Raw genomic sequence first — 55639 nt, 5'->3', positions numbered from 1 at the left:
ATGCTGCCGAGGTCATGGATCGGCTGGGCATGCTCGAGAAGGGCGCGGTGCACTACGAAGACATCGTCCCGCCCTTCGCGCGCGTCTGATAAGAGATAGCAGAGGAATTCCCACATGATCAGTCAGATAGCAGGTAAGAGTGACGCATTCGACTTGTCGAACAAGGTCGCGGTCGTCACCGGGGCAGGACGAGGGATCGGCCGTGCTTGCGCGCTCCACCTCGCCGGCGCGGGTGTCAACATCGTCCTGGCTTCTCGAACGTCAACGGAGCTGGACGCTGTCGCAAGTGAGGTGGAGGCGCTCGGCTCGAAGGCGCTGGTCGTACCGTGCGATGTCTCCGACTTCGACGCGTGCGATGCCGCGGTCCGTCAAGCAGTCGATGTGTTCGGTGACGTCGATGTTCTCGTCAACAGTGCCGGTGCGGGGGCTCCCTGCGCGGTGATCGACGCCGATCCCGCCGACTGGGCCCGTGTGGTCACACTGAACTTGATAGGCACGTTCAACATTGCGCGAGCGGTTCTTCCCTTCATGATCGAGGCCGGCGGTGGTCGGATCATCCTGATCGGGTCGGGTCACGGGCATTCGACGACGGCTGGATTCTCGGCCTACGGTGCGTCCAAGGCGGGGGTCAGTCATCTCACGAAGACCTTGGCCGAAGAAGTCTGGGAGCACGGTATCGACGTGAACGAAGTGATCCCCGGGCCCGTAGCCACACAGCTCACTCGAGGTCTGGTCGCAGTGGGTGAAGCGCCTGACGGCTTGCCGAGTGAGCGTGTGAAACTGCCGCATGAAGTCGCGGAACTCGTCGGGTGGCTGGCCCGGCAGCGCGTCGGCGGTCCCACCGGGCAGGTCTTCAGCCTGGCGCGTCGAGCGTTGTAGATCGTCGTGACCCTGCCGAATAGGCAGAGCCCTTGCCCCCGTGGGGGCAAGGGCTCTGTCGGTCAGAGGTCGATGGCGAGACGCGTACTCGTGGCACGCGAGACGCAGATCATCATCGTCTTGCCGGCCTCGCGTTCACGCTCGTCCAGAACGGAATCCCGGTGGTCCGGGACGCCGTCCAGAACAGCGACTTCACATGATGCACACGTACCCTCCATGCACGACGAGAGGACCGGAACACCCGACTGTTCGACGGCATCGAGAATGCTCTGACCGGGATTCACGGTGATTGTCTTCCCAGACTGCACCAGTTCTACTTGGAACGCAGTTTCGGCTGCGTGCTCGTCGATGGCTCGCGGGGAGAAGCGTTCCAAACACAGCGAATCCGGAGGCCAGGTCGACCGGCACCGGTCCTCGACCGCGGAGAGAAGCGGTTCGGGTCCACAACAGTAGACCAAGGTCTCGGGATCGGGATCCGCCAGTGCTGAACCGAGATCGATGAACCCGACCTCGTCCTGTGGGTAGAGATGAACGCCGGAGTGGTCGAATTCCAACAGTTGATCGACGAAAGCCATCGACTGGCGTGAGCGGCCACCGTAGTGAATCGCCCATCGGGCGCCCGATTTCGCCACAGCGGAAATCATCGGCAGCATCGGGGTGATACCGATCCCGCCCGCGATGAAGAGGTAGTGACGTGACGGCCGGAGTGGGAACAGGTTGCGTGGCCCCCGTGCCGTCACGAATGACTTCTCCTGCAGTTCATTGTGAATTCGCTGCGATCCGCCCCGGCCCGAGACGTCCCGGAGCACCGCGATTTTCCAACAGCTACGGTCTGCGGGATCTCCGCACAGCGAATACTGGCGAACCGTGGATTCCGACAGGATCAACTCGATGTGCGATCCGGGTTCCCACGCCGGAAGATTCGATCCGTCTTCGTTTCGTAACTCGAGTTGGATGACCTCCTCGGTGATGGCCGTCCGTTGTTCGACCACGACTCGCACTTCGGTTTCGTTGAACGAATTGCGCACTGTGAAGCCTACTTTCCGCGAGTCTATCGGGCACCGTGATCAATCCGTGTGCACCGCAATGGCTCCAGAGGGACAGATGCGTTCCGATTCGATCACCCCCTCTTGCTCGCCGGGGAGGACATTCTCTCGATGAACGAACACCAGACCGTCGTCGTCGTTCTGATCGAAGATGCCCGGCTCACGCCCGACGCAGAGTCCCGCCGCAATGCACTTCGTGTTATCTACCGACACCCGAATCACAACCGCTCCTTGCCATCGAACTACCTCACGGGCTCACCCGGCAGGTGAAGCCCGCACCATGAGTTGTCTGCTTGATTCGCTCGTTACCAGGTCACCGGGAATTCGTGGACCCCGTAGAACGCTGAATCGTCCTTGAATCTGAGCTGTTCGATCGGCTGTGCCGACCGGAGACCGGGAACGACGTCGAACACGGCCTCGAGCACAACTTCCAGTTCCATACGCGCGAGAGCCTGTCCGAGGCACTGATGAACTCCGTACCCGAAGGCCATGTGCTGGCGGGCTTCCGGCCGGCCGACGTCGAGTACTTCCGGATTCGGGAAGACGGACTCGTCCCAGTTCGCCGCGGATACTGCCGCAATGAAGCCGTCGCCCGCCGGAATTGTTCGACCACCAACCTCGATGTCTTCGAGTGCCAGGCGCATCGCATTGCTATGTGTGACCGACGTGATGCGGAGAAGTTCCTCGATGGCGTTGGTGACGGTGACCTCTCCGGACGTGATTCGCGCCAACTGGTCCGGATTCTCGAGGAGTGCCATCGTTCCCAGGGTGATCACGTTGGCGGTGGTTTCATGGCCGCCGAGAAGGAGGAGATTTGCGTCCATCAACGCATCTTCGCGGGTCAGATCACCATTGGTCACATGGTCCGCCAAGAAGGTCATCACGTCGTCGCGGGGGTCGGCCGTGCGCGCGTCGAGCAGTCCGCCCAGGTAGTCGAGCAGTTGGTCGGTAGCCTCCGTGATTTCGGTGGGGGTCGCTGTGCGTGAGATCCGTACCGCACTCTTCTCCTGGAAGAATTCGTGATCCTGATACGGGACGCCGAGTAGTTCGCATGCGACTGTCGACGGCACGACCAGAGAGAACTCGGCGAAGAAGTCGACAGGCGGAGTCTTGGTGACCAGGTTCTCCAGGAGTTCCCGTACCAACTTCGTCACCGTCGGCCGCAGTGCCTCGATCCGATGAACGGTGAAGAAGGGGATCAGGAGTCGGCGCCGTCGGCTGTGCTCTGGTCCGTCCATCCGTTGCAGGGATTCGTCCTGCAATTTGGCTGCCTGATCGGACTCGGACAGGAAGGGAAAGTTGGGTCTTCTCGTCTGCGAACTGATCGAGGACGACCGCAGGATCGAACGGATGTCGTCGTAGCGCGTCAATAACCAGGCGGAACGGCCATCCCAAAGGCTCACCGGCGCAACCGGCTGGGTATCTCGCAGTTCGCGGTACTCGGCCGGCGCGGAGAACGGGCAAGTCCTGCGCATGGGGAAGTCGGGAGTAGGAACAGGTGACGCCATGGGTTACCTCCACAGATCAGGGGTTTGTGACGACGGTCTCACTGATCCTGGTGTCGGCGCCGGGCAGCGTCAAGGAACTTCTCCGGCTCAGCGGCTATCGCCGCGATAGCCGTTTCTTGCTTGTGTTGCGGTGGTGGGAACCGTTGCTGCCCAAGTGATCCTGTTCGATCAGATACGGTGCAACGCTTCCGGTACGCGCGGGCGTCCGGGTCAGTTGCGGATCATGGCCAGCGCCGTGCGCAACCCGCGCCGCTTACCGGTCGCAGGGTCGACTCCGAACACTTCCTTCATCCCACCCCGGATGCGGAAGCGCAGTTCGGACGCCGTCTCCGGTGCGTCGTCCGCGGACGCCGACAGGAAGCGGTTGGGCAGGGCGAGCTTGAAGATGGTGCGAAGGGTGAGTCCGTACTGGTGGGGGAGGGAACCCGTCGTATACGGGAGGTCGTACTTGTCGCACAGTGCCCGCATCTTCACACCGATCTCGGCGTAGCGGTTGCTGGGGAGATCCGGGAACGCGTGATGCTCGATCTGGTAACAGAGGTTGCCGCTCATGAACGCGAGTACCGGGCCCGCGTGGAAGTTCGCCGAGCCCAGCATCTGACGCAGATACCACTCGGCCTTGGTCTCCCGGTCGAACTCCTCCTCGGTGAATTTCTCTGCGCCGTCCGGGAAGTGGCCGCAGAAGATGACACCGTAGGCCCACAGATTCCGGATCACGTTGGCCGTGATGTTCGCCGTCAGCGTGCTCTTCCATGCCGGGCCGGTGAGCGCCGGGAACACCACGTAGTCCTTGCCGACCTGCCGCGCGATCTTCCGTCCCACCTCCTTCGCGTTGCGGAGGGTTTCGGCGCGGTCGTAATCGCCGCGCCGTATACTCTCCACGTCCAGGTGGTGCAGCGCGACCCCCCACTCGAACAGCAACGCGAGCAGCACGTTGTAGAACGGCTGCGCCAGGTACACCGGCGACCACTTCTGGTCGCGGGTCATCCGCAGAATCCCGTAGCCGACGTCGCTGTCGAGTCCCACGATGTTGGTGAACTTGTGGTGCACGTAGTTGTGCGAGTGCTTCCACCCCGAAGACGGGCACGTGTTGTCCCACTCCCAGTTCGACGAGTGGATCTCGGGATCGTTCATCCAATCCCACTGGCCGTGAATGACATTGTGGCCGAGTTCCATGTTCTCGATGATCTTCGCCGCACCCATCAGGGCGGTCCCCAGGAGCCACGCCGGTCTCTTCCGGCTGCCGAACAGGACGACCCGGCCCGCAATCGCCAGCGACCGCTGCAGCTTGATCGCCCGGTCGATGTACCGCGCGTCGCGGGCGCCGCGGGACTCCTCGATGCCGGCGCGGATCGCATCGAGTTCCGCGCCCAGCGCCTCCACATCCGCCTCGGTGAGGTGGCTGTACTCCTTGATATCGGTGATGGCCATCTCGTCTCGATACCCGGTTCGTGCCATTCCCAATCCGCGTATCCGCCCAACCGATGCACAACCGTGTTGTGGTCATGCGTCCGTGTCGAGGTGTCCGCTATTCTCTCCACGGTCGCCGAGCATCTCGGTGGCCCGGGTCCAGGGGTGGGCCTCGATGCAGAAAACAGGGGGAAAGTCGATGTCAGAGGGCGATATGACGTGGCCGGACAGTGTCATCGGTTCACTGGACGGGACCGGTGTGCCGCGACCTCCGCTGGCGAGCGTCCCAGGATTGCCGCCGGTGCTCGGCGGACCGGACGTCACGGTCGTCAAGGTCGACCCCGACATGCTCCGTGCGATGTCCGGTTCGCTCGGCGCCATCGCCCGTGAGGTCGAGGCGCTCGGCGGTCGGCGGAGCTTCGACAACGCGGGCCTGGCCGTCGAGGGGTCCGACACGGCCGCCGCGTGCCGGGACGCCGGCGACATCCTCGCGTCCGCGCTCGGCGTCGCAGCCAGTCGCATCGACGAGATGGCGTTCATCGCGGGCGACGGGGCCGAGAACTACGACGTCGTCGACACGACGTTCGCTTCGCAGCTGTCGGCGATGGGACAGATGTGATTCCGCGTAGGTCGCAACTGCACGTCTGGAATCCACGGGACCTGACGTTGGCAGGTGAGGAAATCGGTCGGACCGCCGAAGACACGCGAAGCCGGGCCGAGGACGTCTATCGGGTCGTTGCGGATCTGGGCCTCCACGACGACTGGCGCGGTCCGTCGCAGGCCGCCGCCGAGCAGCGGGCGAACACCGAGCGAACGGAATTCCGTCGGCTCGCAGACGATCTGGACGATCTGTCGACTGCGCTGGTGGGAGGGGCCGATCGTCTCGGTCATGCGCGGGACTACGTCGCCACCGTCATCGACAAAGCGGCGACCGACGGATTCACCGTCTCCGACGACTGGCAGATCGTCAGTCAGCCGAAGACGATGAGTGACGCTGAAGCCGCCGAGCACGCCGACTTGATGGAGTACTGGCGCAGTCAACTCGATGGTGCGCTGACGGAACTCGACAACGCCGATCGGGACATGGCGACGGCGATCCGGGACGCCCTCGGGGCCGTCGCAGCGAGCGCCCCCGCGTCGGCGGGCCTGTCGGGGCACGAGGGCACCGCACTGGGCGAGCAGGTCGCGCGGGGCGGCTCCGACATTCCGCAGGACGTCCGCGACCGCGTTGCCAGGGAGATCGCGGCCGCGGGGCTGAACCCCGAACAGGTGAAGACGCTGGCAGACGGCGGCAAGGTCACCGACGTTCCGCAGGGAACGATGGATTTCCTCCAGCAGTTCTACACGGCGGCCGGCAAGGACGGCTTCCTCGCACTGTCCGAGCAGTACAGCGAGAACGGTCGGACGGAGGCCGCGAGCGCGTTGTCCAACGGCCTCGCCGTCGTGTCGAACTACAACGTCGGCAGTGCAGCCGGTGACGTCGGCGGACGGAGTCATATCCCGGAAAGCCTTCGTGGGCTGTTCGAGGGGCCGGTGACGTCGACCGGCAACCTCACGAAGGGTGCGAACGACTCCCCGCAGCAGTCGATGGTCGTCAACAACGGCCACGACCTGGCGCGATTCACCAAGGCGTTCGGACTCGCAGACCCTGCCGTTCAGCAGGGCAGCGAGCTGAGCGAGAATCTCCTCTCCCGTGCCGGCGAGATCGCGTCGGCCACGAACGACAAGAGTCTGCTGATCGGAGACTCCTTCGACCACAACGTTCTGCGCCGCGACGGCGTCGACACACTCCTGCAGGACATGGTCGGGGTCGGTGGCCGCGACCATGCCGCCGTCCACAACATCCTGTCCGGTGAAGGCATGCCGACCGATTACAACCGCGACGACGTCGTCATGCCTCTACTCCAGCGCGATTGGGCCGAGGGCGGCGAACGGAACGTCGCCGGGATGTTCGACTGGATCGCCGACGACGCCAGGCCCTCGGACCCGTCGGACCTCGGAGAGATGTTCCGGTCGCAACAAGCAGGCGAATCGGCCTTCGGGCTGGCACAGATCCTCGCTGCCAAAGACGCCGAACTGCTCGACATCCCCGGGATGAAAGGCCAGGCCATCGGCGAGGTGAACCCCGAAATCACACAGGCATTGGGCAAGGTCGTAGCTCCCTATGTCGCTGAAATGGTGGGTGCTCCACAGGACTTCACCGGAAACAATGGGTTCTCTGGGCCACCCGGTAGCGAAGGATTCGGCATCGACAATGCCTCCCGATTGTTCTCGGTGATCGACTCGAATGCTGATGCCGCGGCGAATCTTAATGCGCAGGCATTCGGAATGTCCGCACAACTCCAGCAGGCTTGGGCGGTCGGTGGGCATGATCCGCAGAACTGGATTCAGGAATACGGCGCATGGGCGGGGCGCCTTCAGGGGGTCGTCGACAAGGGTCTTGATCTCGAGTTCAACGACCGAATGGGAGATGCCACGTCCGAAAACTCGGCAGGATTCGAGAGTAAAGGCGTTGCGTACGACACCATTCGTACCGCGATTGGAAAGGGCGTCGAGTTCATCCCTGCGGTCGGTCCTATTCTTTCCACCGGCATGGACCTGGCCGACCCAACCTTCAAGAGTGCTGTGCTGGGTTCGGTCCCAGAAGCTATTGTCAAGGCAAACGGTGACGTCACCTACGAAACGAGCCTTGCTCAGCATTATTACCAAATCGCACTCGGGCTTCAGCAACAGAACGGGGGCGTTCTCGATCCGTTCCCGCGACTCGATTCCTTCACTGAGGGCCCCGGCGGTCCCTTGAAGAGTTTCGATGAGATCGCGTCAGGTGAGCCGGAACGCGCTCTGCCGGTTCTGCAAGCCGTCCTCAACGGGTACATAGTGAATGCTGGCTTGGTGGATATCGACTCGTTCACCCTTGCTGTGAATGGCGGACGCGATGAAGTTCTGGCTCCGGAGCCCGGTCGATGAGGGCACGCGTTGTAACGATGGTGTTGGTCGTAGCCGCGTTGACCGGGTGTGGGTCTGGTGGCGAAGTCAGCGATCAGCCAAAACCTCCAGCGCTGTCGGCCGAGTACGCAGTGCCGGACAACATCGGCTTCAACTTCCGATGGACTGCGGAGTCGGGGATCGATCTCACAAGCCGCGAATCGACGGTCGTAAGGGCGTATTTGGAGTCCTACTACGTCGCACTCAGCGCTCACAGCGTGGAGAAGGGCTACCCAGGATTCCCCGACGCGACGGCCGCGCAGGTAGGACGCTGGAACTACGGCGGCAGAAGCAACCAGCCTCTCGCCCAGTACACAGGAACCCAGTTCGAACACCTCTTGTGGCTGTCTCCAACTCCGGGTGGATGGTTTGCGACCGTGTGTACGGGTGACTATGCGGTCATGAGACTTGGCGACGACGGGAAGTATTACAACATCGGATCCACGTCCATCGGAACCGAAGAGATCGAGATAGTTGCACCAACCGCGCCTGTCGCGGACAGTGTCGCCCTTGATTCATCCGGACCTGAGCGGGCGCCTGCGCAAGACGTGTTCGCTGGATGGACGATCCGTCACCATCAACCTGCGACCGCCAGCATCGAAGCTGATCGTGAGTGCGACTCGCGCATGCCCGACGCCCCGGACGCTCGACCACAGCAAGTGAACTTGCCCCATGATGGTCCCTACCCGACGCTTGCTCCGTATCCAGGCTGGCCGAGGTACGACGAGAACTGAGGAGTCCCTTCCTGCTGCTGGCGGAAGGGCGCTGTCGCCGCAGCGGGCGTGCGGTCATATCCTCGACGGAGTCTCCGTGTTCGTGGAGGCGCGAGCGAATGATCGGACGGTTTGTGGTGGACAGCAAGTGTGACGTCGTTTATGCGGACGACCTCGGGGTCGGCGAGAAGTTCGAGCTGGGCTCGTACACGGTGACCGAGGATGAGGTGCTCGAGTTCGCGGGGCAGTGGGATCCGCAGTCGTTCCACATCGACCGTGAATCCGCAGATGAGGGCTATTTCGGTGGGCTCATTGCGAGTGGTGTGCACACGATCGCGGTGTGTCAGCGACTGTCCGCGACCACTCTCTACGCCCGCTGGAGCGTCATCGCGGGGAGCCGGATGCGTGACGTCAACTTCCTCCGGCCGGTGCGGCCGGGGGACGTGCTGACCGGGAACCTGCTGATCGAGGACGTGAAGCGCGACGATCGTGGGCGGGCGTTGGTGACCGTCGCGACGGAGATTGTCAACGGGTCGGGCAAGCAGGTGTTGACGTCGGTGACCGAGATGTACGTGCGCTGCCGCCCCGAAACCGACTGATCGTCGAATTTTCTGGACGAAACACCCTCGTCGAGGATTGTTTTCCGGGTTTCTGGGTACCGCACCCGGGGAGGCCATGAAACCAACGGAGGCAATCATGAGAATGGGTAGGAGGGTGGCCGCGGTGGCAGTGTTCGCGGCTTCGATCGGATTGGGAGCATCCGGTGTCGCCTGGGGAAGCAGTCTCGACTCGGCGGTGCCGGTGCGTCGGCCGGATGTCATTCAGCCGATGCCGCCCGGGTTCCCGCAGAACGGTCCGATCGGATGCGACGACTGGGCGGAACCGTACGAGAACAATGTCCCGGCGTGGGGCACCGATCCGTACAACCAGTTCGACAATTGGTGCGACGGTCCCGATGACGGGCTTTCCGCGCAGCAGCCGCCGGTCAATGACGACCAGGGCCGGACGGTCAATCCCTGATTCGACGGAATCGTTCACACGAGGCACTGTGCCGTCGTGTCGCTCGGTCGTGAACTGAAACCGACCGTCCGTCAAATTTCATCCGCGAAATTCGCGCTTCGAGGATTGTTTACGTTGTCTTTGGGTACAGCCCTTAGGCAGCGTCTCACCTATGGGAGGCAACGATGAAGGTCGGCATGAGATTGGCTGCGGTCGCTGTGTTCGCGGCCTCGATCGGTTTGGGAGCATCCGGTGTCGCCTGGGGTGACACGCTCGACTCGGCAGCCGTACCCGTGCGGGCGCGCAATAATGTTGCGCCTCTGCCTCCCGGCGTTCCGCCGTACGGTCCGGCAGGTTGTGACGACTGGGCGGAACCGTACGAGAACAACGTCCCGGCGTGGGGTGCCGAACCGTACAACCAGTACGACAATTGGTGCGACGGCCCGGACGACGGGCTTCCGCAACCGGCCATGTACAGCGGTGACGAGGGCGGTGGCGACTCGCCGAACGAGCCGTAAGCGATCGATCCGAATCAGCGCGCCCGGGAATCCCCGTTCCGGGCGCGCTGATTCAGCTGCCGGAGGGTGGTTCGTGCAGACCGAAGGCGGACCCCTGGTCGTCGTGGCACAGCTTGAATCGTCCGAATTTCGCCGCCGATTCCGGATCCTCGCCGAGATCCACCGCGTCGATTGTGCCGCCGAGTGCCAGCACGTGCTCGACCGCGGCGTCGAGGTCCGGCACCCGGAAGAAGACGTAGGGGCCGGCGCCCGCGTCGCCGCCGTGGATCCCGCCCGGCACGTTCGGGGTGGTGATCGAGTAGCCCGATCCGCCGGGTCCGGATTCGAATTCCCAGCCGAACAACGCCGAGTAGAACTTTCGGCCCTGCTCCGTGTTGGCCACACCCAGTTCGAAGAACGACAGTTCGCCCGACATGAGTACTCCTCCGTCGACAATGTTTACGTGACGCTACGCCGACCCGCCGACACGTAGAAGTCTTGCGCATTAGATCGATAGTGATCTAACCTTAGAGCGAATTCGATTTAAGGGGGATCTGTGGAGTTGACCGAACGTCAGACCGACCGAGCCGCAGGCGTATTGATCGCCACCGCTGCGGGTGACGCGCTCGGGGCGGGATACGAGTTCACCGTCCCGGCGGCCGATGCGGTGATCGACATGGTCGGGGGCGGCATGTTCGACTGGGCGCCGGGGGAGTGGACCGACGACACGTCGATGGCCGCCGCCATCGCGGAGGTGGCAGCGTCCGGAATGGACATCGGACGCGGTGACGGACTGGATGCCGTTGCTGCACAGTTTGTTCGGTGGATCGATTCCAACCCGCCCGACGTCGGTAATCAGACGCGCGCCGTGCTGTCGGCCCGTGACCGCTCGGCCGCGGCCATGCAGGAGCGGGCACGCAGCATCACCGGGAGGAAGGGCGGAAACGGTTCGCTGATGCGGACCGCCCCGGTTGCGCTGGCGTATCTCGACGACGCCGACGCGTGCGCCGAGGCCGCGTACCAGATCGGCGCCCTCACCCACGACGATCAGCGCGCCGGAGAGGCGTGCCGGCTGTGGTCGCACGCGATCCGGCACGCGGTGCTGTTCGGGACGTTCGACGGGGTGCGGGGATACCTGCAGGTGGCGCCGGCCGAGGTCGGCGAGTACTGGGGACCGCTGCTCGACCAGGCCGAACGCGGCACACCCGCGGACTTCCCGAAGAACGGCTGGGTGGTTCACGCCCTGCAGACGGCGTGGTGGGCGATCAGCGGCGCCGACGATTCGGGGCCGCATCACCTGCGGTTGGCCCTCGAGCGGGCCGTCCGGGCGGGAAACGACACCGACACTACCGCGGCGATCGCGGGTGGGTTGCTCGGTGCCCGATGGGGTGCGTCGGCGGTCCCTGACGGGTGGCGCCGGATACTGCACGGCTGGCCGGGATATTCCGCGGACGACCTCGCGCGGCTGGCGATGGCTGCCGTGCGGAGGGGTGCACCGGCCGACCGACGCTGAGCATGAACGCGATTCGTACGTGAGCGGCGCGGTGTGCCGGGGAGCGCGGCGCCACTCACGTACGGGGGAACTGCGTCAGGCCGCCAACTCGTCGGCGATCTCGATGTCGATTTCCTGTTCGGTCATTCCGCCGAAGAGATGGTTGGTGAACATGTCAGCTCGGTTCTCGTCGTGTGTGGTCGTTCCCGGCACGATCGGAGCGACTCGTCCGATCTATGGTGTGTATCGCCGCCGGCGGCGCTGCCGTTTCACTTCCCACAGGTGAGTGGCAAAGTGTCCTCGGACGCGCATTCCCGCTCACGTAGCGCTTAGGCTCGACTCGACCGATCGTGTCCCGGAACAGGAGATGAGTCGAGATGCCCGCAACCTTCGTTCTGCTGCCCGGCGCTGGCTCCGACTCGTGGTACTGGCACCGCGTCGCCCCGATCCTGGAGGGGAGCGGGCACTCGGTGATCGCCGTCGACCTTCCGTACGGGGACGACGACGCGGGCCAGTACGAGTTCGCCGACGTCGTCGTCGATGCGGTCGAGGATGTCGAGGGGACGATCGTGCTGGTCGCGCAGTCCATGTCCGCGTTCACCGCGGCGATCGTCTGTCAGCGCGGCGAGGTCGACGTCGACCTGCTGGTTCTGGTGGCACCGATGCTGCCCGCGCCGGGAGAGGCGCCGGGGCGGTGGTGGGAGACCACCGGTCAGCCGGAGGCGAAGCGGGCGTTCGACCTACTGGAGGGCCGCGACCCGGACGCACCCGACGACCTGCGGGCGCTGTTCTTCCACGACGTGCCCGACGACGTCACCGAGGAGGCGTTCAGCCACGAGGAGCCCGTCATGTCGGACACCCCGTTCGGGACGGTGTGGCAGGCGGAGGCGTGGCCGTTCGTGAAGACGCGGGTCGTCGCCGGCAGCCGTGATCGGCTGTTTCCGCTCGACTTCATGCAGCGGATCGTTCGGGAGCGGCTGGGTATCGCACCGGAGGTCATCGACTCGGGCCATCTCGCGGCACTCGCGCGCCCCGGCGAACTTGCTGCCATGCTGGAGCGCTACGCGTCCGAACTGTAGGCCAGGTGAGTGGCAAAGCGTGCTGGAGGACGCAATACCACTCACATGGGTGCACGGAAACGAGAAGGAGAAGCACTAGATGGCGTTGTCGGTATCAGGCGAGTTCGAGATCGAGGCGAGCCCCGAACAGGTCATGGCCGCGCTGGTGGACGTCGAACGCATTCCCGAGTGGTCGGCGGTGCACAAGAAGGTGGTCGTCGAGTCCCGGTTCGACGACGGACGCCCCCGCACCGTGCGGATGACGCTCGCCGTTCTCGGCGTCTCGGACACTCAGCTGGCCGAGCACAAGTGGATCGACGACGAGCACATGTCGTGGACGCTCCTCGAGAGCGAGAAGCAGAAATGCCAGGAAGGGGAGTACCGACTGGTCCCCACCTCGCGCGGGACGTCGGTTCAGCTCACGATGGCGGTCGAGCCGAAGGTGTGGGTGCCGAAGTCCGTGCTGCGTCAGGGACAGAAGCAGGCCGTGCGCCTGATCCGCAAGGGATTCACCCAGTTCGTTCTCGAGAACTACGTCTGAGTCGGTGTCCGCGCATCACGCGCGGACACCGACTCAGACGCTCTCTACGCGAACAACGTCTCGAAGGCTTTGTTCACCCGGTCTCGATCGAACGATGTCGGATCGAGTTGCTGACCTGGGCGAAGGCCGAGCCACTCCCGGACCTCGGAGTGTTCCTCGTGATGCGGGTCGGCGCTGGCTTCGATCTTGTTCGCCCAGCCCCACGGCCCGCCGGAATCTTCGTAGGGCGCCATATTGTGTCCATCGAGGCAGAGCGCGGCAGGGGAGTCGGGTGCAGGGTTGTCGACCGACTCGACCTCGATGTGGTGGATCCAGTCGTCACCGAAGTCGTACAGGTAGGTGAGACGGTCGCCGACCGAGCTGAGCAACAAACCGACCGCGACCTCCTCCTCCGGGACGGCAGTACCCACGACATCACGGTGCGCGATGTCGGCCGCGGGAATGAACACTGTGCCGCCCGAGTACGCCGGTCCGGCGGAGAATTCGTGGAGATGAGAGTCTTCCCACCCGAACGCCGACTGGACGATGTCATGGAGAGCGGCGAGCGGAAGTGTGGCGTCGAGTCGAATGCGACGCCAGACGGGAATGTGTGTGCCTTCCAATGAGATCCGCAAAGTAACTTGTGAATCCACCACTTCGGAAGGTGCAAACTCGGTTTCTGAACTCACGAGTTGGACGGCCCGAAGGACGGCAGGCCGCAGTGCGGCTGGAACTCGGTACGCGTCATCCCTGGTCAGCCATTTCTGTTCCACCAGCGTGTCCAAACGGTCGTAGACGAAGTCATCCATCAGCGATTGCTCGTCGTCGAACGGCGCGTCTTCCGAGCTGGCCGTGGGCTCCTCTGTCATCCCCGCCAAGATCACCTGGATCACCACGATATCGCTCAGATACGCGGGGTCGAGTGGATCACATGGCCCCGATACGAGTTGCCTGCGGAGGTATTCGGTGACAGCTGCACGGATCAGCGGCAGCGCGCGGGTCGTGCGGTCGGTGATCAGCTCCGCGTTCGGTCCGGGGACCGCCCGCGTGGAGTTGACGGTGATGAGACCGATCTCTTCCGCGGTTTCCCAATACTCCAACATTTCGGGTACGTCGCGCATCGAGCGGATCTTCCGCGCACGCGGAAACCCCTCGGAGTCGACGGCGAGATCGATACCCAGTGCCTGAGCGAGATCGGGAAGCGAGACGGGTTTGGGCACCTTGGTGGAGGTGACGGGCACACCCGCGCCGACCCACTCGACGAGTGCGACGAGGGTCGTGATCACCGGGAGCGAGACGAGTGCACGAACTTCGTCTTCTTCATTCACGGCGGGAAGCGCGATGTCTTCCGGAAGGAGGATGGGTGATTGCGGCTCGAGGAACTGTACGAGGTCCTCGATGCAATGGATGAGGTCCTCCTCGGTCCCGGTCCACAGACGGTTTTCGTCGAGATAGTTGAGGAAAGTCAGTGCCGAGGCGACGATCGCCATTGCGACGTCCTCCATGTCCTCGGAAGGCTCTGCGGCCACTTCATCGGCGACATCGAGCAGGGCATGAGCGTCCGCGGGGAGCCAGCCGGTGGCGCGGAATCCGCGGCGGCCGCGTGCGAGGTTGGTGAGTGTCGACTCCACGAGGTGCGCGAAGAGATCCGTGTCTACGGGGAGGTCGCCCGTGTGCAGCCATTGGACGAAGTTGTCGATAAGCGTCGGGTCGACGGCGGGAGTGGGAAACATCGGCACAATCGTCGAGCGGTTCCTCCGCTGGCGTGCCTGCTGTTTTGCCGCGCGCTTCTGGCCTGGATTCCTACCCCGCTTCGATCCCATGGCGGGATGATATCGCGGCCGGATCCGAGTTTGATCGGACGGCCGGGCGGCGCGAGCCGAGCGGCGTTAGGCTGACCAGCGGTCGAGACGGTGAGGGAGGACCAGATGACGATCGAGCAGAGCAGCCCCACCACACTTCGACGATTGTCGGCGCGGTTGGCCCTGATCCGCGACGACACCGACGACGACAAGTTGTCGGCCGGTTTCCTCCTCGTCGCCACGATTCTCGCGTTGGTGTGGGCCAACATCGGTGATTCGTACGAGTCGTTCTGGCACACCCCGGTGACCATCCAGATCGGCGACTACAGCATCGGTCTCGACTTGAAGCACTGGGTCAACGACGGGTTGATGACGCTGTTCTTCTTCGTTGTCGGGCTGGAGGTGAAACGCGAGCTGACGATCGGCGAGCTCACCGACCGTGCCCGCGCCGCCGTGCCGCTGCTCGCCGCGATCGCGGGTCTGGCGCTACCCGCCGTCCTGTTCCTGCTCCTCAACCCCACCGGGGACGAGGCCGGTGCGTGGGGCGTCGTCGTCTCCACCGACACGGCGTTCGTGCTCGGCGCACTTGCGCTGGTCGGACCGAGGTGCCCGGCCCGACTGCGCGTGTTCATCATGACCCTGGCCGTCGCCGACGACATCGGCGCCCTGGCCATCATCGCCTTCTTCTACACCGACAACCTGCGGCTGGGGCCGCTGCTCCTCGGGTGCGTCGGGCTGCTGCTGATCGTCCAGTTGCGCAAGCTCGAGGTGTGGCGCGGCGTCGCCTACTTCGTCGTCGCGGCCGGCACATGGGTCGCGTTCTACGAGTCCGGCGTCCACCCGACCCTCGTCGGCGTGCTCATCGCGCTGATCCTGCCGGTGTATCCGCCGCGGCGCAGCGAGGTCGAGCGGGCAGGTGAGCTCACGCGGGCGTTCCGGCAGTCACCGAACTCCGACTACGCCCGCGCCGCCCAGCTCGGGGTGCTGCGCGCGGTGTCCGTCAACGAGCGGCTGCTGCGCTTCTACCAGCCGTACACCGCGTTCCTCGTGGTCCCGATCTTCGCGCTTGCCAACGCCGGCGTGGTCATCACCGGGCAGACATTGACGGACGCGGCCCGGTCTCCGCTGGCGTGGGGCATCGTGCTCGGCCTGGTGGTCGGCAAACTCGTCGGCATCACCGCGGCCACCGCATTGTTCTCGAAGCTGCGGCCGGGAAGCCTGCCACCCGGGCTGAGTCTGTCGCAGATCGCCGGCGGCAGCGCGCTGGCCGGCATCGGCTTCACGATCTCGCTGTTCATCGTCGACCTGGCCATCGACTCGCCCGAACTCGCCAACGACGCCCGCGTCGGCGTCCTGACGGCGGCCGTCATCGCCACCGTCCTCGGGTGGGCGCTGTTCCGGATCTCGGACTGGGTGCACCCCCCGACGGAGGTCGTCGGACTCACCCTGCTCCGGCCCGTCGATCCCCGCCGCGATCACGTGCGCGGGCCGGTGGATGCGCCGCTCACCCTCGTCGAGTACGGCGATTTCGAGTGCCCGTTCTGCAGCAAGGCCACCGGCAGCATCCGGGACGTGCGAGCGCAGTTCGGGGACGAACTCCGCTACGTCTTCCGGCATCTCCCGCTCGACGCCGTCCATCCGCACGCCCGGTTCGCCGCCCAGGCGAGTGAGGCGGCGGCCGCCCAGGGCCGGTTCTGGGAGATGCACGACCACCTGTTCGCCAACAGCGACGCCCTCGCCGAGGACGAGATCTTCGGGTACGCCGCCGAGTTGGGGCTCGACATGGACCGGTTCGAGGAAGACATCCGCAAAGGCACGTACGGTCACCGCATCGACGACGACGAACTCGACGCCGAGTCGAGCGATTTCCGGGGGACTCCCACGTTCTACCTTGGTGCGACGGGCACCGACCTCACCCGGCACACCGGACCGTACGACGCCGCGACCCTCATCCGGCAGCTCGAAGAGGCTCGCGGCGCCGACGGCGCACCCTGATCAGCGCTGCCGGTGCCGCACCGCCTCGACCGCGTCCGGGGTGACGGCGTCGACGTCGTCGGCGAAGTCGTCGTGCTTCTCGAGGTAGCGGGCGACGAACGGGCAGATCGGCACGATCCGCTTGCCGCCCCCGACGGTCTCCGTCAGCGCGCTGCGGATCAGCGTGCTGGCCAGACCGCGACCCGCGAACTGCTCGCCGATCTCGGTGTGGAAGAAGATCCGCTGATTCTCGCGGTCCAGGTACTCGGTGAACCCGGCCAGCTCGTCGTCGACACGGATTTCGAAGCGGTGATGTTCGGGCGCGTCCCGGACGTCGGGTGCGGGAGCGTCTTTCGTGTCGTCTGTCATGAACCCACTATGCCGCGCGACGAACCGGGTGTTCCCGGCGGCCACAGTGTTGGATGATCGAGGGGGGAGTTCAGCGATCCGAGAAGGGACGCGCCCATGACCGATTACGGCAGGGCCTTGCAGTTCGGGGTGTTCGTCACCCCGACGGTGGAGTTGCTGGCCAACACGTTCGAACTCGCCGCGCTCGCCGACGAGACCGGCCTCGACCTGATCGGCGTCCAGGATCACCCGTACCAGGCGAAGTTCCTCGACTGCTGGTCGCTGATGGGCACGCTGCTGGCGCGGACCGAACGGGTGCGTGTGTTGCCGGACGTCGCGTGCCTGCCGCTTCGCCCGCCGGCGACGATGGCGAAGGCGGCGGCCAGCCTCGACGTGATGTCGGGAGGCCGGTTCGAGTTGGCGTTGGGTGCAGGCGCGTTCTGGGAGGCGATCGGCGCGATGGGCGGTGACGTGCGCACGCCCGGGCAGGCCGCGACGGCAGTGGAGGAAGCGGTCGAGGTGATCCGCCTGATGTGGTCCGGTGAGCGTGCCGTGTATTCCGGCGGTGAGCACTACCGCCTCGAGGGCGTGCACCCCGGACCGGTCCCGGCGCACAGTATCGGGATCTGGCTGGGCGTCGGTGGCCCCCGAATGCTGCGGGCGCTGGGACGCTCGGCCGACGGGTGGGTGCCGTCGAGTTCCTATTTCCCGCCGGAGATTCTTCCTGGCATGCACGCGAAGATCGACGCGGGTGCAGCGGACACCGGCCGCGATCCGGCTTCGATCGTCCGCGTCTACAACGTGTTCGGCCGGGTGAGCGACACTCGGTCGGACACGTTGTTCCACGGCACCGCCGAGCAGTGGGTGAGCCAACTGACGGAACTCGCGGTGGAGACGGGCATGGACACGTTCGTCTTCGGCACCGACGGCGACGACCTCGACCAGGTCAGGAAGTTCGCGACCGACGTCGCGCCCGCGGTCCGGGCCGCGGTGGACGCGCGTCGCGGCTCCTGATGGGCGCATGCCCCGACCGCGGCAATCCCGATCAGGTCAGTTGCCGTCCTTGTCTTTGTCCTTGTCCTTGGTCTTGCCGTTCCCGTTGTTGCCGTTGCTGTTTCCCGGACCGGTCTTCGGGGCGTCGACCGGCGGCGCCGGTGCGACGGGTTCGACGTCGACGGTGCCGCTCGGCGGAGACACGGGCGCCGGGGGCGGGGCGACGGCGGTGGTGCTCGGGCCGGGACCGACGGTGCCGTTCTGATTCTGCGACGCGATGGCCAGTGCCGCCACGGCCGCGGCCACCAGCAGAGCGGCGACGGCGGCGATGATCACACCGGTCCGCCCGGGTCGCCGATGCTGGGGTGCCGGCCGGTGAACGGATGTGGTGGGCGTGAATGCCCTCGTCGGCGGCGGGTGTGCGACGGGAGTTCCGAGAACGGCGGCCCGCATCGACTGGGCGTCGGCGTGCCGCTGCCGCGGATCGCGGGACATCGCCCGTTCGATTGTGTGCACGAGGTTCGGGTCGGCGTCCGGACGCACCACGTGGAGGGGTCGGGCCGCCCCGTCGGTGATGGCCCGGGCGAGCGACAGGATGTTGTCGCCGGCGAACGGCCGGTGCCCGGCGAGGGCTTCGTAGCCGACGACGCCGACCGCGTACAGATCGTCGGCGGTCGAGGCGGGTGTGCCGAGGATCCGGTCCGGGCTGAGGTAGGCCACGGTGCCCAGCACCTGGCCTGTCGCAGTGTGGTCGGACGCCGCGCTCTTCGCGATGCCAAAGTCGGCGACCTTCACCGTGCCCGACGCGGTGAACAGCACGTTTCCCGGTTTGATGTCGCGGTGCAGGATCCCGGCACCGTGCGCGGCGCCGACGGCGGCGAGCACGTCGGCAAGGATCGACCGCACCCGCGAGTCGGGTAGGGGTCCGGTGGCGATCTCGTCGGCGAGGGTTCGCCCGGGCAGGCGTTCCATCACGATGTAGGCCACTCCCGCGTCCTCGCCGCAGTCGTGCACCGCGACCACGTTCGGGTGGTTCAACGTCGCGGCCAGCCGGGCCTCGGCCTCGAACCGCCGGCGGGTGTCGGGGACGGACGCGAGTTCGGGGCGCAGCACCTTGATCGCGACCGGGCGCTCGAGGCGCAGGTCCCACCCGTCGTGGACGTCGGCCATCCCGCCTCGGCCCAGCACTCCCCGCAGTTGGTACCGACCTGCGAGAAGTGCGGACACAGACATGCCTTCACGCTATCGTCACCACTTGTGCCGGACACTTCTGCCTCCCGCCTACCATGACGCCATGACCGCTTCGGGTAAACGCCGACACCTGTCCGTCGTTCCTGACGTGCCGGTGATCGTCCGGCCGTCCGAACGGCGGGGCCGCCGCCGCGTCGCGGGCTACCACCTGCGTATCGAACTCGACTACGTGTCGCCGCCGATCTGGCGCCAATTCGTGGTGCCGTCGAACCTGCGGCTGCACGAACTGCATCCGATCGTGCAGACGATCATGGGCTGGCAGGACAGCCATCTGCATTCGTGGGTCGGTGGTGAGCCGCCCGCGTCGGAGCGCTACGACATGCGCGAGAGCATCGACGAGGGTTTCGCCGACGAGGACGACGAGTTGTGCGAAGACGCGGTGCGGCTCGATCAGGTTCTGGCCGAACCGGAGGAGCAGCTGTCCTATCTGTACGACTTCGGTGACGGCTGGGAGCACACGATCGTGCTCGAACGGATCGACGCCGACGACTCGGAGCCGACCGTCACCTGCCTCGCCGGCGCCCGCGCGTGCCCGCCGGAGGATTGCGGCGGACCGGGCGGCTACGACGACCTGCTGAAGGTCCTGGCGACGCCGTCGCACCCCGGTCATCACGACGCCGGGGCGTGGGTGGGGCCGGGCTTCGCACCCGAATCGTTCGGCGTCGACACCGTGAACCGTGGCCTGCGACTCGAAGCCGTCATTCGTGACCACCCACCGGTGTCGGATTCGAAGTTCGCCGCACTGCTGCGCCGGATCCCACATCAGGCTGCCCCGCACGTCTTTTCACTTCTCGAGCATGCCCACCTCACCGACCGGCTGGGCGACATCCGCGAGGCGCAGGAAGCGGCGACGTTCCACCTGCGGTGGTTCCTGAACCGCATCGGACCCGACGGCATCACACTGACCCAGGCGGGCTACCTCCCGCCGGCCGTGGTGGCGGAGATGCGGCAGGAACTGCCGGGCTTCGACGACTGGCCCGCCACCAGCAACCGCGAGTCGGATCAGCGGCCGGTCCACCTGCTCCGTGAATACGCCAAAGCCCTCGGACTGGCGCGCAAATACAAGGGAAAATTGATTCGCACCAAACTCGGCTCCGCGACGGCGAGCGATGCGGGCCGGCTGTGGGCACACCTTCTCGACCGGCTGCCCCTGGCGGACGAGCCCATCGAGCGGGAGGCCGGATACCTCGTGCTCCTCACCCTCGCCGCCGGCACCACGTCGGTCGAACGCCGAGACGTGATCGCCGAAGGACTCGCCGCCCTCGGCTGGCAGACGAGCGACGGCACAATCGTCGGCCGGGAAGAAGTCTTCTGGCTCGCCCGCCCCACGATCTCGTTCCTCGAACTCACCGGCGCCATGGTCAAGGGCTGGGTCCAGCGCGACCAGCCGATGGACCCCGTCTGGGGTCGCCTCTTCGCAAAGATGGTGCTGTCGATGTAGGTGGCGATGGGACCCGCGAGTCGAACCTGTAGCAGGACATCCACATTCGACTCGCTCGATGGTCGGGGCTGCTCTCGCGGTGAGTCGGTTGCGTGAACGACACCGGTCGAAGCGGGGCGAGTTCGGGCCACACGTGTCGCAACCTTCTGCTTTGATACGACACAGGGGGAGGCTCCCGAAGATCCCCTCTTGATCGCGAGCAAGGGAAGGTGATGACGATGGTCGATTCCACCGAGTTGCCCGAGGTTTCGTGGGCGGGAATGGTCGAGTGGTTGACGGGTTCGCTGGTCGATCAACCGGTCGCGCTCATCGTCGAGATCGGCCCGAACAGTTACGTCAGTGAGGACGACGACCAAGAAGTCGTCTGCGCGCAGATTCAGGTGCTGGCCGACGGTGTGTTGATGCTCCGTAGATCACGCGTCGAACTCGGGCACCTGCTGCTTGCCGACTATTCCACCGAGAACCTGCCACTCGATATCTGGCAGTTCGACGACCACTTCGAAGACTGTACGGACGGCTATCTCTTCAGCCGCGACGTCAACCTGATCGCGAACACCTGCGTGGCCTGGTTCCGGGACAATTGGGGCACCCGCTCCACCAGTGAACTCGGATGCTCGTATCGGTTCCCGGACGAATTGCTACCGCCGACCGACGGCACCGATGTATTCTGAAACCTTCGCTTCGCGCGGAGTCACCATCGGAGGCGGCATGCCTACCCACCACCCCTCACGTACTTACCGCGGTTGCGCGCTGTGCTCTCCGCGCAAGCGGCGCGGCATCGGTGTCGCAGCCCGCGAGACCATCCCGACGCTTCGCAAGCTCGGCAAGTCACGCAGGCTCAACCGCCGCGACCTCGGTGATTACGCCGACGACCTGCGGGAACGCGACGAGCAGTGACCGTGGCACCGTCCGGGAACTCCACAGATTCCGGGGTTCTCGGACGGATGGTTCGGGCACACTGGTCCCATGAGCACTCTGCCGCGTCGCCGGTGGGTGCTGCATGTCGATCTCGACCAGTTCATCGCCGCAGTCGAGGTGCTGCGCCACCCTGAGCTGCGGGGACGTCCGGTCGTCGTAGGCGGTCGTGGGGATCCCACGGAGCGTGCGGTGGTGTCGACGGCGTCGTACGAGGCGCGGGAATTCGGTGTCGGTTCCGGGATGCCGATGCGGATCGCGGCACGGAAGATTCCCGACGCCGTGTTCCTGCCCGTCGACGCCGACGCGTACATGGAGGTATCCGGCGTCGTGATGGACACCCTGCGGAAGCTGGATGTCGTCGTCGAGGTCATGGGCTGGGACGAGGCGTTTCTCGGTGTCGAGACCGATGATCCGGAGGCGTTCGCCCGAACCATCCACGACGCCGTCCTCGAAGCAACAGGGCTGCACTGTTCAGTCGGTATCGGCGACAACAAGTTACGGGCCAAGATCGCGACGGACTTCGGCAAACCGCAGGGCATCTACCGGCTCACCGAGGAGAACTGGTTCGACGTCATGGGGGAGCGCCCCACCGACGCGCTATGGGGGATCGGTAAGAAGACCTCGAAAAAGCTTGCCGCGCTCGGTATCAACACCGTGCAGGAACTGGCCGACGCCTCGGATCAGGAGTTGGCGGCGACCCTCGGTCCGAACATGGGTCCGTGGTACGCCAGGATCGGTCGGGGAATCGATCTCTCCCCGGTGTCCGCGGAACCGTGGGTGGCGCGATCGCACAGCCGGGAGACGACGTTTCAGCAGAACCTCGCCGGCCGGGAGGCTGTCACCGAGGAAATCCGACGCCTGGCCGCTCGGGTCCGGGAGGACATCCTCGCGGAGAACCGCAAGGCGGTGCGAGTGGCGTTGAAGGTGCGCTACGCCCCGTTCGACACCCACACGACGAGCAAGCCGCTACCCGAGCCGACATTCGATCCGGACGTGATCGCCGACGCTGCAGCAGCATTGGTCGACCGGCTCGACCCCGAGCGGGAAGTCCGGCTCCTCGGGGTGCGATTGGAGATGACCCCACCCACGTGAGCGGCAAAGCGTGCCCGAGGACGCTTCGGCACTCACCTAGTAGTGGAAGCCGACGCCGACATTGTGGTGTGAGATATCGCTGGCTTCACCGAGGATCGGGTGATCGCCTTCCGCCGAGACTGCGTGGCGTCGGCGGGTGAGCTCCGCGGGCCGGCCGGTTCTCCGATGACCATGTACGAGCGTTACATCAAAGGGACAACCGAACGTCGGAGTCCGAATCGGGCGTTGCGTTCGGAATCTACTGCAATGAAATTATTGCCAATTGCAGTGGGTGTTATCAAGTTCGCGATTGTGGTCGGTTGCGGCGCAGCGCGGAAGCGATGAAAGGGGAGACCGGCATGAATCTGGCGGACCTGGCCCGCTACTGCGCCACCACCCGACACCAAGAGGCAATCGCAGGCGGGGACACCGCCCATGCCCGGTCGACGCATCGCCGCTGGTGAACGCGACCCCTCGGTATCTGTGCCAGGCGCCGACGTCAACGCCCTGAAAACGACATTCCGGTCGAGCCGTTGACGGGCACTCCGATCTTCGGTGCCTTCCCTACGCCGTCGGCCCATTGAGAATAAGCAGTCATGATCGAGGATTCCGGGTCCCCGGCGGGCACAACGATCGGCATCGTCGGCGCGGGGATGATGGGCAGGGCCATCGCCTACAACTGCGCGCGGGCCGGAGTCGATGTCGTGCTGGTCGCGCGGATCCTCGATGGTGCTCGACGAGGCAAGTCCTACGGCGAGCGGCGTGAAGCAACGGTGACCGCTTCCTTCCACAGGAGCGGCGTTCCGAACCCCGCGATCAACCGAAGTGCTCATGACATACGTAGTGCGCAAAGCCTGGTGCAACGACGCGCCGTCTGTCGCGGCGGTGGCGCTCGAAAAGGGAATCCGAACGGACACTTGCCCGTTTAAACAACAGCCTTTAGATTAAAATGGCGGATGTGACGCGCGGCACCATGGAGCGGATCCGGGGTCCGTGCACGGTTGGTGGTGCCCGCCGCACCACCCGGTAATTCGACGGCACAATTTGGAGGCGCACATGAGCGGCACTGTCACCGACGCATTGAACTACTGGTCGCGTTCCGTGCCGAATCTGCCGGCCATCGATTTCGACGGCGACGTCGTCACCTACTCGGAACTGGCCGGCTGGGCGGACGGGGTCGCTCACGACCTTGCGTCTCGAGGTGTTTCTCCCGGCGATCGGGTGAGTTTCCTCGGTGCCAACAGCCTGGAGTGGGCCGTGGCCTCGCTCGGCGCGATGAAGGTCGGCGCCATAGCGGTCGGTTTCAACCACCGCATGCTCGCCGGGGAGCTCACAACCCTCGTCGAAGACTGCGAACCGAAGGTGGTCTACTGCGACGAGGCGCTGCTGCCGCGGCTCGAAGAGGTTCAGCAGGCTCGAAATACCTTTCGATCGCAGTGTTCGAAAAGGCGTGCGTACACTGCGCGGCGGTGACCACGCGAAGTACCGCACACCGATCGTCGATCTCGACACTCCCGCCGCCATCGTGTTCACCAGCGGCACCACCGGTAAGCCGAGGGGCGTGATTTTCACACACGCCACGATCGCCGGCGAGATGCACGAGTGGCTCCTTATGGAACCGATTCAGCAGAATGGCCTCCGTCCTGTGTTGGTGCTGTTGCTCTTCACGACCGCCGGCATTATCTGGGGCATTTCGCGGGTCGTCCTGCATGGCGGAACCCTCTTCCTGCAGCCGAAGTTCGAGCCATCCGAGGCGCTCCGCATCCTGTCCGAGGAGAAGGCCAACACTCTTACCGGGCCGCCGATCCTGTTCGAGCAGATCGCAAAGGCGCCAGGGTTCGTGGACGCCGACCTGAGCCATATGGTCACCGCGCACGTCGGTGGCGCCCGTGTGCCCGTAGGCCTGCTGCACAAGTGGCAGGCTCGAGGCGTGGCGTTGCGACAAATATACGGGCAGACCGAAATCGGCGGATCGGCGACCGCAATGCCCCGCGACGAAGCATCCGAACATCCCGACAAGTGCGGGTGGGGCGGAATCTTCACCAAAATCCGAGTGGTCGACGCTGAAGGAAACGACCTACCGCCACACGAAACCGGTCAGATCCTGCTGCGCGGACCGGGCATGATGCCGGGATACTGGTGCAACGAGGAAGCCACCCGCGCGACTCTGGTCGATGGTTGGATCCAGACCGGCGACCTCGGCACGCTCGACGAGAATGGCTACCTCACGTTTGTCGATCGCCTCGAGGACATGATCATCTCCGGTGGCCTGAACATCTCGCCCGCCGAGATCGAAGCCGTCATCAATCAGATCCCCGGGGTCGAGGAAGTCGCTGTGATCAGCGTCGGCGACGCCAAGTTCGGGGAGACACCGGCCGCGTTGGTCAGGATCTCATCCGAGATGAAGGAATCCGAAGTCGTCGGCTACTGCAACGAGCGGCTCGCCGACTACAAGGTGCCGCGCTACGTCGTCTTCATGGACGAACCCCTGCCCCGCATGCCCAGCGGCAAGATCGCGAAGCGCCAGCTCCGCGACACGTTCGCGGACGTGCCCGCCGACTACGACAAGGTTCGGTGATCCAGTAGCGAACTCGACGAAGGCTGCTGCCCCGTCACCGGCGTAGCGCGCAGGATCGGTGCTGCGATCCCGCGCCGGCCGGGCTGCTTCGAGCTGCCCGTAATGTCCAAGTATTGGGGCTGAATGGTGTTCGGCAACGGTCCTTCAGGCAGGCCCGCACGTCGCCCGGCGCGAGCGCTCTTTCCGCGGTAAAAGCCGAACTCGTCGCCATGGCCAAATCGATGGCACTGAAGATTGGCGCGATTAATCAGTGGGTTCCTGCCCGGATCAGCAGGAAGATGCCGAACCGACGACGATTCGGCGCTGTCGTCGGCTTCCTCGGCGCAGTGACACAGGACGGAAGGTCCCCGGAGTCACCACCGGGGACCTTCTGCTGTTCGGGCAGTCTCGCCACGACCGGGCCGCGCCGTCGCCGGAGCGCAGCCGGCTGTTCAAAGCGGCGGATCCTTTCGCGGAGCGCAGGTTATCGCGTAGACGGCGTGAAGGTGATCGGCAGCTTCGCGCATCCACGGACCTGGGAGGAATGGAATACCGGAGGGTTATCCCCGACCAGGGCGTAGTCGGGAATCCTCTTGTGAATTTCCTCCAGGGCGAGTCTCAGCTCGAGCCGCGCGAGATGCGAGCCGAGGCAGCGATGCGGTCCAGCCCCGAACCCGATGTGGCGGTTGGGATGCCGTTCGATCTGAAGTTTGTCCGCGTCGTCGAACTCGTCCTCGTCGCGATTGGCAGAGGTCATCACTACCAGCAGTTGGTCGCCTGCCTTGATCGTGACATCACCGATCTCAATGTCGCGGGTCGCGCGACGGCCGCTGCTCGTCGCGGTCTCGATGCGCAGAATCTCTTCCACCGCCGACGGAATCAGTGTTGGATCTTCGATGATCGCCTCGCGTTGCTCGAGATTGCGCGACAAGTGGAGCAGTCCCCATGCAAGCGCGCCTTGGACAGTGTGCAGTCCAGCGACGAGAAGCAGGAAGAACATCCGGCACAGTTCCTCATCGGTGAGTTGCCGAGGCTTGCCTTCGACCGCGAGTGGGGTGTTGATGATCTGAGCTGTAAGGCCTTCGGCATTGCCTTCGCCGGATCGGACCTGCGCGACCACCCGGCCGAAGTATTCGTAGATCTCGGCGGCGGCTTTCGCGCGGGCCTCGGCGGATACCTCCTCGCTCGCTCCGGGGATGCCCTGAAGGGTGATGTCGGTCCACTCAGTGAACTTCGGTGCGTCGCTCAGGGGCCATCCCATGAGCGCAAGGAAGATTCGGGTTGGCACCTCGTGCGCGAACTCGGAGATGAACTCGCATTCGCCCGCGTCTGCGAATTGGTCGATCAGCTCGGTGATGATTCCCCGGATCTCGGGTTCGAGTGCCTTCATCTGTTTGGGGCTGAACAGCGGTTGCAATGCCTGCCGGTAGTAGCTGTGCTCGGGTGGGTCGAGCTCGAGCGGAAGAAACCTGCCCTGCGCTGCATTCAACAGATTGTTCGGGAAGCTCGAGAACGTCTCCGGATCCTGGAGTACCTGGAGGGCTTCTTTGTACCGCGTGACGACCCAGTGTCCGCCGTGGTGCGGGGAGTAGAGGATCGGTCCTTGTTTGCGCAATGCGTCGACACGCTCCTGGAACACGTCGGTCGGCACAGCCAAGGACGGGTCGTAAACATCGAAGTCGGTGATCAGGTGTGCGGGAATATCGATCTTTGTCGTGAGCATCGGGATCCTTCGCGAGGGGACTGGTCCGGAAGGTGCCTCGGTGACGAGGGAGCTCTTCCGGAAGGTCAGGTGGGCTCGCACTGTCATGCAAGTGCGACGGCTGACGTAAGAAAGGCAAAATGCCCTGCGACGAAGGTAGATCAGCGGATCCCGCGCGGTCAAGACTTCGTCGTATACCCCTGTTGCGCAGGGAAGTCAGGTGGTGTTGGGCCCCACCTCTTGACCAATTAACCGATGGCATTTAGATTAATCGATGTGATCCACGGCACTTGGGTGGATGGGAGGGTTGTGCGCCGCAACTGCGGTGCACGGGGTTCTCTCGTTTTGCGCCATCGCATTGAAATCTCTGTGGGACAGATCATTGCGATTACCTGCTCGGCCAGGGTCGGGCGAAGCTCGCACTGCACAGAAGGACCACTGCCTTGAGTTCACCGGTCACGATTGCGGAGATCATCGACAGAGTTCAGATCTCGAGCTTTCAGTGGCGAGCAATCGGCATCTGCTTGGCAACTTCAATTCCCTATCCCTCCCGCCGCTATCTCCCGAAGGGGCATGAATGAGCTTTCGCCGCGTGATCGCCGCCGAACGGAACGGTTCGGCTGTGCTCGTCGCCGACGAGAAGGTCGAGAGGCTGGACGCCGCCGGGATCGACCCGATCTGGCGCTCCGCCTCCGTTCCCGAGGTGCCCAATCTCGGCTACGTTTCGGACACCGTCGGGTTTCCCGATCCAGGTGGGGTATGGGTGATCGGCTGGGTTCTCGAGCCCGGCGGGATCGGCGACAAGGACAACGGAATCGTCGTCATGGACGGGGATTCGCCAGGGTTCCACCGCACCGATTCCGTGGACGTGCATGTGCTTCTCGAGGGCTCGCTCGTACTCGAGCTCGACGACGGGGTGGAGATCGAACTGAATGCAGGCGACACCGTGGTGGTAAACGGCAACAAGCATCGATGGCACAACCGAGGAACGCAGGCGGCACGGGCCATCGTCACCATTTGCGGTGCATCGCGAACCGACCGACAGGAGATTTGAATGGAACTGACAGATGTGAACACTGCGCCGGCCGTGCGGACTGCGCCGCTCGAGTGCGGAGTGTTCCTTCCTCCATACCACAACCCTCGACGTAACCCGACGATGGCGATTGAACAGGACCTTCGCCACGTCGAGGATCTCGATCGGCTCGGATTCCACCAGGTGTGGTTCGGGGAACATCACAGCGGTGGGTACGAGGTCGGGCCGTCGCCGGAACTGATGGTCGCAGCGGCCGCTCAGCGTACTTCACGCATCGAGCTGTGTAGCGGCGTCATCTCGCTTCCTTACCACCATCCATTGATGGTTGCCGATCGAATCACGTTCTTGGACCACATGACTCGAGGCCGGATCCGCGTCGGGGTGGGACCGGGTGCGCTTGTGGCCGATTCGCAGATGATGGGCATGGACTACAACCTTCTGCGGCCTCGGATGGAGGAATCCCTCGACGCAATTCTGGAACTGCTCAATACTTCGGGGCCCGTCGACCGGAAGACGGAATGGTTTGCACTCGAGGATGCTCGAGTGCAGCTGGGCCCCTACTCGTACCCCGGGGTGCCCATAACCGTCGCGGCCGCAATGTCGCCGTCGGGCCCGAAGCTCGCCGGAAAATATGGGCTCGGGCTGCTGTCCATCGGCGGTACCAGCGCGAAGTCGGTCGAATTGCTCGCGCAGACTTGGGATATCACCACCCGCGAGGCGAACGAGTACGGGCACACCGTTGATCGGAAAGACTGGGCGATCGTCGGCAACATCCACATCGCCGACACCTTCGAGCAGGCCGTTGAGGAGACCAGATACGGGCTACGCGACTTCATGGACTATCGCCACATCGTCACCCCGATGAAGATGATCGAGCCCGGTGAGGAAGTCGCTCACGAAGAACTGGTCCGGCGGGTCAACGAGTCGGGATACGGCTGCATCGGTGATGCGAACGATGCCATCAACTACATCCAGAAGATCATCGACGACACCGGTGGTTTCGGGACTTTTCTCGCGACGGCCCACGACTGGGCTGACACCGAGGCCACGTCGCGCATGTACCGCATTCTCATGCGTGACGTCATGCCTCGATTCACCGGTACGTGCGAACCGCTGCTGAAGTCCTATCACTGGACGCAGGTCCGCAAGGAAGGGTTCAGCGAGCGGTTCGCGACCGGTATCAGTCAGGCGACGCAGGACTACGAGCGCGCGAAGAGCGCGCGGTAGGTGGTCCGGCAATTCCCACCTCGACATCCATATCTCGAAAACAGGAGCATCGATGACGTCACTCGACGGAAAAGTAGCAGTGATCACCGGCGGAGCACGAGGACAGGGCCGCGCGCACGCGCTCACTCTCGCCGCCGCCGGTGCCAAGATCGTCGTCTGCGACGTCGCCGCACCGATCAAGGAGGTGCAGTACGCACTCGCGACACGGGAGGATCTCGAGGAGACGATCCAGCTGGTCAAGGAAGCCGGTGGCGAGATTGCCGGTCTGCAGGCGGATGTCCGCAGTAGTGCAGACATGAAGGCTGTCGCGGACCTGGCGGTCTCGCAGTTCGGACGGATCGACATCCTGCTGGCGAACGCCGGCGTCCACGATCATGCCGAGTCGACGATCGAAATCGAGGACGACGCGTGGCAGACGATGCTCGACGTCAATCTCTCGGGAGCGTGGAAGGCATGCAAGGCCATCGTGCCCGTAATGATCCACGGCGGCCGAGGCGGGTCGATCGTGATCACCTCGTCTGTCGACGGACTGGGCGCTGCTCCTTCGTGGGGTCACTACGGGGCAGCGAAGAGCGGACTCCAGGGACTGAAGGACACACTCGCATTCGAGCTCGGCCAACACAACATTCGGGTCAATACGGTGAACCCGACCGGGGTCAATTCGCCCATGGCGGCCGGCCTGTCGCAGGTGCTGCCGCACGTGGTACGGAAGTGGAAGGACAACGACCGGACGAATCTGCTGGACGTGACGATGCTCGAACCGCAGGACATCTCCGACGCCGTGTTGTGGCTCGTCTCCGACGCTGCGAAGTATGTGACCGGGATCGACCTGCCGATCGACGCCGGCTACCTGACCAAGCACTAACCGATCAGGCCCGCCGCAACACCCGTCCCGTCGGCTAGGAGCGATATGTCAGTTCACGAGAAGAGAGGGATCCGATGACACCGAGTGCAGGAGTGGCCCGTGAATTCCCGGCTCCGGCCCTGGTCGGTCCGTACACGGACGGTCTGGACCTGCCGTTTTGGGAGGGGCTGCGCGCGGGTGAGCTGCGGCTGCAGAAGTGCGGCGAGTGTGGTTTGTGGATCTGGGGGCCACGCTGGATGTGCGGTCAATGCCAGACGTTCGACCCGGAATGGGTCGCCGTGGAGCAGGTCGGACGGGTCTTCTCGTGGTCGCGGACCTGGCACCCCTTCATCCCGGATCTGGCCGAAGAACTGCCGTTCATCACGGTTCTTGTTGAACTGCAGCATGCCGGGGGTCGCCGGGTGCTCGGCCTGCTGGCGGAGAACGGCGACGCCGACATCGCCATCGGTGATGCAGTCACAGGAATTATCCAACAGCCTGCCGATTCACCTTGGCCGCTGCTCCGCTGGCAACGCGCGAGCACGTTGACCGAGACCGAGTGGGGAGGACACCGATGACCGATACATTTCTCCGCGGGGCGGCGGCCGTGGTGGGAGTCAGCGAGTTCCATTACAAGCGAGGAGAATCGCCCGACGGCGAGCTCCGGATGACGTTGCGTGCGATCGTCGAGGCAGCTGCCGATGCGGGTGTGTCGCCACGCGATATCGACGGCTTCGTCTCGTACGGCGGTGGTGAGAACGACGGAACGGTCGTCGGTGCGTCGCTCATGTCGCATCGGATTCGATGGTCCAACATGATCTGGGGTGGAGGCGGCGGTGGCGCTGCGGCGGCGATCACCAATGCGGCGGTAGCCATCGCGGCGGGGCAGGCGCAGTGTGTGGTCGTGTATCGTGCTATGGCGCAGCAGTATTCCGGACGACTCGGATATGCGAAGCATCACTTCGACGGTCACATGCTTCCGCACGGTGTCGGATCGCCGGCGCAGGCGTGTGCGCTGCGCACTCGGCGGATGCTCGAGCACGACGGTGTCCCCGAATCTGCAATGAGGTCCCTGGTTCTCGCGGACTATTTCCATGCCCAGCAGAATCCGGATGCCGCGGCATTCGGCCGTCCACTCGACGAGGCGACATACGAATTGTCCCGGGTGATCGTCGAGCCGTACCGGCTCTACGACTGCTCCCGTGAGAACGACGGAGCGGCTGCGTTGATCCTGGTAGCCGCCGATCGCGCCGAGAAACTCCGTTCGAATCCGGCGTATGTGCTGGCCGGCAGTCAAGGCGCGGTAGGCGGATACGCCGTCGACACGGAGAACGATCTCGACTACACCTCGGCCGGTTTCTCCGGTGCCGCCGGTGTCGCGGAGACCCTGTGGGCGGATGCCGAACTCGGTCCCGACCAGGTCGATGTCGTCCAGGTCTACGAGAACTTCAGTGGTTCGGGAGTAGCCGCGCTGATCGATCACTCGCTGTGTCCACGCGGCGCCGACGCCGGCAAGGTCATGACCGTCGAGAATCTGATCGCTCCACACGGGCTGCTCCCGGTGAACACGAGCGGCGGAAACCTCGCAGATTCGTTCGTCAACGGAATGGGATTGGCAGTCGAGGCGGTGCGCCAGGTGCGTGGAAACTCGACCAACCAGGTTCCCGATGCCAAGGTGTCCCTGTTCATCGGGGGGCCTATGGCGGCACTCTCGAGTTCAGTTCTTCTCAGCACCCGCGAAGTGCTGTGACCAGGAAGTAATGGCAGCAGCTGTTGCTTCGGAGTAGCCGAAAGGAAGCAGGACATGGCAGTGGTTGACGACGAACGGCAGGACATGGGCAGCCGATCCGATAACGATGGCGTCTCGATCGCCGATCGAATCGTCGGGTCCTGGGAACTCGTCGACTACTCGACGACGTCCGATACGGGCAAGGTCGGCTACCCGCTGGGGCCCGAGGCCAGCGGACTGATCATCTACTCGGCAGACGGGTTCATGTCGGCGCAGATCATGCGTCCCGACCGAACCCTGTACCGGTCCCCCAATGTGCACAGTGGTGAGATGAGCGAACGCAGCGACGCTGCCGGCGGATACCTCGCGTATTCGGGTCCGTACCGCGTCGACGAGGGGAACTCCGTCGTCTGGCACGAGATGGCGGTATCGCTGTATCCGAACTGGATTGGTGACATCCAGAAGCGATTTGTGCGCTTCGCGGGTGACCACATGACCCTGTCGTCGGATCCCCTCGTGTTCCGCACCACCACGTTGTCCCCGGCGCTGGTCTGGCGACGGACGACCCCTGGCACGGGGCGGGCGGCGTCATGAGTTGGGCGCAGCTTACCGTTGCCCTGGACCTGTCGACACCGACGGCGTCGGGCGACAGCACCATTCTGGTCGGGCGTCCGGGTGCCCTCGACACGGTGCGGATGACAGCTCCGGACCTTCGTGAGGCGCAGAGGAAGCGGGTGCGGATTCGGGCAGGGTTCGAAGAAGGCGGGACATCCACTGGTCGGGTCGACGTGTTGCTCGATGTCGCCGTACACATCGCGACCGACGCGAGGACGGCGCGCTCCGAAGCAGCGTGGGCACACAAACATCCGTCGGATACGGCCACGGTTGGGGTCGAGACGATGGTTTATGTCGGAACGCCGCGTGGGCTCGCAAGCTTGATCCTGGACATCCGCGCCGCCGATGTTGCCGACGGCGTCACGATCGTCCCGGCCGTCGCGGCGGGGGATTCGCGCGATGCATGCGTGGGGTTGCTGTTGGACGAGGTGTTGCCGATTCTCGAAACTCATGGTCTACCCCCGGACCCGACAGTGCGCCCACGCGCCAGCTGAGTTCCACCACACCACCGAGAGCGGAGGAGTTCGTGCGGATCGTCATTGATTGGACCCCCGGTGAGCCGCGAATCCGGCTCGAAGCTGCCGGCGAGTTCGGCTCACTTCATATCGAACCGGCCGAACCGGAGCACGGTATCTCGGCGGGGGACCTCGCATCCCTCGGCAGACCGTCCGGCGAGCAGCATGTCTTCGTCGATCCGAACACGATTCGTGCTCTCGCAGGAACACAGGCGGCGGACGACTCGTGGTCGGCCGGATTCGACGCGATGATCGAGTACGCCGAGCGTCGCGGATGGCTCAGTCCCGCAGGTGAGATCAGAGTGCACATCACACCGGGTAGATGAGAGGACGACATATGTCGACACGATTGGACAACAGTACGCGCCCGGTGGTGGATACTCGGGCGTTCCGCGACGTTTTGGGACATTTCTGTTCCGGCGTGACGGTGGTGACGGCGATGGTGGGCGACGACCCGGTGGGTTTTACCTGCCAGTCGTTCTCTGCACTGTCGCTGAATCCGCCCCAGGTGCTGCTATGCCCGAGCAAGCGTTCGACGAGCTGGCCTGCGATTCGAACCGCCGACACGTTCTGCATCAACGTACTCGCTGCGGGGCAATGCGACCTCAGCGACCGGTTCGCGAAATCGGGCGGCCCGAAATTCGACGGAGTGCAGTGGCGTCCCGCCAAGCGCGGAGCGCCGATCCTGAATGGCGTTGCGGCCTGGTTCGAGGTGGCACTCGATGCGGAACATGACGGCGGCGATCACCTGATCGCCGTCGCCGGCATGCTCGCCTTCGGGGCCGACTCGGCAACGCAACCTCTGGTTTTCCACCGGAGCCGGTACGGCGGGATTGTGGATCCGAGCATGGGGTGAGACAAAGACGATTCTGTCGCAGCGCTATTGGACGGATGCTTTGCGATCCGATTCTCGATCGAAAGTGGGAGTGATGGGACGACCTGTAAAGCCTTTGATCAGCCGGAGTTCGACGATCGCTGCAAGCATCGAGATCATCGACACCGAAGGCATGGATGCGTTCAGTCTGCCGCGCGTCGCCAAGCACCTGAACGTAAGCACATCGTCGCTGTATCACCATTTCGCTGATCGCCGTGAGCTCATGACGGAGGTGGCGAAGGAGATAATGACGGAGGCGATCGTTCCCGATCTTCCGTCGGGCACCCATTGGGTGGAGTGGTTTGTCGACCTCAGTCTCAACTACCGCGACGCAATTCTCTGCCACCCCAATGCGGCGCTCGTGCTCGTGCAGTTCCTTCCGCGCGACATCCTCACGAACACATACGAGAGATGCGCTCGAATCCTCGACGACGCGGGCGTGCCCGCACCTCTGCACGTGGTGATCTTGGACGGGTTGGAAAAACTTTCACTCGCAACAACTCTTACCGAACTCATGCGCGACCCGGTCGGCAGTAGCGAGATTTTCCCGAATGTTGACCCGCGCAGACACCCCACGCTTACCCGCGCTCTCGCAGACAACAGATGGTCGTCGCGCGAACTCTTCGTGGTAACGATCCGCGGATTCCTGGCCGGTGTGATGAGCGGGACCACGACGACAATGACTGACGCAAGCCTGCGGGACTTCATCGGGTCGTGAGCGGTGTGCGGTGGCTGGAGAATACGGGACAACCTACGGGCAAGCAGGCGCCCGCAGTCCCTGATGGTCTGCCGAAGGCTTTGCGCACTCAATGTTCTCGGCATTCGACCGTTCAGTTACGCCTTGACATGTCGTTATCTACAACCTTAAGGTAAATTCCAGCTGGCTGTTAACGTCCGGAACGAACCGTGACTTCAGCGCAAGCGTAGTCCTCTGCGGGTATGAGACCCGCCAGGACATTCATTTCGAGCTACCGGTGAGTTCGAACTACCCGATGATGCGGAGTGAGCCATCGTGACCTTTGATTTGTATGTGGACGGTAAGTGGACTACCTCCACGAGTGATGAACGTATCGACGTGGTCAACCCGGCCACCGAGGAGCGAATCGGGGACGTCCCCGCTGGATCTGCCGAGGATGTCGATCTCGCGGTGGCCGCTGCGAAAGGGGCGTTGGAGCCGTGGTCGCGAATTGAGCCGAGCGCACGCGCGGAACTTGTTTCCCGCCTCGCCGATGAACTGGAGCGGCGGCAGGACGAGATCACCGACATTGTCGTCGCCGAGGTCGGCACCCCGCGCAGGGTCGCTCGTTGGGCGCAAGTCGGATTGGGCATAGTCGACCTACGCGAGGCGGCTACCGCGGCCGAGGACTTCGCTTGGGAAGAGCCGCTCCGCAATTCATTGATCGTGCGTGAGCCGGTGGGTGTGATCGGATGCATTACGCCCTGGAACTACCCGTTGCATCAGATCACCGCCAAGATCGGCGCAGCACTCGTGACCGGGTGCACAGTGGTGGTCAAGGCGAGTGAGGTCGCCCCGTTTACCGCCCGTGCCCTGGCAGAAGCGGTTGATGCGGTCGGAATACCACCGGGCGTGTTCAACCTCGTCCATGGATATGGGCCCATCGTCGGCGAGGCCATCGCCGTGCATCCGGATATCGACATGGTCAGCTTCACGGGATCGAACTCGGTCGGCAAGCGAATCCTCGAACTTGCCGCCCGCACTGTGAAGCGAGTGTCGGTCGAACTCGGTGGAAAGAGTGCTGCGGTGCTGCTCGACGATCTGAGCGACGAAGAGTTCGCGAAGGCGGTGCCGCACACCGTGCGCGCCTGCTATATGAACGGCGGACAGTCCTGCAATGCGCAGACCCGGATGGTCGTGCCGCGCTCTCGCCTCGCCCAGGCCGAGAAGCTCGCGGCAGCCGCGGTCGCTGCATACGCACCGGGCGACCCGACCGACGGCGGCACGAAGCTCGGACCCATGGTCACCGCAGCTCAGCGCGAGCGCGTTCTCGGCTACATCCGAACGGGTGTCAAGGAAGGCGCGAAGCTCGTCGTAGGCTCGGTCGACGCACCGGCCCGCACCGGCTTCTTTGTCGAACCGACCGTGTTCTCCGAGGTGGACCCGGATGCGACGATCGCGCAAGAAGAGATCTTCGGACCGGTGTTGTCGATCATTGCGTACGACACGGTCGAGCAAGCGGTCCAGATCGCGAACGGCACGATCTTCGGAATCGCCGGCGCTGTGTGGTCCTCTGACGACGCGCGCGCGAAGTCGGTTGCGCGCAGACTGCGCGCAACGCAGATCGAGGTCAATGGTGGGAAGTTCAACGGCGCTGCGCCGTTCGGCGGGTTCAAGCAGTCCGGTCACGGGCGTGAAGGCGGGGCATTCGGCCTCGAGGAATTCACCGAAATCAAGAGTCTGCAGTTATAGGTCGTTCTTGCAGGACCTTACGTCCCCGAAGGAGTGCGCACGATGTTGTATGCCGATCTACCTTACGATCAGGCGACGAAGACGGAATTCGCCCGAGCGATGTTCGATCACATCGAAAACGGCACCACCGACATGGCACCGGAGATCCTCGAGATCAATCCGACGGTCTACACCGATCCCGAACTGGCGGCCCGCGAGCGCCTCGAATTGTTCGGATATGTTCCGATCATCGCAGCGCACAGCACCGAGCTGCCTGACAAGAACGACTTCCTGACGGTCCAGCTGCCCAACAACGAAGTTGTTCTCGTTCGGCAGGCCGACGGGGGAGTGCGTGGGTTCGTCAACACCTGTCGGCACCGAGGAGCCAGGCTCGTGCCTGATAGCAAGGGCAGGAAGAGAGTCTTCTCGTGCCGCTATCACGGCTGGGCGTATGGGAGCGATGGCAGCCTGCGGTCGATCGCGGACGAGCCGACGTACGGGACGGTCGATCGAAGCTGTATGAGCCTGTTGGAGGTCCCGGTCGAGGAGCGGCACGGCTTCGTCTGGGTCATCGACTCCGCTGCGGGTGATCGCAAGATCGACATAGCCGAGTGGCTCGGTCACGAGTTCGACGATTCCCTCGCCGCCATGGAGATGGACAAGTACACCTGCTATGTCGCCGAGAACTTCGATGTAGACATCAACTGGAAGGTCCTGATGGACGCCTTCCTCGACGGCTATCACATCACCTCGACCCATGCCGGAACTGTTGCCCCGTACTTTTACAACAATGCACAGTTCTGGCAGCCGATGGGCCGCCACGGACGTATGGTGTCGGCACGCAAGAGCATTGACACGGTCCGTCGTGAGGAACCCGGGGACGTGTCGATCGATCGGCATATCACTGTTGCGCACTTCCTGATGCCCAACATGTCAGTGCTGCGTCAACCGGACCATCTGGAGGTTCTCAACTTTGTACCTGCCCCGGGCGTGGCCGTGGGGACTCGCATGCAGATGCGCCTCCTCACTCGGGAACCTGCTGTGACTGAGGAGCAGAAGGCGCGGTGGGACAAGAACTGGAACATCCTCATGGCCGTGCTCCGCGACGAGGATCTAGTCGTCAACGAGGGCCTGCAGAAGGCGGTAGCGAACACTGATATCGGGCCGCTCTTTTTCGGCCGCAACGAGATTGCAAACCAGCATTTCCATCAGTGGATGGCCCGAGCGTTGGCGGATCCGCGCAGGTGGGGATGAGAAAACTTCCCCGGGCTTGCCTGATCTACCGATAGCCATTAGATTAAATCCAATGTGAGGTACGGCACACCGCGGTGGGTGTCGGACGATCGGCGCGGCACCGCTCCTCGACGGTCCGACGAATGTGCACCCCAATAGTTTTGTCTCGATTACCGATACGCACACCGACACTGCACGTTTCTGACCATCGGACCCAGATAACCCAAACCTGAAGGAACTAACATGTCGAAGCTGTCCGGCCCGGGGACGGAGAGGGCCGTCTCGGGCACCCGCTCCGTGGTACTCACCTGCTTGGCAATCACGATCCTCGATGGTGTCGACCTCATCATGTTCGGCGCGGTTCTTCCGACGTTGCTGGAAAGCGAACAGTGGGGGATCACCACCGCATCGGCGGGGCTGATCGGAAGCCTGTCCCTGTTCGGAATGATGGCCGGAGCGATGCTCGCCGGCTACATCACGGATCGCATCGGTCGGCGGCCCGTCGTGCTAGCCTGCATTGCGAGCTTCAGCCTGTTCACCGGATTATGTGCCATTGCACCGAATCTAGAGTCGTTCGGTCTCTTCCGGCTGATTGCAGGTCTCGGCTTCGGAGGTGCACTCCCCACCCTGATCGCGCTCACGCAGGAATACGTCAAGGTCGATCGGCGACAGTTTTACAACGGTGTCATCCAGACCGGTTTCCCGATCGGAGGTGTTCTGGTCTCCATTGCGGGGATTTTCTTGATTCCAGCCTTCGGATGGAAAGTGATGTTCGCGGCGGGTGGGATCCTCGGCGTCGTCCTGTTTGTGATTGCATTCCGGCACTTGCCCGAATCGATTGCGTTCTTCACGAGCAAGGGCCGGCACGAGGAGGCGCGCGCGCTGGCCGAGCGTTACGCGATCGATTCCGGTGCCGAATCGGGTATGGCCCTGGACCAATCGCGACGCGTAGATACCGAAGCGAAATCGGGACTGAAGGTCCTGTTCGCACCCGGTAACCGGATCGCGACGATCATGTTCCCGCTGATCACCTTCTTCGGCCTCCTCGTCTCGTATGGGATGAACACTTGGATTCCGCAGATGTTGCGGTCCTCCGGCTACGATCTCGGGTCCGCGCTGGCCTTCCTGCTCGCATTCAATCTCGGCAGCGGGATCGGCATGGTCGTCATCACGGGTCTGGCGGATCGACTGGGTTCGCGCCCGGTGATTTCGGTGAGCTTCATCGGTGGTGCCGTCGCTGTGGCCGCACTGACTCTGCAGCCGGCGCAGGCGCTGGTGTTCGGGTTGGTCCTTTTGATCGGATTCTGCGCGTCGTCCACGACTGCTGTGTACGGATTCGTCGGTGTCTTCTACCCGGCAGTGGCGCGTGGCACGGCGCTCGGGCTTGCGGTGGGTCTCGGCCGCTTGGGCGGCATCGTCGGCCCTATTCTCACGGGCCTGATCATGGGCTCCGCCCTGGGAGCGAACTGGGCGTACTACGCCTTCGCAATCGCCGGAGCAGCCGCCGCGGTGCTGGTGGCGTTGGTCCCTCGGACGACGCGGGCCCCGATCGAGGCGCCCGTGGCCGTTGAGAAGGCCGCGGAACCGGCCTGACCACAACTCGGTCCACGATTTTCCCTGGTCGAACTGCATCACCGGCAGGACGATCAAGGTTGACGGCAAGAAGAATTCACGTTGAGTCCAGGAAGGCACAGAACGGCGACAACTATGAGAATGAAGACGAGATTGACCTGCCCGTGTGGCTCATCGATCGTCGGCAGTGACGAAGACGATCTGGTGGTCAAGACCCAGGCGCATCTGACCGAATCGCATCCGGGAATGGAGTATTCGCGGGATGAGATCCTTTTCATCGCGTACTAGCCAGGTTGTCACGCGCGGCAACGGTCTTCATCGATGAGTGATTCTTCGGTCGAATATCGCTCGCCGAGAATCGAATTGCCACGCGTGACAGGTTACGGCTCATTCACACAGAACGAAACGTATGTCCGAAATCTCGCGCACATGGCAGTTGGGTTCCGAATGGAAGCCGCTGTCACACAACATTCTTCATTCATCTTCGGCCATTCGATCTAAGGAGACTCCATGAAACTCGAAGGTAAAGTCGCGCTGATCACCGGTGCCGGGTCCGGGCTGGGGCGTGAGGCGTCGCAGTTGTTCGCGTCGGAGGGCGCGAAGGTCGCAGTGGTCGACATCGATCCGGAGCGTGCGAAGGGCACGGTCGAGCTGGTCGAGAAGCAGGGCGGTTCGGCGATCGCGGTCGCTGCGGATGTGCGGGTGGAACAGCAGGTGATCGATGCGGTGGCGGCGACGGTGGCAGCGTTCGGCAAGCTCGATATCGCGTGGGCCAATGCGGGCATCGTCTCGCGTGGTGGTGTGCCATCGGTCGCGGGTGGTGAGCAGGTCGAGTTCCAGGATCTCTCCGACGCTGACTGGCAGGACGTCATCGGTGTGAACTTGTCGGGCGTGTTCTACACCGCGAAGGCTGCGGTGCCGGCGCTGCGGGCCGCTGGTGGTGGTGTGATCCTTGCGACGTCGTCGGCGGCGTCGTTCGCGGCGTACCACAGCATCGCGGCCTACTCGGCGACGAAAGCCGGTGTAAACGGAATGGTTCGGGGTCTGAGCTTGGATCTGGGGAAGTATGGAATCCGTGTCAATGCGATCGCGCCGACGCACGGAATGTCGCCGAACTTCCTGGCTCCGGCGGGTTCGCCAGTAGTGGGTCGGTCGTACGAGGAGGTGTCAGGTCCGTGGGATCCGACAGTGTCGCCGATTCCGCTCAAGCTCAATCGACCGCCGTCGCTGAAGGATAACGCACGTGCTGCGTTGTTCCTGGTGTCGGATGATTCGGCGTACATCTCGGGTGTGACGCTTCCGACGACGGACGGTGGGACGTTGTCTCGTGTGGCGATGATGTTCCCGGAGGATGGGAACAATCCGCCGCCCATGGTCACCGGCGAAGAGTGACGTCAATGGCTGCGCACGACTCGGAATCGCAGCACGACACGCGTCGACTGCTCGTGGATCGCTCGGTGTGCGCCGGGCACGGTATGTGTTACAGCCGTTCCCCTGAGGTCGTAGACTGTGACGATGCCGGGTATCCGGTGATCCTCCGTGACGAGCTCGTACTCGAGGAGCACATCGCGGCAGCCGAGGAGGCGGTCGCGGTGTGCCCTGAACGGGCGCTGACTCTCGCATCGTCCTGATTCCTCAGGAACATACATCTTGTGGAACAGAATTCGATCGATCGAGGGCGGCACGCCAGCGGTAAAACTGAACCGGCGTGCAACTCGGTTCACGGGTGCCAGGCTGAACGCTGATGGGGCAGCGGTCGTTGTGGCACAGGCGCATCCAGAGTTTGCACGTCAGATGTAGCCGGTCCCCCCCTACGTGAGCGGCAAAGCGTGCCCGAGGACGCTTTGCCGCTCACGTGTCAGCGGCGGGCGAAGACGGCGGGTTTGCTGTCGGGGACCTGGGCGACGAGGTCGCGGGCGACGAGGTGCCGAAGGTGAGCCGCTGCCTCGGACAGCGCCATGCCCTTGCCCATGGGGGAGATGTCGGCCCACGGCTTGTACCACTTCATGCGCTCGGCGACCTGCCACACGGTGATCTGGTCGTCGCCGAAAGCCTTGTACAGGTGGTCGAGTCGCTCTTCGTGGTGCTCGATCAGTTCGCCGGCGCGGCCCGCGACGTCGTCGATGGGGATGCCGTGCGCGCCGAGACCGCGAGTGATGTTCATTGTCTGGACGCGGCGCAGCGAGTCCATGAACTCGGCGAGGGCGTCGCGTTCCTCGAGCGGGTAGACGAAGTTGCCGACGTGCGGCGTCGTCTTCTGCAGGACGTGGTCGCCGGTGAACATCACGTCGGCGTCTTCCAGATAGAAGCAGATGTGGCCCGGGGTGTGGCCCGGGGTATAGACGGCGCGCAGGCCGCGACCGGTGAGCGCAATGAGTTCGTCGTCGACGAGGACACGGTCGGGGGCCGAATCGGGACCCGTCGGCGGCTTCCCCGCCGCGGACTTCTCGAACGCCTCGAGGTCCGCCGGGGCCGCGCCGGCGCGCGTCATGTTGGCCTTCTGGTACTCCAGCCACTCCGGGCCGTGACCGGTCGACATGTGCTCGAACATCTCGTGGTCGGATTCGTGCATCGCGATCCACGCCCCGGAGGCCTCCCGGACGCGACCACACAGACCTGTGTGGTCGGGGTGGAAGTGAGTGAGGACGACGCCTTCCACGTCCTTCACCGAGTGCCCGATGGCCTCGAGTCCGGAGGTGAGGCCTGCCCACGCGTTGTCGTCGTCCCAGCCGGCGTCGACGAGGATCAGCCCGCCGGGGGATTCCATCGCGTACACGAGTGTGTGACCAAGGGGATTGTCGGTAATCGGGACCGGAATCTGGAAGATCCCGTCACCGATGGGCGCCGCGTCGCTCATGTGCATACCTCGTTGCCTAGGTGAACAAATTAGTTCTACTTACCTTCATACTGACCTTTCGACGCGGATTGCGATACCGCGGGTCCCGATTAGCGGTACGGCACATGCTGTGAACTGGGGTTTTCGGCGGAGTTGTCGGCTCCGAGATCGGAAGACCCGCTCGGAGCCGGACGCTGTGGAATGCTCCACTCGGACCAGCTTTCACGTGCTCGCGTTGCGACAGGAGACTGCTTTGACCACAAACCTCGTTCGATCACGCCGCCGGTGGTACACGACCGGAATGTGTGGACTCGCTGTAGTCGGCGCCTCGGGGCTGCTCGCCCCCAGCCTGGCGATTGCCGCGCCGGCCGCGCTGCCTGTCGGGTGCGTGCAAGGCGCGGGCACGCAGGTGACCTGCACGTTCACGTTCACCGGCAGTGCGCAGTCGTTCACGGTCCCCGAAGGCATTACCAGCCTGGCGGTGACGGCAACGGGCGGACGTGGTGGAAACGGTGGTCAGAACCTCGGCGGCGCCGCGGCTGTCGCAACCGGGCGGCTGACGGTCGCCGCCGGTGACGCGCTGTACATCCAGGTCGGCGGGAACGGCGGTGACGGCACCGGGCAGGCCGGATACAACGGCGGCGGAGCCGGTGGTGCCGGTGCCGGCGGGGGAGGCGGGGCGTCCGACGTTCGCACCGGCTCAGGTGAGCTGACGGATCGCCAGATCGTCGCGGCAGGCGGCGGCGGTGCGGGCGACACGTACATCGGTGGCGCAGGGAACCTGACCCCGAGTGGACCCGACGGCCAAGCGGGCGGCGGCGGAGGAGGCGGCGGCGGTGCGACCGGGGTCGCGGGTGGCGTCGGAGGCAACGGTGGCAGTGACCCGCACGGTTCGCCGGGTGAAGCCGGAATCGGAGGCGTCGCTGCAGGCGCGAGCGGCGGCGGTGGCGGCGGCTGGTTCGGGGGCGGTGGCGGCGCCGACAACTACGGCGGTGGCGGAGGTGGTGGTGGCTCGTCCTACGCGCCGGGCGGGACCTTCGCCGCCGCTGCGGCGGACGCGGCACCCACCGTCATCATCACCTACGGGCAGGGCTCGGGAACCGGCTCGCTCGGAAATCTGTTCGGTAGCAGCTGATCTCAGGATCTGTGCTGGAGATGTGGTAGGTCGCAAGTCGACTCGACGACATCGGCGGCAGTCCGGAAGTCTCGTCCGGGCTGCCGCCGATTCTCGTGTCGTCAGACTGCGGCGACCGCCGCGGTGGAGTCGGCGGACTCGTAGATAGCTTCGATGCGGCGCCGAGTCTCGTCCGGGTCGGACTTCATTGCGAGGACGAGTTCGGAAATGACGAGCTGCATCGCGTGCTCGAGCTGCCGCTTCTCGCCCGCCGACAGGGGCTTTTCCTGTGAACGGGTCATCAGATCGCGGATGACTTCGCTCACCGTGAAAATTCCGCCCACGGTCAGTTTTTCCTGATTGGCCTTGAACCGGCGAGACCAGTTGGACGGGTCGTCGACCGTCGGCCCGCGCAGGATGTCGAAGACTCGACCGACTTCATCGTTGTTGATCGCGTTCCGAACGCCGATGGCCTCGGCTTTCGCGACGGGGATCTCGATGGACAGCCCGGTCTGAGCGACTTCGAACTGCACGTAATCGGTGGGTAGATCTTTGAACATCCGGGTCGTGAGCTTTGTGACGGTCACCGACCCGTGGTGCGGGTACAGGAAAATATCACCGATATTGAGATTCATTGATTACCTACCCTTCGCATACATTATGACACACGCTGCCATGTTGACAACGGATGCCCGGATGTGAACGATCGACCCGTGGGGTTCTCCTACCGATAACGAAGGCCGTTGATGACCAGACTCGAAGTGTTCCCCGTACCGTCTGACCTGCCTGTTGGCCCTTTGGGGCTGCGGGAGCGGCGACGTGAGCAGACGAACGTGGAGATCAGTGAGACTGCCCTCACACTGTTTGAGAGCAAGGGTGTCGAGGCCACAACCGTCGGGGAAATCGCGCAAGCGGCGGGAGTGTCTCAGCGCACGTTCTTTCGATACTTCGCCACGAAGGAAGAGGCCGCGCTCCGGGACCACTGGGCGTTCGAGGCGGTCGTGGCATCACGGCTCGACCAACTCGACGCGACCGTCTCTCCGAGGCTCGCGTTGGAGACGTCCTTCGCGGACGCATTGGTGACGTACGCGGACAGTTCGTCGACACCCTGCCGGCGATTGCTGCGGGTGAACAGGCTCATCAAGAAGGAACCGGCTTTGCGTGCTGTGCTGGCGCGCGAGAGTGTGCGACGGACCGCGGTCCTGGTCGACGTGGTGTCGACGACATTCGACTGCTCCGACTTGCAGATTCGACTGGCCGTCGACGTGTCGGTCGCCATCCTCCGGGCGGCGTTGGAGACGTGGGTGGATCGGTCATCCAGCGACGAGACGGCGAGCCTCCCCGAGATCTATTCCTCGGCAAGGGGACTCGCGCGCGCGTGATATGACGCGTCCCGCCGGTGCTGACTCAAGCGGCGAGGAAGCTGAACCGGACGTGCCGCACCGGGTTGTCGACATTGGTGTCGACGAGGCAGACGGACTGCCAGGTGCCCGTCGCGAGCGCGCCGTCGAAGACAGGAACGGACGCGTACGGCGGCAGGAATGCCGGCAGCACGTGGTCGCGGCCGTGTCCGTGGCTGCCGTGGCGGTGGTGCCACCGGTCGTCGCGCGGAAGCACGTCGTCGATCGCGCGCAGCAGGTCGTCGTCGCTCCCGGCTCCGGTCTCGATGACGACGAGTCCCGCCGTGGCGTGCGGCACCCAGACATGCAGCAGCCCATCGCCGGCGCCGGCCGACGCGAGGAACTTCTCGATCTCGCGGGTCAGGTCGTACACCACCGGCTCAGCGCCGGTGCGAACCTCGATCTCGGTACTGAACATAGTCACGACGGTAGCCCGCAGGTGCGTGATATTCGAGCGGGACGTATGCGGCGGGTCCGCCACCGGTCGCTATCCGGCCACTGCGCCAACCACGTGACCTATGCCTGCCGTGATCGGAACCGCCAGCAACGCGCAGAGCGGCGTCAACAACCCGATGAGCACTCCACACGCGATGCGCCGATAGATCTGTCCGACAATGAAGAACGCAACCATTGTGACAAGGGCGAGCATGAGAGCGACCCATGCCCAGGCCGGGGTGCCCGAATCAGTCGACGGATTCACGATTCCGATGACAACGAGCACGACGGTAATCGCCATGGAAAGGTAGGTGGCGGCACCGAACCAGGTGTCAGCTTTCTCGGTCACGGAGCCACCGCATACTTCGCATCGATATTGATCGCGAAGTGGATTGCCGCGAACTCCAATCCCACTAACGCAGCAGTGACAATTCCCAACGCGAACCCGCGCTTGGTCGCCGATCTGCTCGTAAACAGCGCGGCTGCAATCAGAATGCTGATGACGGCTTCGGCCCCGACGGCGGCGAACTCGACAGAAACGTCGGCGTGGTTGCCGGGGAAGTGAGCATCCACCACTGGAGCGACCACAAAGAATCCCGCGACGATTAACGCGAGCCACGCCGGAGTGCCCAGAGTTGCGGCTCTCCAGTAGCCGGGGCCGGTTGTCGCAGCCCTTCTCAGCTCATTCATCAACATTCGACCTGTCTCCTGGTCACTTCACGCGCGGTGGATTGTCGGTGCTGCCCAGGGTTGTGCCGGGAAGATCGGACACGGTGGGCGGAATGCGCCCAGCCCATTCCTGAACGTGCTGAAACTGTTCCAGTGCACGTTCGCCGCTGCCGACGTCATGGTCAGTCCAGAGGTTGAGCGCCGGACCCCATGGTTGACCCGAGGCAGCGGGATCAACAGCTACCGTGTGCGTGGTGCCAGTGGGATCGTCTTGGTACACCTCGAAAGACGGGTAGTCGGCGCGCGTTCCATTCACCGTCACACCAGTGGATCCGGGCATCCCAGGCTGCCCTTGCCCTGGCGTAATCACCACATCGCCGTGCACAGTGGGCATTGCATCGCCGGGTGCTTCGAATGGTCCGACTTTCGGATGGAAGGGGTTCGCTGCTTCGTACTTCAGGCGCACTGATCCGTCGTCCGCCTGCCACACCTCGGCGTCCGGAGACCCAACCTTCACTTCACCGTTGGTATCGACCGACGGGTTCTGCCGCATGACGACGATGCCGTTCTCATAGTCGACATATGTGGTTACTCTGCTGTTTTCGGGATCGAAGTCGGGATTGTTCGGTCGATTATCTCCCAGGTCGTAGTACGGCCGGTTGAACACCGAGTATTGCTCGATGAAGCTACTCGTCCGAACGACCCCCTGGCCCGGTACCGGATCGATGTGCACAATTTTGATTTCCGGCTGCACCCCTTGGTACTTCTCTGTGTAGCTGTTCGGATTCAGCACGGTGGCGGTTTGCCAGTCACTTGGCGAGAGCGGGTATCGCCCGAACATGTCATTGAACGCTTCAGCTGAAACTTGATCGCGGGCTTCCTGCGGGCCGACAACATGTTCTGCGCCCGAGGGATCGAGCCCCTCAGGTAGTTGATTTCCGCAGGCCCGGATCTCGACGGCGGCGTCGCGAATCTTTCTCGCGGTGTCATCCGCGACCACCATGAGCTCCCGCAACGCGGCAGCGATGGCGGACGAATGTTGCTCAGCCTTAACGGCATCGCCGGCAACGGACCAGTCATCGCCCACAGTGCAATGGTCGGCCTCGGCCTCAGCCGTTCTGGAGCTGACGACAGTCAGATGAGAAACAAGATTGTTCGCACCTTGATCGAGCACATCGATGAGCTCCACGATCTCGCGCGATGTCCGTGCACCGATATCGCAGTCGGTTCCGATCCGGTCGTATGCCGCATCGTACGATTCGCCGTGCCAGTGACTTCCCGCATTCTGGATCCCGGAACGCATTCGATCGAGCTGGCTTGCGTAGTCGGCGTCCCCGACGCGCAGGCCAGCGGCGACATCGAGGAGCGCGGCCGGCTTCCATCGTTCGATCTCGCTGCGCGTCGGCATCAGGGGAGAGCTCCGATTGCGTTCAGTCGCGATCGAAAGTCGTCCTCCGAAACGTCGAACCCGTGCGCGTTACCTGTCGCGACAGCCGCGATTCGCCTCGCTCGCTGCGCCATTCGCAGATATGCGCCTTCGATGAACTCGCCGGCCTCGTCGAGTGCAGCAGGGACATCGCAGCCCGGCATGAAGTCACCCACCGTGTTGATCGAGCCACGGACCTCGATGTCATCGATCGTTTCACCTACGTCATACATAGATGAAGCGAGCACTCGCAGTTCTGCTGGATCGACTTTCACGATGTATCCCCCCGAAGTATCCCCTCATCTCACGCTATCTGGATCCCCTCGATCCGGCTCCGCAAGGTCGCGAGGAGTATATTCGATGCCCAACTCTGGTGCCGACTGCGGGTGGACGCCGCATGGCCTGGTGAGGAGTTCTGGTGTGGGCCGACGGCCTGAGGCGCCAGGTCTGCCGCCACGGAATCTACTACTTGCGGCCGGCGGCCCATTTCATGCCCCAGTTGTAGGTCTTGTCGAGATCGGCCTGGCTGCCTTCGACGTACTTCACTTCGCGGGTCACGGTGATGCCCTGTCCGGTGTTCTGCAGCATCGCGATGGCGCAGATGCGAGCGGAGCTGTTGGCCGAGTCCAGGCGCACCTCCACCTCGGGGCCGCTGGTGGGGTAGAGGGTGACGACGCCGTCCACGGCTGCCCAGTTGGGTGCGCCATCGTAGATCATCGCGAAGATGAGGATGCGCTTGAACATTTCCGGTCGGTCGAGGTTGATGTGCATGTTCTCGCCGCCGGTCACGGTGCCGGTGCGGTCGTCGGCGTCGAGCTGGATGAATGGCGCAGTCTGCAGCGATCCGAAGCTGTTGCCGAGTGCCTGGACGACACCCTTCGATCCGTCGGCAAGTTCGTAGAGACAGCCGAGGTCCAGGTCGATGCCGTTGCTGCCGCCCGCGGCGGCCGCAAGTTTCGCGAAGAAACCGGCCTTCTTCGGCTGCGGAGTCGCGCCCGTCGACCAGTTGAGATTGACCCGCATCGCACCCTGTCGCTCACCGGACTTCGTGAGGCTGACCGACGGCGCGGCCTTCGACAGCGTCACCTTGCTCAGGTTGACTCCGCCCTGCGGTGCAGCAGGAGTGGAGGGGCGTCGGGTGTAGTCGATAGCCACAGGTGGGAACCTTCCGATTGACGGAGCGCGTCAGACCGTTGTCCGATTTGCACGATTTCGGTCCAGAGTAGCCGTAGTCACGTGGTCGGACGTCAGCCCGGCCACGGTCACGCTGATTCCCGCGCACTCCACTCGATCGCCGGGCAGGTGTCCATCACCATCGCGACGCCCTGTGCGGTCGTCCGCTGGAAAGCGGCCTCGTCGATGACGCCCAATTGGAACCAGACGCCTTTCGCGCCCACCGCGACGGCCTGGTCCGCGAACTCGCCGGCGGCCTCGGACTGTCGGAAGACGTCGACGACGTCGATCGGGAACGGGACGTCCGCGAGTGTGGCGTACCCCTGCTCGCCGAGCACGGTCGGTGCGGTGGGATGGATGGGGACGATTCGTTTTCCTCGGCGCTGCAGCAACTCCGCAATGCGGTACGCCGTTCGGTCGGGATTGCCGGAGAGCCCGACGATCGCCCACGTCTCCCAATCGTCGAGCATCGACGAGACGGCACTGGGGTCCTGCCACGAAGTGTCCACACCGCAAAACTACTACTCACCGCGGACTTCAGCCGGGATCGCAGAGCTGAACTGAACCGTCCGTGCGAAAGTATCCGCATGGTGATCCGCATCCCCGAGAATCCGCGCCTGGTGAATGGTTCCGAGGAATCGGTGTGGAATGCGCTGTTGTGTCAGCTCGGTGATGGTGACCTGGTGGTGGCAAACCAGCGGGTCACCGACCGACTCAAGGACCACGAGATCGATTTCGTGGTGGCGCTCGAGGGGTACGGGATCGTCTGCCTGGAGGTGAAGGGCGGGCAGATCTGGCACGACGGCAGCGATTGGTACCAGGAGCAGCGAAAAGGGCCGACGGTGATTCACCCGGTTCGGCAAGCACGTGACGCGCTGTATGCCCTGCGCAGCTATGTGGAAGCCGACCCGCGCTGGAGTCACGGGCGGCTGCGTTGGGACCACGTGGTGGTCTTCCCCAACACCGAACTCGCCGACGACTTCGGACTGCCGGAATGCCCACGGTGGAAGGTGATCGACCGCAGCGACCTGGACGACGTCGTGTCGCGGCTGCAGAAGGTGCTGTCCGGCCAGCAACTGGACCGCCCGGCGCTGCCCGACGACGGGGTCGATCAGCTCACTACCGTCCTCTCCGGACGCGGACTGCCGCAACGCGACGTGGTGGCGAGGGCGATCGCGAACGAAGACGCGGCCGATGCACTCACCGCCCAGCAGTCCGTGATACTCGACGCGATCCGGCTGTTGCACCGGGTCGAGGTGCGGGGCGGCGCCGGAAGCGGCAAGACATTCCTCGCGGTCGAGAAGGCGCGGCGGTTGGCGAAGCAGGGGCGGCGCGTCGCACTCATCTGCTACTCGCACGGGTTGGCGTCGTATCTCGAGCGGTTGACCGCCACCTGGTCCTACAAGGAGCGTCCCGCGTACGTGGGCGAGTTCCACGCGCTGGGGCAACTGTGGGGAGCGCCCGAGGGCCCGGACGAGAGCATCCGCAACACCGACACCGTGCAGTTCTGGGAACACGATCTACCGCGCCACATGGCGGAGTTGGCGTCGGAACTTCCGTTGCGCGACCGGTTCGACGCGGTGGTCGTGGACGAGGCGCAGGATTTTGCCGACGACTGGTGGGGTCCGCTGCTGGCAGCGCTGCGTGACGACGAAGAAGGCGCAATCTACGTATTCAGTGATGAGGGGCAGCGAGTATTCGACAGGCAGGGCGTTCCGCCGATTCAGTTGGTCCCGTTGGTGCTCGATCACAACCTGCGGAACACCCGCCAGATCGCAGACTCGTTCACACCGCTGGTCGGGCAACGGATGCGCCTACTCGGCGGGGAGGGCCCCGAGGTGCTCTTCGTGCCCTGTGCGGCAGAGGACGCGCTGACGGTTGCCGACGACCAGATCGATTCGTTGATGGACGAGGGTTGGCGTCCGGAGGATCTGGCATTGCTTGCCACGGGCAGCCGCCACCCGGAGCAGGTGAGCCGGCAGACGGAGGGCAACGCGGCGTACTGGGACAGCTTCTGGGATACCGAGCAGGTGTTCTACGGGCACGTCCTGGGATTCAAGGGACTCGAACGGCGTGCCGTCGTGCTGGCGCTCAATGAGAAGGTGGTGCAGGAGCGTTCGCGGGAGCGGCTGTATGTCGGCTTGTCGCGGGCGCGCGATCAGCTCGTGGTGTGCGGGGATCCGAACTTCATCCGCAGAGTCGGGGGAGCAGAGTTGGCCAAACGCATGGGGATCTGACTCGCGTCACGTCGCCCAGCGATACCCGCACCCGCCGCAGATCCATTCAGGCACTGGATCAGTGACGATGCATCCCAACGGAACTGTCCACGGCGGTACCGGCTCGCCCGGATTCGGCATGCCGATCGACGCGGACCTAGTCTGCGATGCGCCGCATCGTGGACAGCTCGGATGGAAGGAGAAGCGGTAGTCGAGGAAGGTGGAAAATCCGCCCTCGGTCATCTCAGTCTGGCACCTGCAGCACAACACAGCCGGCCAGTCATGCGCCGGACCGTAATAATTCCACTGGTCGACGCCATTCTCGGCCGTGTGGATGTGTACTCTCTCCCGCGCGGCACCGCCACGCAAGTCGATCGTCTCTCCGCAGGCGGTGCACTTGCCGGCCGACTTCAGCAGCACACGTGCCGCGGCGGCGGTGGTGTGTGATGTCTCGCCCTGTGGGGTGAACGGGTCGTCGAAGTTCGCCGAACATTTGAAAAACGGAGTAGTCAATCGGCCGGCGACGTCGTCGTCGACTCGACCTGCGGCGGTGGGAACAGCGACGCCTGCACACGCCTCGAAGGCAGCGACAGACGGAAGTGTGGCGAGCGTCCAAGACTCTGTGACCCCGATCGCGTCGAGTGACGACGGACCCGCGACCTCCATGCACAGGACAGTGCGCGGATCGGTGTCGAGAACGGTGATGAGCACGTCGCCCTTGCGAATGTGTTCGCCGATGAACCACGGGCGATAGGGCGACCTCGGTTCGAGGTACGCGATCACAGCGTCCTTCCACGGGCGTCCTTCGACGATGAAGGTTCGCTGAAGGTCGCTGTGCTCGGTCACGGCGTCATCATGCCGTGGGGGACCGACACTCCAACCACGAGCGATCTCTCCTGCGCGCCTGCACAATGAAGGCACCGCACTATGAAAGGGAGACACGGATGACGAGCACGTCGGTGAAGACATTCATTCTTCTATGGAACGGATCTGACGAAGGATACGACCCTGACGAGTTCGCCGAGGATGTGCGTCTGACCGCGCAAGGCTATCGAGTACCTATCAGATGGAGTTTCGGCCAGGGACATGGTGACCCCCAAGCCGGTGACCGGGTCTTCCTACACAAGACCGGAGCCGCCAACGGAATGATCGGCAGTGGGGAGATTCTTTCAAGTGAAGTCTTGTGGGCCGAGCATTGGGCTGATCGGAAGAAGTTTGCCCCGTACATCCAAGTTGAGTGGGACCTACTACTGGATCCTGCTGACAGACTCCCCTACGAGGACATGAAGAAGCTACTCACAGAGTTCAAGTTCCCGATACAGAACTCGGGTCGAGCCGTCTACGCGCCGTCTGACGAAACCTTGGAATTGGCCTGGGCCAGTCACGTGGCGCGTTTGGCCGATCGGGATGGGAACCCATGGCTCGGGGGAAACGCAGATCGCGCACGCTACCGCGTCTCCGGCCCTTGCCCACTCGAGCGGCATCGGGTCACGTCGTACAACGTCGCAAGTTTCACGTCAACACAAGCGGTAAAGCTTGAAGCGGAGTTGGTAGATCGATTCGCGGCCCACCTCGAGACGTTGGGTCGCACTGTTCAGGGATACCGAATCCAGCCGGAAGGAGGACTGGTACCACTCTTCGTAGACATCCACGACGCCACCAGGAATCGTCTATACGAGGCCAAAGCATCGGCATCGCGCGAGGCTGTGCGCATGGCGCTCGGCCAACTGCTGGACTACCGACGGGGCTTCGACGATCGACCCGACATTTCCGTGCTGTTGCCGGAGCGACCCGCAGAGGACCTTCTCAAGTTGCTCGCGGAGAACGGCGTCGGCTGCTGCTACGAAACGTCGAAGGGAGATTTTGAGGAAGAATGACGAAATCAGTTCGGCGTCAACGGTTGAGTGCGTGAATCTTGTTGCCCTTGACCGACCGGCAGTATTGAAGGTGCTCGCCAGGTGCGACGAACTGGGCGGGACGAGTTTCTCAGCAATTTCGGGTCCGGTCGTGCTCTGAGTGGGCGGTTCTCCCTAGCTCTTGCCTTGACCAGGCACTTCATCGGCAGGGACTGTCCTCCGATGATCGCGGATCACTCGCGTGAGGATCGCGTCGAAGGTGACGGGTACTCGTCCTTCCCGGTAGAGCGACACTTCTGCGCTCAACCAGGCTCGTCGGCTATTTTCCGTAGCCTTTCCGAGCTGATAGAGGCGCGCCTCTATCGCCTCCGGCGTGACCCCAAACTCCTGGGACCAGGCGTACATATCGCGACAGTACCGGGCATATGTCGTGACGGGCCTGTTCACGAGCGAGTAGGACGTGCCGGTCACTGTCGGCAGCGCCGACTCCACCCGCGAATCGAATATCAAGCACCGCGGCTCAGGTGAAGTACGATCACCGGCGAAGAACAGGACCTTACTGAAGAAGGCGGGACCCAGCCTGGGGACCTTGTAGTCGACGAACGCTCGATATGCATCCTCGATCTTTCCGGCATGGCTGGCGGTAGCACCTGTTCGGAGCGCTGTGAGGAGTCGGGTTCGCCCATCGTCGGTCGCGGCGAAGTCGACAATCCGCCCGGCGTTGCGGAAGTTGCCCATCACACCCCACGCGAGTATGTCCCAGAACAGTTGAAGTAGTTTCTGATCGTCGCCGGTCGTGCGGGCGATCTCGGCGAGTTGGAACAGTTCGTCCCGGTCAAAGCGGTCCGATGAGATTCGCACTCCCTTGTTCGCCCACTGGGTCGTGTTGACGGGTGCCGGCTCGAGCTCGCTCGATAGCAAGTCCGACCTCATCAGATCTGCTATTCCGGTTACAGACTCGCGCCACATCCTGAATCCGCCCCTCTTCGCGTCTACCGGTCGGTCGTGCCGCTGACTCAGTCGTCCTGACAAGCCGCACCGTTACGTCAACCGCGGAAAATCTGCAATCGACCGGTGCGGACGGAGCTTCCGTGGTCGCCGATCAGGTAGCTTCCGAGGCCTTCTCGGTCCGGTTTGCGCGATGACAAGGTGCAGCTGTGTCGGCGACACGCCCGAATTATGTGGGCGTCCATGCCGTCTGGTAATAGTTTCACCCATCGCGCCGTCGGGGGTTGACGAATACAGCTGGCGCGACCGCATTCACATTTTCCGCCTGCGACCACCCGCGGGCGAGAGTTTCCGGGCAGGCCGCCCGCATTTCCGAAAGGGCACTGCTGTGTCGATCGATGTTCAGTCCACCAAGGTCAGCACGAAGACGGGAACCCGGGGGCTCGGGGTGCGACGGTCGGTGTTCTCCTCGATCGTCGGGGGTGTGGGAGTCGTCGTTGTGGCCGCCGGCCTTGTCGCCTGCGGCTCGGGTGAGTCCTCGACGACGGCATCGGTGGCCACGACCACGACCACGACAACCACGACGACACGCCCGACGACGACGGTGCCCGTGACCACTCCGGTCGCGGTGGCGCCTGTGGCTCCGGTGCAGCCTGCGCCTGTGGCGCCGACCGTGACCACCCCCACGTTGGTGCCGATGCCCGCTGTGGTCTGCATGAACCTGCAGACGGCACAGAACACGATCCAGGCGGCGGGGGTCTTCTTCTCGCGCAGTGCCGACGCGACCGGTGCGGGACGGAAGCAGGTGCTCGACTCGAACTGGGTTGTCGTGGGTCAGCAGCCGTCGCCCGGTGAATTGATCGGCGAAGGAGACGCTGTGCTGTCGGTTGTGAAGATCAGTGAGCCGAACAACTGCTGAGGCGTCCCGCAACTCGTAATGCACTGACACCGGCAGAGGCTAGGGGCGAAAGTCCCTATTTCGCACGGTCGTGTCGGTTGAACGGTGTATTGATCCGGTTTTGTTGGCGCGCAATTTATTAGCTACATCACCGTGGTTGGCGCGGATATGTGTGACGCCGGGTTTGTCTGGTATTAGTTTCAACTAACGTGCTCTGAGGCGGGCGGCTGGGCCGAGGAGCGGGGGTGTTGTCATTCGCTTGAATGAATCTCGGCCCCTCCGACGCGTTGATCGGGAAACGTGTCGGAGGCGGGGTGTAATTTCGGCAGCATAGTTCGACGTTCAAAGAAATGAGGGGGACGGGCGCGCGTGGTCGACGCCGCCGATTCTGTTGTGGCCGCGGTGCCGCCTGCTGGGTGACGCTGACGGCCGCGGTATCTGTGACTCACTGTGCCGCTTATTGTTTCATCATCACTCGTGTAACGCTCGTCGCAATGTCGCGATGGAATGTTCGATCACCACACCTGATTCCCCGTGCGTCTGCGCCCTACCGCGAGAGAAATTCGTGCCTCGATGACCAATCCCTTCGACTTCAGCGATTACGAGACCTCTCGTGATCGCCCGTCCACCGACGCACCCTCGCCGTGGCCGGCTGCAGGCCAGTTCGGTTCGACCTCCGCCGACCCCTTCGGATCTCAGCCCACCACGTTCGCTCCGACCGCGGCGGCGGAGCCCTTTGCTGCGGCGCCGAGTCCGCGGCCACGCGTCACGATCGCGCGGGGCGAGCCGCCGGTCATCTTGCTTGTGCTGGCCGGATTTGTGGCGGTAGCAGGGCTGGTTGTCGCGATCGCCCTCGGTTCGATCACCGCCGTTGTCGTCGTCGCGTGGGTGCTCGCCGGTCCGGTCGCGTTCGCACTGCTCGCCCGGTTCACCGTGCTCGACACGGCTCAGCGGGCGATGCCGGTGTACTTACGGTCGAAGGGGGCTGAGCGGGGATATTGGGTGGTCGCTGTCCTTGCGTTGGCGGGAATCGTGGCGAGCGCGTGGCACATTGCGGAATGGGCGGGTCGACTGTGAAGAAGGTAGCTGTCCTCGCGGCGATGATGCTCGTACCGCTGCTGCTGGCGATCCCGACGGCATCCGCCGCCCCGACGACCGCTGCGGTCGGCGATTTCGGTGGATGCCTGGCCGCGCAGCAACAGGGCGACCTGCTGCTCATGGTCGATCAGTCCGGCAGCCTCCAGGGTTCCGACCCCGACGCGGCGCGCGTGTCCGCCGCCAACTACCTGCTCGAGCAACTCAACACGTTCGGTGGATCAGCGGGTGTGGAACTCAACGTGGCGATCGCCGGATTCTCCGACGACTTCACCGTCCACGCACCGTGGACCCGACTCGACAACGGTTCGCTGCCCGCCCTGCAGGGTGAGGTCGAGAGGTTCCGCACGCGCACGGACG

General features: G+C 63.9%; 64 protein-coding genes (2 of these 64 only partly in view). 42 read left to right on the top strand and 22 right to left on the bottom strand.

Features of this window, described 5'->3' with window-relative positions; genetic code table 11:
• On the top strand, window positions 1-89 hold the 3' end of the coding sequence (locus tag I1A62_RS15370; RefSeq protein ID WP_219459056.1) for an ABC transporter substrate-binding protein. 1063 nt of this gene lie to the left of the window's left edge; the window shows 89 of its 1152 coding nt (coding positions 1064-1152); the start codon falls outside the window, past its left edge; it ends in the stop codon at window positions 87-89.
• Between the two features lie 25 nt (window positions 90-114).
• Window positions 115-879 (top strand): SDR family NAD(P)-dependent oxidoreductase, encoded by a 765-nt coding sequence (locus tag I1A62_RS15365; protein ID WP_219459055.1) that lies wholly within the window; start codon window positions 115-117, stop codon window positions 877-879.
• A gap of 62 nt (window positions 880-941) precedes the next feature.
• Here the strand turns inward: I1A62_RS15365 and I1A62_RS15360 are convergent, their stop codons facing one another.
• The 4 genes from I1A62_RS15360 to I1A62_RS15345 all read right to left on the bottom strand — a co-directional run bounded on the left by I1A62_RS15360 (window position 942) and on the right by I1A62_RS15345 (window position 4864).
• Window positions 942-1871, bottom strand: a complete 930-nt coding sequence (locus I1A62_RS15360) for a PDR/VanB family oxidoreductase (protein WP_257890817.1) — start codon at window positions 1869-1871, stop codon at window positions 942-944.
• 75 nt (window positions 1872-1946) lie between these two features.
• Window positions 1947-2147, bottom strand: coding sequence for a ferredoxin (locus I1A62_RS15355; protein ID WP_225857904.1), 201 nt, complete (start codon window positions 2145-2147; stop codon window positions 1947-1949).
• An 83-nt stretch (window positions 2148-2230) separates the two neighbouring features.
• Window positions 2231-3433 carry a cytochrome P450 gene (locus I1A62_RS15350; RefSeq protein ID WP_124389691.1) on the bottom strand — a complete coding sequence of 401 codons (1203 nt, stop codon included), beginning with the start codon at window positions 3431-3433 and terminating at the stop codon, window positions 2231-2233.
• 210 nt (window positions 3434-3643) lie between these two features.
• Window positions 3644-4864, bottom strand: coding sequence for a fatty acid desaturase (locus tag I1A62_RS15345; protein WP_124389690.1), 1221 nt, complete (start codon window positions 4862-4864; stop codon window positions 3644-3646).
• 193 nt (window positions 4865-5057) lie between these two features.
• On the opposite strand from I1A62_RS15345, the gene I1A62_RS15340 reads away from it, so the two are divergent.
• Complete coding sequence (locus tag I1A62_RS15340) at window positions 5058-5462, top strand: hypothetical protein (protein WP_124389874.1); 405 nt, start codon at window positions 5058-5060, stop codon at window positions 5460-5462.
• Here the strand turns inward: I1A62_RS15340 and I1A62_RS46365 are convergent.
• A complete protein-coding gene (locus tag I1A62_RS46365; RefSeq protein WP_257890816.1) occupies window positions 5405-5854 on the bottom strand; it encodes a hypothetical protein in 450 nt (149 codons plus the stop codon). The two genes, I1A62_RS15340 and I1A62_RS46365, sit on opposite strands and share 58 nt — an antisense overlap.
• Before the next feature lie 72 nt (window positions 5855-5926).
• Between I1A62_RS46365 and I1A62_RS15335 the strand changes: the two genes are divergently transcribed.
• The 5 genes from I1A62_RS15335 (at window position 5927) to I1A62_RS15315 (ending at window position 10058) form a co-directional block, all read left to right on the top strand.
• On the top strand, window positions 5927-7810 hold the full coding sequence (locus tag I1A62_RS15335; RefSeq protein WP_257890815.1) for a hypothetical protein: 1884 nt from the start codon (window positions 5927-5929) through the stop codon (window positions 7808-7810).
• Window positions 7807-8562 carry a hypothetical protein gene (locus I1A62_RS15330; RefSeq protein WP_219459052.1) on the top strand — a complete coding sequence of 252 codons (756 nt, stop codon included), beginning with the start codon at window positions 7807-7809 and terminating at the stop codon, window positions 8560-8562. Before I1A62_RS15335 ends, I1A62_RS15330 begins: the two co-directional genes overlap by 4 nt.
• 98 nt (window positions 8563-8660) lie before the next feature.
• Window positions 8661-9140, top strand: coding sequence for a MaoC/PaaZ C-terminal domain-containing protein (locus tag I1A62_RS15325; protein WP_124389688.1), 480 nt, complete (start codon window positions 8661-8663; stop codon window positions 9138-9140).
• A 97-nt stretch (window positions 9141-9237) separates the two neighbouring features.
• The gene (locus I1A62_RS15320; protein ID WP_124389687.1) at window positions 9238-9561 is read left to right on the top strand and encodes a hypothetical protein; all 324 of its coding nucleotides are present in this window, start codon (window positions 9238-9240) and stop codon (window positions 9559-9561) included.
• Between the two features lie 164 nt (window positions 9562-9725).
• Window positions 9726-10058: a hypothetical protein gene (locus I1A62_RS15315; protein ID WP_219459051.1), complete on the top strand. Its 333-nt coding sequence runs from the start codon at window positions 9726-9728 to the stop codon at window positions 10056-10058.
• 52 nt (window positions 10059-10110) lie between these two features.
• Here I1A62_RS15315 and I1A62_RS15310 read toward each other — a convergent pair whose 3' ends face one another.
• The gene (locus I1A62_RS15310; protein WP_124389686.1) at window positions 10111-10473 is read right to left on the bottom strand and encodes a VOC family protein; all 363 of its coding nucleotides are present in this window, start codon (window positions 10471-10473) and stop codon (window positions 10111-10113) included.
• 120 nt (window positions 10474-10593) lie between these two features.
• Between I1A62_RS15310 and I1A62_RS15305 the strand changes: the two genes are divergently transcribed.
• The 3 genes from I1A62_RS15305 to I1A62_RS15295 all read left to right on the top strand — a co-directional run bounded on the left by I1A62_RS15305 (window position 10594) and on the right by I1A62_RS15295 (window position 13128).
• Complete coding sequence (locus I1A62_RS15305; protein ID WP_219459050.1) at window positions 10594-11550, top strand: ADP-ribosylglycohydrolase family protein; 957 nt, start codon at window positions 10594-10596, stop codon at window positions 11548-11550.
• A gap of 356 nt (window positions 11551-11906) precedes the next feature.
• Complete coding sequence (locus I1A62_RS15300; RefSeq protein WP_124389683.1) at window positions 11907-12608, top strand: alpha/beta fold hydrolase; 702 nt, start codon at window positions 11907-11909, stop codon at window positions 12606-12608.
• A 79-nt stretch (window positions 12609-12687) separates the two neighbouring features.
• The gene (locus I1A62_RS15295) at window positions 12688-13128 is read left to right on the top strand and encodes an SRPBCC family protein (RefSeq protein ID WP_124389682.1); all 441 of its coding nucleotides are present in this window, start codon (window positions 12688-12690) and stop codon (window positions 13126-13128) included.
• Between the two features lie 44 nt (window positions 13129-13172).
• Here the strand turns inward: I1A62_RS15295 and I1A62_RS15290 are convergent, their stop codons facing one another.
• Window positions 13173-14840, bottom strand: coding sequence for a plasmid pRiA4b ORF-3 family protein (locus tag I1A62_RS15290; RefSeq protein ID WP_257890814.1), 1668 nt, complete (start codon window positions 14838-14840; stop codon window positions 13173-13175).
• 195 nt (window positions 14841-15035) lie between these two features.
• Between I1A62_RS15290 and nhaA the strand changes: the two genes are divergently transcribed.
• The gene (gene nhaA, locus I1A62_RS15285; RefSeq protein WP_219459048.1) at window positions 15036-16904 is read left to right on the top strand and encodes a Na+/H+ antiporter NhaA; all 1869 of its coding nucleotides are present in this window, start codon (window positions 15036-15038) and stop codon (window positions 16902-16904) included.
• Here the strand turns inward: nhaA and I1A62_RS15280 are convergent, their stop codons facing one another.
• Window positions 16905-17252 carry a GNAT family N-acetyltransferase gene (locus tag I1A62_RS15280; protein ID WP_124389679.1) on the bottom strand — a complete coding sequence of 116 codons (348 nt, stop codon included), beginning with the start codon at window positions 17250-17252 and terminating at the stop codon, window positions 16905-16907.
• 96 nt (window positions 17253-17348) lie between these two features.
• Here I1A62_RS15280 and I1A62_RS15275 point away from each other — a divergent pair, with 96 nt between their 5' ends.
• Window positions 17349-18245, top strand: a complete 897-nt coding sequence (locus tag I1A62_RS15275) for an LLM class flavin-dependent oxidoreductase (protein ID WP_219459047.1) — start codon at window positions 17349-17351, stop codon at window positions 18243-18245.
• Window positions 18246-18281: 36 nt separating this feature from the next.
• On the opposite strand, the gene I1A62_RS15270 is transcribed toward I1A62_RS15275, so the two are convergent.
• Complete coding sequence (locus tag I1A62_RS15270; RefSeq protein ID WP_219459046.1) at window positions 18282-19457, bottom strand: serine/threonine-protein kinase; 1176 nt, start codon at window positions 19455-19457, stop codon at window positions 18282-18284.
• A gap of 61 nt (window positions 19458-19518) precedes the next feature.
• Between I1A62_RS15270 and I1A62_RS15265 the strand changes: the two genes are divergently transcribed.
• The 7 genes from I1A62_RS15265 (at window position 19519) to I1A62_RS15240 (ending at window position 25483) form a co-directional block, all read left to right on the top strand.
• Entirely contained in the window at window positions 19519-20916 is a 1398-nt protein-coding gene (locus I1A62_RS15265; RefSeq protein ID WP_219459045.1) for a plasmid pRiA4b ORF-3 family protein, read from the top strand.
• Window positions 20917-21134: 218 nt separating this feature from the next.
• The gene (locus I1A62_RS15260) at window positions 21135-21587 is read left to right on the top strand and encodes a hypothetical protein (RefSeq protein WP_087558089.1); all 453 of its coding nucleotides are present in this window, start codon (window positions 21135-21137) and stop codon (window positions 21585-21587) included.
• Window positions 21588-21624: 37 nt separating this feature from the next.
• The gene (locus I1A62_RS15255) at window positions 21625-21813 is read left to right on the top strand and encodes a hypothetical protein (protein WP_219459044.1); all 189 of its coding nucleotides are present in this window, start codon (window positions 21625-21627) and stop codon (window positions 21811-21813) included.
• 69 nt (window positions 21814-21882) lie between these two features.
• Window positions 21883-22926: a DNA polymerase IV gene (locus I1A62_RS15250; RefSeq protein ID WP_219459043.1), complete on the top strand. Its 1044-nt coding sequence runs from the start codon at window positions 21883-21885 to the stop codon at window positions 22924-22926.
• A gap of 575 nt (window positions 22927-23501) precedes the next feature.
• The gene (locus I1A62_RS15245; protein WP_219459042.1) at window positions 23502-23834 is read left to right on the top strand and encodes a 3-hydroxyacyl-CoA dehydrogenase NAD-binding domain-containing protein; all 333 of its coding nucleotides are present in this window, start codon (window positions 23502-23504) and stop codon (window positions 23832-23834) included.
• Window positions 23835-23949: 115 nt separating this feature from the next.
• Complete coding sequence (locus I1A62_RS47205) at window positions 23950-24378, top strand: class I adenylate-forming enzyme family protein (RefSeq protein WP_257890813.1); 429 nt, start codon at window positions 23950-23952, stop codon at window positions 24376-24378.
• Window positions 24356-25483, top strand: a complete 1128-nt coding sequence (locus I1A62_RS15240) for an AMP-binding protein (protein WP_257890812.1) — start codon at window positions 24356-24358, stop codon at window positions 25481-25483. The genes I1A62_RS47205 and I1A62_RS15240 overlap by 23 nt, the downstream gene beginning before the upstream one ends.
• 463 nt (window positions 25484-25946) lie before the next feature.
• On the opposite strand, the gene I1A62_RS15235 is transcribed toward I1A62_RS15240, so the two are convergent.
• Window positions 25947-27185, bottom strand: a complete 1239-nt coding sequence (locus tag I1A62_RS15235; protein ID WP_124389872.1) for a cytochrome P450 — start codon at window positions 27183-27185, stop codon at window positions 25947-25949.
• 556 nt (window positions 27186-27741) lie between these two features.
• Here I1A62_RS15235 and I1A62_RS15230 point away from each other — a divergent pair.
• The 15 genes from I1A62_RS15230 to I1A62_RS15155 all read left to right on the top strand — a co-directional run bounded on the left by I1A62_RS15230 (window position 27742) and on the right by I1A62_RS15155 (window position 40844).
• The gene (locus I1A62_RS15230) at window positions 27742-28218 is read left to right on the top strand and encodes a cupin domain-containing protein (RefSeq protein WP_124389672.1); all 477 of its coding nucleotides are present in this window, start codon (window positions 27742-27744) and stop codon (window positions 28216-28218) included.
• Entirely contained in the window at window positions 28219-29424 is a 1206-nt protein-coding gene (locus I1A62_RS15225; protein WP_219459041.1) for an LLM class flavin-dependent oxidoreductase, read from the top strand. It begins immediately after the preceding gene.
• A 52-nt stretch (window positions 29425-29476) separates the two neighbouring features.
• Entirely contained in the window at window positions 29477-30289 is an 813-nt protein-coding gene (locus I1A62_RS15220) for a mycofactocin-coupled SDR family oxidoreductase (protein WP_219459040.1), read from the top strand.
• Between the two features lie 74 nt (window positions 30290-30363).
• Window positions 30364-30846, top strand: a complete 483-nt coding sequence (locus I1A62_RS15215; RefSeq protein ID WP_219459039.1) for a Zn-ribbon domain-containing OB-fold protein — start codon at window positions 30364-30366, stop codon at window positions 30844-30846.
• On the top strand, window positions 30843-32018 hold the full coding sequence (locus I1A62_RS15210) for a transporter (RefSeq protein ID WP_219459038.1): 1176 nt from the start codon (window positions 30843-30845) through the stop codon (window positions 32016-32018). The genes I1A62_RS15215 and I1A62_RS15210 overlap by 4 nt, the downstream gene beginning before the upstream one ends.
• A gap of 54 nt (window positions 32019-32072) precedes the next feature.
• Window positions 32073-32591 carry a lipocalin-like domain-containing protein gene (locus I1A62_RS15205; protein ID WP_257890811.1) on the top strand — a complete coding sequence of 173 codons (519 nt, stop codon included), beginning with the start codon at window positions 32073-32075 and terminating at the stop codon, window positions 32589-32591.
• Window positions 32588-33106 (top strand): hypothetical protein, encoded by a 519-nt coding sequence (locus I1A62_RS15200; protein ID WP_257890810.1) that lies wholly within the window; start codon window positions 32588-32590, stop codon window positions 33104-33106. The genes I1A62_RS15205 and I1A62_RS15200 overlap by 4 nt, the downstream gene beginning before the upstream one ends.
• A gap of 32 nt (window positions 33107-33138) precedes the next feature.
• Window positions 33139-33453, top strand: a complete 315-nt coding sequence (locus I1A62_RS15195; RefSeq protein WP_124389666.1) for a hypothetical protein — start codon at window positions 33139-33141, stop codon at window positions 33451-33453.
• Between the two features lie 11 nt (window positions 33454-33464).
• Entirely contained in the window at window positions 33465-33983 is a 519-nt protein-coding gene (locus I1A62_RS15190) for a flavin reductase family protein (RefSeq protein ID WP_219459037.1), read from the top strand.
• A 73-nt stretch (window positions 33984-34056) separates the two neighbouring features.
• Complete coding sequence (locus I1A62_RS15185; protein ID WP_124389664.1) at window positions 34057-34719, top strand: TetR/AcrR family transcriptional regulator; 663 nt, start codon at window positions 34057-34059, stop codon at window positions 34717-34719.
• Window positions 34720-35013: 294 nt separating this feature from the next.
• The gene (locus I1A62_RS15180; RefSeq protein WP_124389663.1) at window positions 35014-36429 is read left to right on the top strand and encodes an aldehyde dehydrogenase family protein; all 1416 of its coding nucleotides are present in this window, start codon (window positions 35014-35016) and stop codon (window positions 36427-36429) included.
• 42 nt (window positions 36430-36471) lie between these two features.
• The gene (locus tag I1A62_RS15175) at window positions 36472-37662 is read left to right on the top strand and encodes an SRPBCC family protein (RefSeq protein ID WP_124389662.1); all 1191 of its coding nucleotides are present in this window, start codon (window positions 36472-36474) and stop codon (window positions 37660-37662) included.
• Between the two features lie 222 nt (window positions 37663-37884).
• Window positions 37885-39234 carry an MFS transporter gene (locus tag I1A62_RS15170; RefSeq protein WP_124389661.1) on the top strand — a complete coding sequence of 450 codons (1350 nt, stop codon included), beginning with the start codon at window positions 37885-37887 and terminating at the stop codon, window positions 39232-39234.
• Window positions 39235-39723: 489 nt separating this feature from the next.
• Window positions 39724-40605, top strand: a complete 882-nt coding sequence (locus tag I1A62_RS15160; protein ID WP_124389659.1) for an SDR family NAD(P)-dependent oxidoreductase — start codon at window positions 39724-39726, stop codon at window positions 40603-40605.
• Between the two features lie 5 nt (window positions 40606-40610).
• Window positions 40611-40844, top strand: coding sequence for a ferredoxin (locus I1A62_RS15155; RefSeq protein WP_124389658.1), 234 nt, complete (start codon window positions 40611-40613; stop codon window positions 40842-40844).
• A gap of 227 nt (window positions 40845-41071) precedes the next feature.
• On the opposite strand, the gene I1A62_RS15150 is transcribed toward I1A62_RS15155, so the two are convergent.
• Window positions 41072-42070, bottom strand: coding sequence for an MBL fold metallo-hydrolase (locus I1A62_RS15150; RefSeq protein WP_219459036.1), 999 nt, complete (start codon window positions 42068-42070; stop codon window positions 41072-41074).
• 232 nt (window positions 42071-42302) lie between these two features.
• Here I1A62_RS15150 and I1A62_RS15145 point away from each other — a divergent pair, with 232 nt between their 5' ends.
• Window positions 42303-43184, top strand: a complete 882-nt coding sequence (locus tag I1A62_RS15145) for a glycine-rich protein (protein ID WP_124389656.1) — start codon at window positions 42303-42305, stop codon at window positions 43182-43184.
• 101 nt (window positions 43185-43285) lie between these two features.
• Here the strand turns inward: I1A62_RS15145 and I1A62_RS15140 are convergent, their stop codons facing one another.
• Window positions 43286-43750, bottom strand: a complete 465-nt coding sequence (locus I1A62_RS15140) for a CarD family transcriptional regulator (RefSeq protein ID WP_241032480.1) — start codon at window positions 43748-43750, stop codon at window positions 43286-43288.
• A gap of 159 nt (window positions 43751-43909) precedes the next feature.
• On the opposite strand from I1A62_RS15140, the gene I1A62_RS15135 reads away from it, so the two are divergent.
• Window positions 43910-44545 (top strand): TetR family transcriptional regulator, encoded by a 636-nt coding sequence (locus tag I1A62_RS15135; RefSeq protein WP_219459035.1) that lies wholly within the window; start codon window positions 43910-43912, stop codon window positions 44543-44545.
• A gap of 25 nt (window positions 44546-44570) precedes the next feature.
• Here I1A62_RS15135 and I1A62_RS15130 read toward each other — a convergent pair whose 3' ends face one another.
• From I1A62_RS15130 to I1A62_RS15100, 7 genes are all read right to left on the bottom strand, one after another.
• On the bottom strand, window positions 44571-44981 hold the full coding sequence (locus tag I1A62_RS15130; RefSeq protein WP_124389653.1) for a secondary thiamine-phosphate synthase enzyme YjbQ: 411 nt from the start codon (window positions 44979-44981) through the stop codon (window positions 44571-44573).
• Between the two features lie 69 nt (window positions 44982-45050).
• Window positions 45051-45347: a hypothetical protein gene (locus I1A62_RS15125; protein WP_124389652.1), complete on the bottom strand. Its 297-nt coding sequence runs from the start codon at window positions 45345-45347 to the stop codon at window positions 45051-45053.
• Window positions 45344-45694: a hypothetical protein gene (locus I1A62_RS15120; protein ID WP_225857896.1), complete on the bottom strand. Its 351-nt coding sequence runs from the start codon at window positions 45692-45694 to the stop codon at window positions 45344-45346. The genes I1A62_RS15125 and I1A62_RS15120 overlap by 4 nt, the downstream gene beginning before the upstream one ends.
• 16 nt (window positions 45695-45710) lie before the next feature.
• Window positions 45711-47075, bottom strand: coding sequence for a hypothetical protein (locus tag I1A62_RS15115; RefSeq protein ID WP_124389651.1), 1365 nt, complete (start codon window positions 47073-47075; stop codon window positions 45711-45713).
• A complete protein-coding gene (locus I1A62_RS15110) occupies window positions 47075-47368 on the bottom strand; it encodes a hypothetical protein (RefSeq protein ID WP_257890808.1) in 294 nt (97 codons plus the stop codon). The genes I1A62_RS15115 and I1A62_RS15110 overlap by 1 nt, the downstream gene beginning before the upstream one ends.
• Window positions 47369-47558: 190 nt before the next feature.
• Entirely contained in the window at window positions 47559-48248 is a 690-nt protein-coding gene (locus tag I1A62_RS15105; RefSeq protein ID WP_219459034.1) for a tellurium resistance protein, read from the bottom strand.
• A gap of 107 nt (window positions 48249-48355) precedes the next feature.
• Complete coding sequence (locus I1A62_RS15100) at window positions 48356-48775, bottom strand: CoA-binding protein (RefSeq protein ID WP_219459033.1); 420 nt, start codon at window positions 48773-48775, stop codon at window positions 48356-48358.
• A 78-nt stretch (window positions 48776-48853) separates the two neighbouring features.
• Between I1A62_RS15100 and I1A62_RS15095 the strand changes: the two genes are divergently transcribed.
• Window positions 48854-50503 carry an NERD domain-containing protein gene (locus I1A62_RS15095; protein WP_219459032.1) on the top strand — a complete coding sequence of 550 codons (1650 nt, stop codon included), beginning with the start codon at window positions 48854-48856 and terminating at the stop codon, window positions 50501-50503.
• Between the two features lie 6 nt (window positions 50504-50509).
• Here the strand turns inward: I1A62_RS15095 and I1A62_RS46355 are convergent, their stop codons facing one another.
• The gene (locus I1A62_RS46355) at window positions 50510-51265 is read right to left on the bottom strand and encodes a hypothetical protein (RefSeq protein ID WP_257890807.1); all 756 of its coding nucleotides are present in this window, start codon (window positions 51263-51265) and stop codon (window positions 50510-50512) included.
• Window positions 51266-51426: 161 nt separating this feature from the next.
• On the opposite strand from I1A62_RS46355, the gene I1A62_RS15085 reads away from it, so the two are divergent.
• A complete protein-coding gene (locus I1A62_RS15085; RefSeq protein WP_219459031.1) occupies window positions 51427-52359 on the top strand; it encodes a hypothetical protein in 933 nt (310 codons plus the stop codon).
• Between the two features lie 153 nt (window positions 52360-52512).
• Here I1A62_RS15085 and I1A62_RS15080 read toward each other — a convergent pair whose 3' ends face one another.
• On the bottom strand, window positions 52513-53307 hold the full coding sequence (locus I1A62_RS15080; RefSeq protein WP_219459030.1) for a hypothetical protein: 795 nt from the start codon (window positions 53305-53307) through the stop codon (window positions 52513-52515).
• Between the two features lie 381 nt (window positions 53308-53688).
• Complete coding sequence (locus I1A62_RS15075) at window positions 53689-54003, bottom strand: hypothetical protein (protein WP_219459029.1); 315 nt, start codon at window positions 54001-54003, stop codon at window positions 53689-53691.
• On the opposite strand from I1A62_RS15075, the gene I1A62_RS15070 reads away from it, so the two are divergent.
• The 3 genes from I1A62_RS15070 to I1A62_RS15060 form a co-directional block, all read left to right on the top strand.
• Window positions 54002-54205: a calcium-binding protein gene (locus I1A62_RS15070; protein ID WP_219459028.1), complete on the top strand. Its 204-nt coding sequence runs from the start codon at window positions 54002-54004 to the stop codon at window positions 54203-54205. The genes I1A62_RS15075 and I1A62_RS15070 overlap by 2 nt on opposite strands.
• A gap of 552 nt (window positions 54206-54757) precedes the next feature.
• A complete protein-coding gene (locus I1A62_RS15065) occupies window positions 54758-55261 on the top strand; it encodes a hypothetical protein (protein ID WP_257890806.1) in 504 nt (167 codons plus the stop codon).
• A protein-coding gene (locus I1A62_RS15060) for a vWA domain-containing protein (RefSeq protein WP_219459027.1) crosses the window boundary here: on the top strand, window positions 55258-55639 show its beginning. 2330 nt of this gene lie beyond the right edge of the window; 382 of the gene's 2712 nt are visible here — the first part of the coding sequence; it begins with the start codon at window positions 55258-55260; its stop codon lies beyond the right edge, outside the window. Before I1A62_RS15065 ends, I1A62_RS15060 begins: the two co-directional genes overlap by 4 nt.

The organism is Rhodococcus sp. USK10, from assembly GCF_019378875.1.
Classification (GTDB): Bacteria; Actinomycetota; Actinomycetes; order Mycobacteriales; family Mycobacteriaceae; genus Rhodococcus_F; species Rhodococcus_F pseudokoreensis.
Note: the sequence above shows the minus strand (reverse complement) of the source record. Positions and strands in the feature narration are given on the sequence as shown.

Coding starts and splice junctions, on each gene's coding strand:
- I1A62_RS15365 (WP_219459055.1), top strand. CDS start 115: ATGATCAGTCAGATAGCAGGTAAGAGTGACGCATTCGACTTGTCGAAC.
- I1A62_RS15350 (WP_124389691.1), bottom strand. CDS start 3,433: ATGGCGTCACCTGTTCCTACTCCCGACTTCCCCATGCGCAGGACTTGC.
- I1A62_RS15345 (WP_124389690.1), bottom strand. CDS start 4,864: ATGGCCATCACCGATATCAAGGAGTACAGCCACCTCACCGAGGCGGAT.
- I1A62_RS15340 (WP_124389874.1), top strand. CDS start 5,058: ATGACGTGGCCGGACAGTGTCATCGGTTCACTGGACGGGACCGGTGTG.
- I1A62_RS15335 (WP_257890815.1), top strand. CDS start 5,927: ATGGCGACGGCGATCCGGGACGCCCTCGGGGCCGTCGCAGCGAGCGCC.
- I1A62_RS15330 (WP_219459052.1), top strand. CDS start 7,807: ATGAGGGCACGCGTTGTAACGATGGTGTTGGTCGTAGCCGCGTTGACC.
- I1A62_RS15325 (WP_124389688.1), top strand. CDS start 8,661: ATGATCGGACGGTTTGTGGTGGACAGCAAGTGTGACGTCGTTTATGCG.
- I1A62_RS15320 (WP_124389687.1), top strand. CDS start 9,238: ATGAGAATGGGTAGGAGGGTGGCCGCGGTGGCAGTGTTCGCGGCTTCG.
- I1A62_RS15315 (WP_219459051.1), top strand. CDS start 9,726: ATGAAGGTCGGCATGAGATTGGCTGCGGTCGCTGTGTTCGCGGCCTCG.
- I1A62_RS15310 (WP_124389686.1), bottom strand. CDS start 10,473: ATGTCGGGCGAACTGTCGTTCTTCGAACTGGGTGTGGCCAACACGGAG.
- I1A62_RS15300 (WP_124389683.1), top strand. CDS start 11,907: ATGCCCGCAACCTTCGTTCTGCTGCCCGGCGCTGGCTCCGACTCGTGG.
- I1A62_RS15295 (WP_124389682.1), top strand. CDS start 12,688: ATGGCGTTGTCGGTATCAGGCGAGTTCGAGATCGAGGCGAGCCCCGAA.
- I1A62_RS15290 (WP_257890814.1), bottom strand. CDS start 14,840: ATGTTTCCCACTCCCGCCGTCGACCCGACGCTTATCGACAACTTCGTC.
- nhaA (WP_219459048.1), top strand. CDS start 15,036: ATGACGATCGAGCAGAGCAGCCCCACCACACTTCGACGATTGTCGGCG.
- I1A62_RS15280 (WP_124389679.1), bottom strand. CDS start 17,252: ATGACAGACGACACGAAAGACGCTCCCGCACCCGACGTCCGGGACGCG.
- I1A62_RS15275 (WP_219459047.1), top strand. CDS start 17,349: ATGACCGATTACGGCAGGGCCTTGCAGTTCGGGGTGTTCGTCACCCCG.
- I1A62_RS15270 (WP_219459046.1), bottom strand. CDS start 19,457: ATGTCTGTGTCCGCACTTCTCGCAGGTCGGTACCAACTGCGGGGAGTG.
- I1A62_RS15265 (WP_219459045.1), top strand. CDS start 19,519: ATGACCGCTTCGGGTAAACGCCGACACCTGTCCGTCGTTCCTGACGTG.
- I1A62_RS15260 (WP_087558089.1), top strand. CDS start 21,135: ATGGTCGATTCCACCGAGTTGCCCGAGGTTTCGTGGGCGGGAATGGTC.
- I1A62_RS15255 (WP_219459044.1), top strand. CDS start 21,625: ATGCCTACCCACCACCCCTCACGTACTTACCGCGGTTGCGCGCTGTGC.
- I1A62_RS15250 (WP_219459043.1), top strand. CDS start 21,883: ATGAGCACTCTGCCGCGTCGCCGGTGGGTGCTGCATGTCGATCTCGAC.
- I1A62_RS15245 (WP_219459042.1), top strand. CDS start 23,502: ATGATCGAGGATTCCGGGTCCCCGGCGGGCACAACGATCGGCATCGTC.
- I1A62_RS15235 (WP_124389872.1), bottom strand. CDS start 27,185: ATGCTCACGACAAAGATCGATATTCCCGCACACCTGATCACCGACTTC.
- I1A62_RS15230 (WP_124389672.1), top strand. CDS start 27,742: ATGAGCTTTCGCCGCGTGATCGCCGCCGAACGGAACGGTTCGGCTGTG.
- I1A62_RS15225 (WP_219459041.1), top strand. CDS start 28,219: ATGGAACTGACAGATGTGAACACTGCGCCGGCCGTGCGGACTGCGCCG.
- I1A62_RS15220 (WP_219459040.1), top strand. CDS start 29,477: ATGACGTCACTCGACGGAAAAGTAGCAGTGATCACCGGCGGAGCACGA.
- I1A62_RS15215 (WP_219459039.1), top strand. CDS start 30,364: ATGACACCGAGTGCAGGAGTGGCCCGTGAATTCCCGGCTCCGGCCCTG.
- I1A62_RS15210 (WP_219459038.1), top strand. CDS start 30,843: ATGACCGATACATTTCTCCGCGGGGCGGCGGCCGTGGTGGGAGTCAGC.
- I1A62_RS15205 (WP_257890811.1), top strand. CDS start 32,073: ATGGCAGTGGTTGACGACGAACGGCAGGACATGGGCAGCCGATCCGAT.
- I1A62_RS15200 (WP_257890810.1), top strand. CDS start 32,588: ATGAGTTGGGCGCAGCTTACCGTTGCCCTGGACCTGTCGACACCGACG.
- I1A62_RS15190 (WP_219459037.1), top strand. CDS start 33,465: ATGTCGACACGATTGGACAACAGTACGCGCCCGGTGGTGGATACTCGG.
- I1A62_RS15185 (WP_124389664.1), top strand. CDS start 34,057: ATGGGACGACCTGTAAAGCCTTTGATCAGCCGGAGTTCGACGATCGCT.
- I1A62_RS15175 (WP_124389662.1), top strand. CDS start 36,472: ATGTTGTATGCCGATCTACCTTACGATCAGGCGACGAAGACGGAATTC.
- I1A62_RS15170 (WP_124389661.1), top strand. CDS start 37,885: ATGTCGAAGCTGTCCGGCCCGGGGACGGAGAGGGCCGTCTCGGGCACC.
- I1A62_RS15160 (WP_124389659.1), top strand. CDS start 39,724: ATGAAACTCGAAGGTAAAGTCGCGCTGATCACCGGTGCCGGGTCCGGG.
- I1A62_RS15155 (WP_124389658.1), top strand. CDS start 40,611: ATGGCTGCGCACGACTCGGAATCGCAGCACGACACGCGTCGACTGCTC.
- I1A62_RS15150 (WP_219459036.1), bottom strand. CDS start 42,070: ATGAGCGACGCGGCGCCCATCGGTGACGGGATCTTCCAGATTCCGGTC.
- I1A62_RS15135 (WP_219459035.1), top strand. CDS start 43,910: ATGACCAGACTCGAAGTGTTCCCCGTACCGTCTGACCTGCCTGTTGGC.
- I1A62_RS15130 (WP_124389653.1), bottom strand. CDS start 44,981: ATGTTCAGTACCGAGATCGAGGTTCGCACCGGCGCTGAGCCGGTGGTG.
- I1A62_RS15120 (WP_225857896.1), bottom strand. CDS start 45,694: ATGTTGATGAATGAGCTGAGAAGGGCTGCGACAACCGGCCCCGGCTAC.
- I1A62_RS15115 (WP_124389651.1), bottom strand. CDS start 47,075: ATGCCGACGCGCAGCGAGATCGAACGATGGAAGCCGGCCGCGCTCCTC.
- I1A62_RS15095 (WP_219459032.1), top strand. CDS start 48,854: ATGGTGATCCGCATCCCCGAGAATCCGCGCCTGGTGAATGGTTCCGAG.
- I1A62_RS15085 (WP_219459031.1), top strand. CDS start 51,427: ATGACGAGCACGTCGGTGAAGACATTCATTCTTCTATGGAACGGATCT.
- I1A62_RS15080 (WP_219459030.1), bottom strand. CDS start 53,307: ATGTGGCGCGAGTCTGTAACCGGAATAGCAGATCTGATGAGGTCGGAC.
- I1A62_RS15070 (WP_219459028.1), top strand. CDS start 54,002: ATGAACCTGCAGACGGCACAGAACACGATCCAGGCGGCGGGGGTCTTC.
- I1A62_RS15075 (WP_219459029.1), bottom strand. CDS start 54,003: ATGCAGACCACAGCGGGCATCGGCACCAACGTGGGGGTGGTCACGGTC.
- I1A62_RS15065 (WP_257890806.1), top strand. CDS start 54,758: ATGACCAATCCCTTCGACTTCAGCGATTACGAGACCTCTCGTGATCGC.